Source organism: Edaphobacter sp. (assembly GCF_035763405.1).
Taxonomy (GTDB): Bacteria; Acidobacteriota; Terriglobia; order Terriglobales; family Acidobacteriaceae; genus Edaphobacter.
On sequence record NZ_DASUBE010000147.1, the window covers coordinates 1 to 57,671 of the forward strand.

General features: G+C 60.3%; 41 protein-coding genes and 1 tRNA gene (1 of these 42 running past the window's edge). 28 read left to right on the forward strand and 14 right to left on the reverse strand.

Going from position 1 to position 57,671, the window contains the following annotated elements:
• Window positions 1-1,030, reverse strand: a 1,030-nt coding sequence (locus VFU66_RS13810) for a TonB-dependent receptor (RefSeq protein ID WP_326446848.1), incomplete at its 3' end; no start/stop codon positions are given.
• 393 nt (window positions 1,031-1,423) lie between these two features.
• On the opposite strand from VFU66_RS13810, the gene VFU66_RS13815 reads away from it, so the two are divergent.
• Both VFU66_RS13815 and VFU66_RS13820 read left to right on the forward strand, forming a co-directional pair.
• Window positions 1,424-2,983 (forward strand): DUF5060 domain-containing protein, encoded by a 1,560-nt coding sequence (locus VFU66_RS13815; protein WP_326446849.1) that lies wholly within the window; start codon window positions 1,424-1,426, stop codon window positions 2,981-2,983.
• Between the two features lie 427 nt (window positions 2,984-3,410).
• Window positions 3,411-6,104, forward strand: coding sequence for a hypothetical protein (locus VFU66_RS13820; protein ID WP_326446850.1), 2,694 nt, complete (start codon window positions 3,411-3,413; stop codon window positions 6,102-6,104).
• Window positions 6,105-6,128: 24 nt separating this feature from the next.
• Here the strand turns inward: VFU66_RS13820 and pdxR are convergent, their stop codons facing one another.
• Window positions 6,129-7,583, reverse strand: coding sequence for a MocR-like pyridoxine biosynthesis transcription factor PdxR (gene pdxR / locus VFU66_RS13825; RefSeq protein WP_326446851.1), 1,455 nt, complete (start codon window positions 7,581-7,583; stop codon window positions 6,129-6,131).
• A gap of 241 nt (window positions 7,584-7,824) precedes the next feature.
• Between pdxR and VFU66_RS13830 the strand changes: the two genes are divergently transcribed.
• Window positions 7,825-8,655: a hypothetical protein gene (locus tag VFU66_RS13830; RefSeq protein ID WP_326446852.1), complete on the forward strand. Its 831-nt coding sequence runs from the start codon at window positions 7,825-7,827 to the stop codon at window positions 8,653-8,655.
• A gap of 659 nt (window positions 8,656-9,314) precedes the next feature.
• Here the strand turns inward: VFU66_RS13830 and VFU66_RS13835 are convergent.
• On the reverse strand, window positions 9,315-10,568 hold the full coding sequence (locus VFU66_RS13835; RefSeq protein ID WP_326446853.1) for an MFS transporter: 1,254 nt from the start codon (window positions 10,566-10,568) through the stop codon (window positions 9,315-9,317).
• Window positions 10,565-11,245, reverse strand: a complete 681-nt coding sequence (locus VFU66_RS13840; protein ID WP_326446854.1) for an aspartate/glutamate racemase family protein — start codon at window positions 11,243-11,245, stop codon at window positions 10,565-10,567. Before VFU66_RS13840 ends, VFU66_RS13835 begins: the two co-directional genes overlap by 4 nt.
• Window positions 11,246-11,531: 286 nt before the next feature.
• On the opposite strand from VFU66_RS13840, the gene VFU66_RS13845 reads away from it, so the two are divergent.
• A complete protein-coding gene (locus tag VFU66_RS13845; protein ID WP_326446855.1) occupies window positions 11,532-13,595 on the forward strand; it encodes a beta-galactosidase in 2,064 nt (687 codons plus the stop codon).
• A 127-nt stretch (window positions 13,596-13,722) separates the two neighbouring features.
• Here VFU66_RS13845 and VFU66_RS13850 read toward each other — a convergent pair whose 3' ends face one another.
• On the reverse strand, window positions 13,723-16,455 hold the full coding sequence (locus VFU66_RS13850) for a family 78 glycoside hydrolase catalytic domain (RefSeq protein WP_326446856.1): 2,733 nt from the start codon (window positions 16,453-16,455) through the stop codon (window positions 13,723-13,725).
• A 63-nt stretch (window positions 16,456-16,518) separates the two neighbouring features.
• Here VFU66_RS13850 and VFU66_RS13855 point away from each other — a divergent pair, with 63 nt between their 5' ends.
• Complete coding sequence (locus tag VFU66_RS13855) at window positions 16,519-18,153, forward strand: alpha-L-fucosidase (protein ID WP_326446857.1); 1,635 nt, start codon at window positions 16,519-16,521, stop codon at window positions 18,151-18,153.
• Between the two features lie 46 nt (window positions 18,154-18,199).
• Here the strand turns inward: VFU66_RS13855 and VFU66_RS13860 are convergent, their stop codons facing one another.
• A complete protein-coding gene (locus VFU66_RS13860) occupies window positions 18,200-20,497 on the reverse strand; it encodes an exo-alpha-sialidase (protein WP_326446858.1) in 2,298 nt (765 codons plus the stop codon).
• Between the two features lie 193 nt (window positions 20,498-20,690).
• Here VFU66_RS13860 and VFU66_RS13865 point away from each other — a divergent pair, with 193 nt between their 5' ends.
• From VFU66_RS13865 to VFU66_RS13875, 3 genes are read left to right on the forward strand one after another with little or no spacing between them, the layout of a single operon-like run.
• Window positions 20,691-22,319, forward strand: a complete 1,629-nt coding sequence (locus tag VFU66_RS13865; protein WP_326446859.1) for an MGH1-like glycoside hydrolase domain-containing protein — start codon at window positions 20,691-20,693, stop codon at window positions 22,317-22,319.
• Complete coding sequence (locus tag VFU66_RS13870) at window positions 22,319-24,676, forward strand: SUMF1/EgtB/PvdO family nonheme iron enzyme (RefSeq protein ID WP_326446860.1); 2,358 nt, start codon at window positions 22,319-22,321, stop codon at window positions 24,674-24,676. Before VFU66_RS13865 ends, VFU66_RS13870 begins: the two co-directional genes overlap by 1 nt.
• Complete coding sequence (locus VFU66_RS13875; protein WP_326446861.1) at window positions 24,673-25,599, forward strand: glycoside hydrolase family 43 protein; 927 nt, start codon at window positions 24,673-24,675, stop codon at window positions 25,597-25,599. Before VFU66_RS13870 ends, VFU66_RS13875 begins: the two co-directional genes overlap by 4 nt.
• A gap of 390 nt (window positions 25,600-25,989) precedes the next feature.
• Here the strand turns inward: VFU66_RS13875 and VFU66_RS13880 are convergent, their stop codons facing one another.
• Entirely contained in the window at window positions 25,990-26,199 is a 210-nt protein-coding gene (locus VFU66_RS13880) for a hypothetical protein (protein WP_326446862.1), read from the reverse strand.
• Between the two features lie 169 nt (window positions 26,200-26,368).
• Here VFU66_RS13880 and VFU66_RS13885 point away from each other — a divergent pair, with 169 nt between their 5' ends.
• From VFU66_RS13885 to VFU66_RS13940, 12 genes are all read left to right on the forward strand, one after another.
• Window positions 26,369-26,749, forward strand: coding sequence for an NADH-quinone oxidoreductase subunit A (locus VFU66_RS13885; RefSeq protein ID WP_326446863.1), 381 nt, complete (start codon window positions 26,369-26,371; stop codon window positions 26,747-26,749).
• A gap of 192 nt (window positions 26,750-26,941) precedes the next feature.
• Entirely contained in the window at window positions 26,942-27,595 is a 654-nt protein-coding gene (locus tag VFU66_RS13890) for an NADH-quinone oxidoreductase subunit B (RefSeq protein WP_326446864.1), read from the forward strand.
• On the forward strand, window positions 27,552-28,208 hold the full coding sequence (locus VFU66_RS13895) for an NADH-quinone oxidoreductase subunit C (protein WP_326446865.1): 657 nt from the start codon (window positions 27,552-27,554) through the stop codon (window positions 28,206-28,208). Before VFU66_RS13890 ends, VFU66_RS13895 begins: the two co-directional genes overlap by 44 nt.
• A gap of 194 nt (window positions 28,209-28,402) precedes the next feature.
• Window positions 28,403-29,551 carry an NADH-quinone oxidoreductase subunit D gene (locus VFU66_RS13900; RefSeq protein ID WP_326446866.1) on the forward strand — a complete coding sequence of 383 codons (1,149 nt, stop codon included), beginning with the start codon at window positions 28,403-28,405 and terminating at the stop codon, window positions 29,549-29,551.
• 90 nt (window positions 29,552-29,641) lie between these two features.
• Window positions 29,642-30,202: a 4Fe-4S dicluster domain-containing protein gene (locus tag VFU66_RS13905; protein ID WP_326446867.1), complete on the forward strand. Its 561-nt coding sequence runs from the start codon at window positions 29,642-29,644 to the stop codon at window positions 30,200-30,202.
• Window positions 30,199-31,398, forward strand: coding sequence for an NADH-quinone oxidoreductase subunit NuoH (gene nuoH / locus VFU66_RS13910; RefSeq protein ID WP_326446868.1), 1,200 nt, complete (start codon window positions 30,199-30,201; stop codon window positions 31,396-31,398). Before VFU66_RS13905 ends, nuoH begins: the two co-directional genes overlap by 4 nt.
• A gap of 30 nt (window positions 31,399-31,428) precedes the next feature.
• Window positions 31,429-31,923 (forward strand): NADH-quinone oxidoreductase subunit J family protein, encoded by a 495-nt coding sequence (locus VFU66_RS13915; protein WP_326446869.1) that lies wholly within the window; start codon window positions 31,429-31,431, stop codon window positions 31,921-31,923.
• Window positions 31,920-32,231: an NADH-quinone oxidoreductase subunit NuoK gene (gene nuoK, locus VFU66_RS13920; protein ID WP_326446870.1), complete on the forward strand. Its 312-nt coding sequence runs from the start codon at window positions 31,920-31,922 to the stop codon at window positions 32,229-32,231. Before VFU66_RS13915 ends, nuoK begins: the two co-directional genes overlap by 4 nt.
• A gap of 294 nt (window positions 32,232-32,525) precedes the next feature.
• Window positions 32,526-34,586, forward strand: a complete 2,061-nt coding sequence (gene nuoL / locus VFU66_RS13925) for an NADH-quinone oxidoreductase subunit L (RefSeq protein WP_326446871.1) — start codon at window positions 32,526-32,528, stop codon at window positions 34,584-34,586.
• Window positions 34,583-36,139: a complex I subunit 4 family protein gene (locus tag VFU66_RS13930; protein WP_326446872.1), complete on the forward strand. Its 1,557-nt coding sequence runs from the start codon at window positions 34,583-34,585 to the stop codon at window positions 36,137-36,139. The genes nuoL and VFU66_RS13930 overlap by 4 nt, the downstream gene beginning before the upstream one ends.
• Before the next feature lie 9 nt (window positions 36,140-36,148).
• Window positions 36,149-37,657, forward strand: coding sequence for a complex I subunit 4 family protein (locus tag VFU66_RS13935; protein ID WP_326446873.1), 1,509 nt, complete (start codon window positions 36,149-36,151; stop codon window positions 37,655-37,657).
• Window positions 37,654-39,108, forward strand: coding sequence for an NADH-quinone oxidoreductase subunit N (locus tag VFU66_RS13940; RefSeq protein ID WP_326446874.1), 1,455 nt, complete (start codon window positions 37,654-37,656; stop codon window positions 39,106-39,108). The genes VFU66_RS13935 and VFU66_RS13940 overlap by 4 nt, the downstream gene beginning before the upstream one ends.
• Before the next feature lie 219 nt (window positions 39,109-39,327).
• On the opposite strand, the gene VFU66_RS13945 is transcribed toward VFU66_RS13940, so the two are convergent.
• The 3 genes from VFU66_RS13945 to VFU66_RS13955 all read right to left on the reverse strand — a co-directional run bounded on the left by VFU66_RS13945 (window position 39,328) and on the right by VFU66_RS13955 (window position 43,559).
• On the reverse strand, window positions 39,328-40,224 hold the full coding sequence (locus VFU66_RS13945; RefSeq protein ID WP_326446875.1) for a 2-oxoacid:ferredoxin oxidoreductase subunit beta: 897 nt from the start codon (window positions 40,222-40,224) through the stop codon (window positions 39,328-39,330).
• A gap of 43 nt (window positions 40,225-40,267) precedes the next feature.
• Complete coding sequence (locus tag VFU66_RS13950; RefSeq protein WP_326446876.1) at window positions 40,268-42,046, reverse strand: 2-oxoacid:acceptor oxidoreductase subunit alpha; 1,779 nt, start codon at window positions 42,044-42,046, stop codon at window positions 40,268-40,270.
• A 445-nt stretch (window positions 42,047-42,491) separates the two neighbouring features.
• The gene (locus VFU66_RS13955) at window positions 42,492-43,559 is read right to left on the reverse strand and encodes a LacI family DNA-binding transcriptional regulator (protein ID WP_326446877.1); all 1,068 of its coding nucleotides are present in this window, start codon (window positions 43,557-43,559) and stop codon (window positions 42,492-42,494) included.
• Between the two features lie 435 nt (window positions 43,560-43,994).
• On the opposite strand from VFU66_RS13955, the gene VFU66_RS13960 reads away from it, so the two are divergent.
• Window positions 43,995-47,675, forward strand: a complete 3,681-nt coding sequence (locus VFU66_RS13960; RefSeq protein ID WP_326446878.1) for a carboxypeptidase-like regulatory domain-containing protein — start codon at window positions 43,995-43,997, stop codon at window positions 47,673-47,675.
• A gap of 145 nt (window positions 47,676-47,820) precedes the next feature.
• Here the strand turns inward: VFU66_RS13960 and VFU66_RS13965 are convergent.
• Window positions 47,821-47,895 (reverse strand) — tRNA-Val (locus VFU66_RS13965).
• 270 nt (window positions 47,896-48,165) lie between these two features.
• Between VFU66_RS13965 and VFU66_RS13970 the strand changes: the two genes are divergently transcribed.
• The 3 genes from VFU66_RS13970 to VFU66_RS13980 are packed head-to-tail and all read left to right on the forward strand — an operon-like array spanning window position 48,166 to window position 50,184.
• Window positions 48,166-48,816, forward strand: a complete 651-nt coding sequence (locus VFU66_RS13970) for an RNA polymerase sigma factor (protein ID WP_326446879.1) — start codon at window positions 48,166-48,168, stop codon at window positions 48,814-48,816.
• Window positions 48,817-48,868: 52 nt separating this feature from the next.
• Entirely contained in the window at window positions 48,869-49,381 is a 513-nt protein-coding gene (locus tag VFU66_RS13975) for an anti-sigma factor (RefSeq protein WP_326446880.1), read from the forward strand.
• A 2-nt stretch (window positions 49,382-49,383) separates the two neighbouring features.
• Entirely contained in the window at window positions 49,384-50,184 is an 801-nt protein-coding gene (locus VFU66_RS13980) for a DUF3106 domain-containing protein (RefSeq protein WP_326446881.1), read from the forward strand.
• 305 nt (window positions 50,185-50,489) lie between these two features.
• On the opposite strand, the gene VFU66_RS13985 is transcribed toward VFU66_RS13980, so the two are convergent.
• Both VFU66_RS13985 and VFU66_RS13990 read right to left on the reverse strand, forming a co-directional pair.
• Complete coding sequence (locus VFU66_RS13985) at window positions 50,490-51,419, reverse strand: proline dehydrogenase family protein (RefSeq protein ID WP_326446882.1); 930 nt, start codon at window positions 51,417-51,419, stop codon at window positions 50,490-50,492.
• 91 nt (window positions 51,420-51,510) lie between these two features.
• Window positions 51,511-52,314: a dolichyl-phosphate beta-glucosyltransferase gene (locus VFU66_RS13990; RefSeq protein WP_326446883.1), complete on the reverse strand. Its 804-nt coding sequence runs from the start codon at window positions 52,312-52,314 to the stop codon at window positions 51,511-51,513.
• A 234-nt stretch (window positions 52,315-52,548) separates the two neighbouring features.
• Here VFU66_RS13990 and sppA point away from each other — a divergent pair, with 234 nt between their 5' ends.
• From sppA to VFU66_RS14010, 4 genes are all read left to right on the forward strand, one after another.
• A complete protein-coding gene (sppA, locus tag VFU66_RS13995; RefSeq protein ID WP_326446884.1) occupies window positions 52,549-53,574 on the forward strand; it encodes a signal peptide peptidase SppA in 1,026 nt (341 codons plus the stop codon).
• Between the two features lie 251 nt (window positions 53,575-53,825).
• On the forward strand, window positions 53,826-54,164 hold the full coding sequence (locus tag VFU66_RS14000) for an HU family DNA-binding protein (RefSeq protein ID WP_326446885.1): 339 nt from the start codon (window positions 53,826-53,828) through the stop codon (window positions 54,162-54,164).
• A 179-nt stretch (window positions 54,165-54,343) separates the two neighbouring features.
• On the forward strand, window positions 54,344-54,919 hold the full coding sequence (locus VFU66_RS14005) for a YybH family protein (RefSeq protein ID WP_326446886.1): 576 nt from the start codon (window positions 54,344-54,346) through the stop codon (window positions 54,917-54,919).
• A gap of 65 nt (window positions 54,920-54,984) precedes the next feature.
• Window positions 54,985-57,381, forward strand: coding sequence for a PAS domain S-box protein (locus VFU66_RS14010; RefSeq protein WP_326446887.1), 2,397 nt, complete (start codon window positions 54,985-54,987; stop codon window positions 57,379-57,381).
• Between the two features lie 23 nt (window positions 57,382-57,404).
• Here the strand turns inward: VFU66_RS14010 and VFU66_RS14015 are convergent, their stop codons facing one another.
• On the reverse strand, window positions 57,405-57,671 hold the end of the coding sequence (locus VFU66_RS14015; protein ID WP_326446888.1) for a class II aldolase/adducin family protein. The gene runs 390 nt beyond the window's last position; 267 of the gene's 657 nt are visible here — the last part of the coding sequence; its start codon lies off the right edge, out of view; the stop codon is at window positions 57,405-57,407.

Here is a 57,671-nt window from a genome sequence, read left to right on the forward strand (position 1 = left end):
TCGAACCCAACGCCAGCAGCGCCGAGAAATCTCCATTCCGCTCTGCCTGCGTCGGAACGCTCGCAATCGTTGTGGCCGGCAGTGAACCGATATACCCCTCGAACGCATAAAAGAAGAACAACTTGTCGCGCCCGTTGAAGAGATGCGGAATCCGTACCGGCCCGCCGATCGTCACCCCATATTGGTTGTAGTGCGTTGACGGGACCGTCGAACCCTTGGGCTGAAAGTGAGGCAGCGCCGAAAACGCCGAACCGTAGTAATACTCCGAAAGGCTCCCGTGATACTGGTTCGTTCCGCTCTTGGTCGTGATGTTGACCGTGCCGCCCGAGGTGTCCCCAGTCGAAGCATCCGACGAAAACTCATCCACGCGGATCGCGTCCACCGAATCCAGTTGCGGGCTGTATCCCGCCAGACGGCTGCTGTCCTGCATATTCGGAACGCCATTGATCAGCAGTTCATTGGACGACGAGTTGCCGCCGCCCATGGAAAAATCGTCGGCCGCGCTATTGTCAAAGGGCCGCGTCTGCGACTGCGAATGCTTTCCCTTGGCCACCACCCCATATTCATTGCGGGCAAACCCCAGCGGCGACCGCCCGTTGCTCGGCAAGTCGGCGACCTCATCGGAGGTCAGTACCTGGCCCGTCGAAGCCGTAGCCGTGTCCACCAGCGGGGCCTCCGCCGATACTGTGATCGACTGGCTTGCCTCGCCTATCTCAAGCGTCACATTCTCTGTCACGGTCTGCTGCGTCTGGAGCGTGATGCCTGTATGCACAAAGCTCTTGAACCCCGGAGACGTGACCGAGACCTCATACGGCCCGGGCACAAGGAACGGCACCGTATAGTCACCGACACCGTTGGAAAAGAGAGTGACCTTCGCTCCCGAATCCGTGTTCGTTACTACAATCCGGGCATGGGGAACAATCGCCCCCGTACTGTCCGTCACACGACCTGTCAACGTCGAGCGCGTCTCCTGACCAAACGACATCACGCTCAACATCACCAGCGCAATCAGCAACGAAATGCGTTTCATACGGCACCCCATCAAGTCACCTGCACACATAATTCTTCCTGGGAATAGAAAATTGGTCGGACTTCACCGATTGCCCCAAAACATAGCCAGACAGCCCACCGCTGTCAAGCACGAATTTAGAAATTATTTTCCAAATCGACACATCCATCCCGGATAACTTTCAGAGAATTCATCGCCCCACTCCAAACCCGACCAAAACGCACCGGCCCATGCCGCAGTGCGCGAATCCCTGTGTTTCCCTCAAGTCATTGCTGTTCCGGCATTCAGAACGCCCTTGTCTCGATTGCTCAAACCCGCCTCAACCTTTCGTTTTTGCACAATAATTTCCAAATCTATTTGACACTCGCAGGAGACATTGATAGAACTGCCTCAAAGTCAAGGACAACCACCGATATGCACCGCAGAGACCTGCTCAAACTGGGCGCAGCCACCCTCGCCACCGGCCTCACTCCCGCCCTCGCCGCCACAGCCACCGAACCCTCTTCCGCTTCAGTCGAGCAGTGGGGCCTCTTTGAGATCACTCTCCCAGGCCCCACCACCGGCAACCCCTACAAAGAAGTCGTCCTCACCGCCACCTTCACCCTCGAACACCGCACCGTCCATGTCACCGGCTTCTACGACGGCGACGGCACCTACCGCATCCGCTTCATGCCCGACGCCACAGGCCGATGGACCTACACCACCGCCTCATCCTCCCCACAGCTCGCAGGAAAATCCGGCGCGTTCACCTGCACCACGCCCACCACGCCCGGCAACCACGGCCCCGTCATTGTGCGGCACGAGTACCACTTCCAGTACGCCGACGGCACGCCCTACTTCCCCTTCGGCACCACCACCTACGCCTACCTCTTCACCTCCGACGACAACGCACGTCTCGCCCTCGAAGGCATGAAGCCGCACTTCAACAAGACCCGCGCCTGCGTCCTTCCCAAACCGCTCGGCGGCGACAAAGAACAACAGATCCTTCCCTTCCCCCGAGCCAACGGCGTCAACGACCTCACCCGCTTCAATCCCGCCTACTTCCAGCTCCTCGAAAAGCGCCTGCTCGCGCTCCAGCGCGCCAACATCCAGGCCGACGTCATCCTCTTCCATCCCTACGACGCCTGGGGCTACAAGTCCATGCCCGACGAAGCCGACGACTTCTACCTCCGCTACGCCATCGCCCGCCTTTCCGCATTTCGGAACGTCTGGTGGTCTATCGCCAACGAGTACGACCTCGTCAAATCCAAAACCATGTCCGACTGGGACCGCTTCTTCCGCATCACCGTCGCCGAGGACCCCTACTCGCACCTCCGCTCCATCCACCACTCCGGCCCCATCTACGACAACTCCAAGCCCTGGGTCACGCACGCCAGCCTCCAGCGTTACGACTTCGAGAACACCGCCGAGCGCCGCCTCGCCTGGCGCAAGCCCATCATCTACGACGAGATGCAGTACGAAGGCGACATCGACCGCCGCTGGGGCAACCTCTCCGGCGAAGAGATGCTCCGCCGCGTCTGGATGGCCATCGTCAACGGGGCCTACGGCAGCCACGGCGAAGTCTTCTTCTCCGCAACCGGCGAAGCCTCATCCGCCGATGCCGGCCAGCTCCGCGGCGACTCCCCCGCACGCATCGCCTTCCTGCACTCACTCGTCGAAAAGCTCACCACCACCGGCCTCAACGCGCCCGAGTCCCCGTACTACCTCAACGCCGGCACGCCCGGCCAGCTCTACCTCTACTACTTCGACTACCACCGCCCCTCGCGCTATGACTTCCCGCTACCCACCACAGCCAACTTCCGCGCCACGCTCATCGATCCGTGGAACATGACCACCACACCCGTACCCGGCACGCACTCCGGAAAATCACGCATCCAGCTCCCGAACAAACCCTATCAAGCGATCGTCTTCGAGAAAATCTCCGACAACCACAACAAAAACACCGAAGCCGCCAAACCCGAAGTCCTCGATTAGGCGATCATGCCAACAACAATGATCGAAGATGATGCGGAGAAGAAGATGTTGCTGAAAAGAAGATGTCGCTGAAAAGAAGATGATCCTGAGAAGAAGATGATGCGGAGAAGAAGATGTCGCTGAAAAGAAGATGATCCTGAAAAGAAGATGTTGCGGAGAATCTGTCTTGCTTAAGGGCACGGCTTCAGCCGTGCCGCAAACATCCACTGATGAATTGGGCTTTAGCCCCAGAGGTACGGTTTTAGCACGATTCCTACGCCGAAATGATCGTTCAGCGCCACAACTCCAAAGGCCCGACACATAGCACCCGCCGCAATCTCGATGCTCTTATGAGATTGTCATCCTGAGCGCAGGCGGCGCTTTTGCCGCCGAAGTCGAAGGACCTGCGGTTCTCTTCGATCTCCACCACCAAGACCATGAGCCTCACATGAAATCCATCCTCGCCATCGCCCTCGCATTCCTCACCGCCTCCGCCCAGGCCACCCCGCGCGTCATCACCTCGGCACACGCCACACCACGCGAGCAATACGCCGCCACCCGCCTGCGTGCCGCCGTAGTCAACATCCCCACCCACGAAACCATCCTCCTCGCGCAACGCCACGACCCACTCATCGCCCCATACGACAAGCAAATCCCCGACTTCTGGCCCAACGCCGAAGAGGCCTTCCTCCTCCGCCGCATCGGCAACACCATCATCGTCACCGGCTACGACGCCTCCGGCACACTCTACGGCGCGCTCGAACTAGAGAACCGGATCGAATCCCAGAAAAAAATACCCGAGCAGCTCGACGACGAAGACCACCCCCAACTCAAACTCCGAGGCGTCGCCATCGGCATGCAAAAACCCTCCATCACCTACGAGGGCGCCGAGTACGACTATCCCTACACCCCGAAAGACTTCCCCTTCTTCTACGACAAAGTCTGGTGGACCCACTATCTCGACTACCTCGTCCAGAACCGCTATAACGCACTCTTCCTCTGGAACGGCCACCCCTTCACGTCCTTACTCAAGCTCCCCAAATATCCCGAAGCGCAGGAGCTTCCCACCGCGCAGCTTGAGCAGAACATCGCCATGTTCCGCTGGCTCACCGCCGAAGCCGACAAGCGCGGCATCTGGGTCCTGCAGGGCTTCTATAACATCCATCTCTCGCACGCCTTCGCCCGCGCGCACAAACTGCCCTACCATCTCTCCGCGCCCTCGCCGCTCGCAACCGAATACACCCGCTACTGCATCGCCCAGTTCATCGAACAGTACCCGCACGTCGGCATCTTCATGACGCTCGGCGAAGCCATGGGCCCGCACTACGGCCCCCAGTGGATGACCTCGGCCATCATCCCCGGCGTCAAAGACGGCATAGCCGCACTCGCCAAACGCGAAGGCCACGCCGTACCCGAGCCGCCCATCATCGTCCGCGCCCATGCCACCGACATTCAGGACGTCATGGCCGCCGCCCACCCCCTCTACTCCAACATCGACACCATGTGGAAGTGGAACGGCGAGTCGCTCACCTGGACCAACATCCGCGGCCCCGTCCGCGCGCGCTTCCAGGACCTCGTCGCCGGCTCCAACGTCACCATCGCCAACATCCACCTGCTCTCCAACCTCGAACCCTTCCGCTGGGGCGACCCCGACTTCATCCGCGAGACCGAGCACAACTTCATCCGCATCGGCATCGGCGGCCTCCATCTCTACCCACTCCGCTACTGGGACTGGCCCTTCTCCGCCGACAACACCACGCCGCGCCTCCAGCAAACCGACCGTGACTGGATCTGGTACGAAGCCTGGGCCCGCTACGCATGGAACCCCGAACGAAACCCGCAAACCGAACGCACCTACTGGATCACCCGCTTCGCCCAACGCTTCGGCAATGACAATGCGGGAGAACATCTCCTCAACGCCTACGAGCTCTCCGGCATCTGCGCGCCCAAACTTCTCCCGCGCATCGGCATCACCGAAGGCAATCGCGAAGTCTTCTCCCTTGGCATGACGATGCCGCAGCTCATCGACGCCGCCCGCTTCAGCCCAGCCGAAACCCTCTGGACCGGCGATGCCCCTCCCGGCGAGCGCCTCACCGACTACGTCGCCAACGAGGTCGCGCACAAACCCCACCACGGCGAAACCCCGATAGGCGTAGCCGCCGAAGTAGCCGCAAGCAGCGCCAAAGCCGTCGAAGAAGCCGAAGCCGCCGCACCCGGCATCACCCGCAATCAGGCCGAGTACCAGCGCATCGTCAACGACACGAAATCCATCGCCGCGCTCATGGCCTTCTACAACGCCAAAACGCAGGCTGCGGCGTTAGTCATGCAGTACGGCTACGACCACAACACGGCCGACCTCGAAAAAGCAGAACCACTCCTCGCACAATCCGTAGCCCACTTCAAAGACCTCGTAGCCCTCACCGATACCACCTACCTCGACGCCGCCGCCATGCACACCAGCCAGCGCCGCATCCCCGTCACCGGCGGCCCCTCGACCGAACACTTCCGAGACCTGCTCCCCGTCTACGAAAAAGAACTAGCCATCTTCCAATCCCGCCTCAAATCGCTCAATCAGAACAACAATTCAAAATCAACCACAGACACCCACGCACCCCAGCCTTCGCAGTCTCACCTCGACCGCCGGGATGAACAACCTCACCCACTCCCCGAAGTCCCCTTCACCCTCGCCCCCGGAGCAGGCGAACTCTTCACCGTCTCCCCCGGCCAACCCCTCTACACCGACAACGCAAACGCCACCATCGCCACCGTCTCCTCCGCACTCGACGGCCTCCACGGAATCCGCGTCTCCACGCGCCAGGAGCAGCCACTCCACTTCACTCTCTCCGCGCCCGCACAGATCCTCGTCGGCTTCTTCAAATCCAGCTCACACAAAGCCCTCAACGTCAGCCCCGCCACCGAACAGTGGAACCTCGTCATGCCGAACGCAATCATCCCCTCCGGCGGCAAGAGCCTTCCCGTCTCCGTCTGGGCCAAACCACTGCCCGCCGGCCGCAACGACCTCGACCTCGGCAAAGGAGCCTACATCGTCCTCGGCTTCGTCCCCGAAGACGCACACATCCCCTTCACCCCCGCCACCATTCCCGGCCAGCCTCCCAACCTCGACTGGCTCTTCGAAAACTAGTGCCCCGCGTCTGAAGCCGTCCGGCTAGCTCAATGCCTTCGCAAGTCGAATCAGCCCTTGCCGTATCGCAACCTCGTCGAACCCGCCGAAGCCCAGCAGCAACGCATGCGGATCAGGACCTCTCAGCATGCATCGATCCGCGCCAAGAACCTCAATCCCCTGCGCCTCTGCCAGCAGCTCCGCCTGCCGTGAGGACATCTCATTCCTGAGATACCCGATCGTATAGAGGCCCGCTCTCACCGGAGAGATCTCAAGCAGCCCATCCAGATATCGCCTGGCGCCCTCCATCAATGTCGTGAGGCGCTCCCCATACATATGGCGCATCCTCCGCAGATGCCGCGCCATATGCCCATCCGCAATGAAGTCGCACAGCACCGCCTGGTCAAACGACGAATTCCGGAAATCCGTGCGGGCGCGAAAACTCAGGAAGAAATCAACCAGCGGCGCAGGCAACACCACGTAACCCACGCGCAAGGCTGGAAACAGCGTCTTGCTGAACGTTCCGATGAAGATGACGCTTGAGTGATTGTCGAGGCTTTGCAGCGCCGGCACCGGCGGTCCTTCAAACCTGTACTCGCTGTCATAGTCATCTTCAATCACAAAAGCCCCGGCACGGGAGGCCCAGCCAAGCAGGGCCATCCTTCGCTCCAGCGACATCGTCACCCCCAGCGGAAATTGATGAGCAGGCGTGACATACGCTCCCCTCGCATCGGGATACGTCTTCATCCCGGCGGAAACTGACAGCCCTTCCTCGTCCACGGGCACAGCAATGGTCCTGGCTCCGGCGTGGTCAAACGCGATTCTAGCCCCGAAATATCCAGGGTCCTCCATCCATATCGGGTCGCCCTTTTTCAAGAGCAGCCGCGCCAGCAGGTCGAGCGCCTGTTGTATTCCCGAAACGATCACAACCTGCTCCGCCGTGCATCGCACCCCGCGCGACGCGCTCAGATACTCAGCGATTGCCTCGCGCAAAGGCCCGTACCCGCGCCGGTCAGCCTCCTTCTTCAACCACGACCCGAAACGACGTGCCCGCTTTGCCGCTATACGCCCCCAGACCTCCGCCGGGAATTCATCAATCGCCGGGACCCCGATCCGAAACGGACGAGGCCCCGCCACAAATGCCTGGTCCATCCAGGGCTGCGGCCGTTTATACCCCGCCATGGCGTGCCGAATATATGCCGGCGTGATCGCTGCATGACGTGCAGGCCGCGGTGACTCCACACGATTGACCCACGTGCCGAATCCGATCCGCGAGCTGACATATCCCTCGTCCTGCAAGCGCTCCAGAACCGTCACAACCGTGCCCCGGGAGAGCCCATACTGGCTGGCAAAATCTCTGGATGCCGGCAGTCTCGCACCCGGCGCAAGCCGGCCTTCCAGAATGGCCGTGCGCAGTTCGCCATACAGCCAGTTGGTCAGCGTCTGATGGCGAGGACGGCTCTTGAGCGTGAGTTCGAATGAGCTGACGACTTTAGGCATCTCAAATTGGTCCAGAATATTTGTCGAAAATGGCTCTTTTCGATGTACCACTGCCGCCATACTATCAGTTCAGAAGCCGAGCAACGCACGCATCGTCAATGGATTCCGGCGTTTCGTCGCCGTTCTCTCAGGTGCGGTTCCCCTTGCCTGTCATGCCCCGGGGGATCTGCGTCTTGCCCGGTTGCCACGGCTACATCTTCTTGAGGAGAAGAACCACATGCGGCTTATGGAAAATCGACAGATGAAAGTTGGAGTCTGGTTCTATGGCCTGGGCACTGTTCTTGCCGGCATTCTGGATATCGCCTGGGGTGCATTCGATGCTTCCCATCAGCCCATCCAGTCCCTGGGCAGCCATCTTCCCGGGCAACACATCCTTGCCTACGTCGCGGGCGTCTGGCTGGTCGCGGCCGGTCTTGCAATCCTCCGGCAGCGCACCGCAAGGATCGGCACCGCCGCGTGCGGCATCATCTACCTGATGATTGCGGCACTCTGGCTGCCCCGCTACTACACCGGAATCCATGCGCACGGCTGGCAAATCGGCGTCCTCGTCGGCGCCACCTTCGGTCTCGCTCAACAGCTCATGCTGATCGCTCCGGCGGTCATCCTCTACACCTCCGCCGCCTCCCCGAATTCCCCGTCGCAAAAAAGAGCAGCTCTCGCCGCACGCTGGATGCTCGGCCTGCCTCCTGCCTTCTTTGGCTTCGCTCACCTCATCGGTCTTAGCGTCTTCGCGCGCTTCGTCCCGCACTGGATGCCGTTTGCATATTTCTGGGCCATGTTCACCGGAATCGCCTTCTTCCTGGCAGGTGTCGCCATTTGCTCGGGAATCAAGGACATCCTCGCCGCCCGGCTTCTCGCACTGATGCTGTTGCTCTTCGAGGTCCTCGTAGAAATACCTCCTGTCTTCAGCCATGCGCACAGTCAGGCGGCATGGGCCGCCGCCGTGTACAACCTGGCCGCCATCGGGGCATGTCTGATATTCGCCGCGTTTCTCCTCAGCCGCGCAGATCCGGAACGCATCGCTCCCGCAGAACACATCGCCCTGTCACCCACCGGTCCCGTGGTTGCCTGATCGTGCTTCGCAGCCCCACAAAAAAACTCGCCCTGCGCTCTCTTCGCCAGGAGCGCAGGGCTTTAGAGGGTGCTGAAAAAGTCAGTTTTGCTTAAGGGCACGGCTTCAGCCGTGCCGCTAACGCTGCAAAATCAACGCGGCTTTAGAGGGTGCTGAAAAAGTCAGTTTTGCTTAAGGGCACGGCTTCAGCCGTGCCGCTAACGCTGCAGAATCAACGCGGCTTTAGCCGCTGAGGTACGCTTTCTTCCCGGCGAGATACTTTTTCATTCATCACCCTCTTTAGCCCCGGGCCTTCCTTCCCAACCCATCCACAAAAATCTCCAAACCATGGCGGTCGAGTTTCACCAACCCTCTATACTTAAAATAGAGATCGAAAAAGCCCACGCTTCTGGCATGAACCGTGCGCCGATACCCCAAACCTAACCCCGTTAGAACAGGTATTTTGCATAAAAATAGGGGGGGGTACCAGGCGCATCGACCTTGTGCAGGGTGCAACTCGCTGATTGACCAATGAATTGTCATCCTGAGCGAAGCCTCTCGCGGCTTTATCGCGAGAGGCGCAGTCGAAGGACCTGCGGTTTGTACCCTGGCCAATTTGCGTTCGCGCCAAAAACAGCACATCACGGCTTCATTGACGTCACTCTCTATGTCGATACAGCCTAAGCAGGACGCGAGACCCGCAGGTCGTCCTGCAACCCCTGCGTGCAATCGACCCGCGCGAATAGCACGGCAGCCACCAGCACCATCCCGGCAATCGCCCGGACGGGCAGGTTGTAGTCCCCGGTCATCCCCACCAGATAGCCGAAGGCCACCGTGCAGACCCAGCCGCCCAGGTTCCCGGCCGTGTTCATCATCCCGGTCGCTGTCCCGCCAAACTGTCCGCCCAAACTCATGCACATTGCCCAGGCGGCAGGCAGCATCAGGTCCATCACTCCGAACCCGGCAGTAGCCAGCGCCACAATCGCTCTATGGTCCCGGACCAGCGACATCGCCAGCAGAATCCCCGCCGTCGCCACCAGACAGATCGCAGTGATCCACCGATACGAACTACGCCGCCCGAACCGCTCCACCATCCGCTCGCCCATCGCGCCGCCCGCCAGGTTTCCTGCAATCCCCATCACGAAAGGAAACGAAGCGAACACGCCCATCTGAGCCACCGAAAACCCAGCCCCCCGCACCAGCCAGGTCGTGAACCACCCAAAGTAAAACCAGCTCCCGAATGCATAGCAGAAATATGCAGCGATAATCAGCCACAGATGCGGCAGCCGGACCAGCCTCGCCCACGGCACCGCCGCCCGCTCGCAGTCCACCGACCCAATCTCGACCAGCTCGCCGGACGTAATGCCATCCATCTCTTCAGGAGAATCCCGAAACCACCACCGCCAAATCACCGCCCACACAATCCCCACCGCGCCCAGCAGCCAGAAGATGGCCCGCCATCCGAACCGTGCCGCGAACGGCACCAGCGTGAGCGGAGCCAGCGCGCCGCCCAGCCGACTCGCCGCCCACACAAAACCCTGCGCCTGAGCGTGCTCCCGCTTCGGAAACCACCGCGAGATCACGCCCGCCGCATTTGGATAGGCTCCCGCAGCCCCCACGCCAAACAAAAACCTCGATGCGGCAATCTGCCAGAAGCTCCTGCACCACCCTGTCACCGCCGTGAAGACCGACCACCACGAAACGATGCGCGTCAGCTCCAGCCGCTGCCCGTGCCGATCGCCGAAGGCACCGGATGGAATCTCGAATACAGCATTCGCCAGAACGTACGCACTCAGCACCCAGCCCCACTGCTCCGGCGAGAGTCGCAGGTCCGCGCGGATTCCCGACGCGGCGACAGGAATCGCCAGCCGATCCACGAACGTAATCACCGAGACGCAGCACAGCAGTCCCAGCACGCCATGCCGCTTCTTCAAGCCGTTGCTCCCGCAAGCTCCATCAGAATCTCGCGCGCCCTCTGCACCGAAAGCTCCGGGCTTGAGAGCACCGGCATCTTCAGCGACCCCGCAGGCATCGCATGAACCACCCGCGCCATCGACGCCTGCGCCAGCACCACCGCATCGACCCCGCGCATCTCGTCCATCAGTGCCGATCCTACGATCCGGTCGTGAGTGGCCGTGTCGCCCGTCAGCATCGCCTCGAACGCTCCGTCGCAAAGACACTCCACCAATTCGATCTTACGACCCACGACCGCAGCCTTTTCCCGCAGCAGCGCCGCCGTCGGCTCCAGTGTCGTGCGCAGCGTGGCCATGACGCCCAGCCGCTTCCCGGTCCGCACAGCCGCCTCCGCCATCGCTTCATCTACACGAATCACCGGAAAGTCGAAGATCTGCTGCGCCAGCGTGACCGCCTCACCAATCGACGAGCAAGTCACCATGACAGCGTCCGCCCCGGCCATGCCGGCCGATTCGATCATGCGGAGCATCCGCCGCACCGTCACCCTCCGCACCTCGCCCGCGCGGATCGTGTCGCGGATGAGGCTTTCGTCCACCATGTGGAACACCTCCACGTCCGGCATCTGCGCCGTGCAGAGCTCTCCGAACATCGATGTCAGGACCGGGCTGGTGTGAATCAACGCTAGCGTCTGTGCCACAAGGTCTCCTCTGGGCTGGTTGATTGCAGCATGAAAGGGCCTGCGAGCAACCAGACATGCTCTTCTACTCGCCCATCGCTGCTTAGTAAAGCACAGGCAGCAGTGCGTCCGAAACCTGCTGAGTCGATGTTATTTTGCGTTGTTGGATAATCCGCATAGTGGAACTTTAGCGTGCATGTCAAGAAAGGAGTCATGCTCTGCTTCGCCTGGGAATAACAATGGAGTGAGCGCGGTCTTCGGATGCAGGAAAGGCCGTTTCAGTTTCCGGAAGAACGAGGTCGCTTTTTTGTCGCAACTCACTCTGCGCATCACATGCCTCTTCATCGCGCTGTTTGCCGTATGCGCTCTCGCCAGCGCGCAGCCTACGCCTTATGTCACGCCACATGCTCCCCTGCTTGGCGCGGCATGGTATCCCGAGCAGTGGCCAGAGTCGCGCTGGGACGCCGACCTCCAGCTCATGCAGGACGCGCACATGAATGTCGTGCGCGTCGGCGAGTTCGCCTGGTCAACCGAAGAACCTGCGGAGGGGCATTACGATCTGGACTGGCTGGAACGCGCGATTGCGCTGGCCGCCAAACATCACATCGCTGTCGTCATTGGCACGCCGACCGACGCTCCGCCTGCCTGGCTCACGTCGAAGTATCCCGATACGCTGGGCACCGACGCCAATGGCCGCGTGCGCCAGCATGGCAACCGCAGACAGTTTTCATACTCAAGCCCGCACTATCGCCGCTTCTGCGAACTCATCGTCGCGCAACTTGCAAAACGATTCGGCCACAACCCCAACGTCATCGGCTGGCAGATCGGCAACGAGTACACCGATGAGTCCTTCGACGCCGCGACGCGCAAGCAGTTTCAGGAGTTCCTTAAGGCGAAGTACAAGACGCTCGATCATCTCAATCGCCGCTGGACCACGGCGTACTGGTCTCAGACCTACACGGCATGGGACCAGATTCCGCTGGTGAACGCAGGCGGTAATCCCGGCCTTCTGCTCGACCACAAACACTTCGTCACTGCGACGTGGCGCAGCTTTCAACAGGACCAGATCAAGGTGCTGCGCGACTACATCTCGCCTGCGCAGTTCGTCACCACAAACATTGGCGGTCTCGGCTGGAGCGACAACTGGGACCACTACCGCATGACCGAAGACCTGAACCTCGCCAGTTGGGACGAGTACGTTGGCGAAGGCCACCTGAAGGTTGCGAAGGAAGCGATGATGAACGACTTCGTTCGTGGCTGGAAGCGGCAGAACTTCTGGGTGATGGAGACCGAGCCCGGCTCCGTCAACTGGGCGCCGATCAACAACGCGCTCGACCGCGGAGAGACGCGCGCGCTGGCATGGCAGGCCGTCGGCCACGGCGCGGACGCGATTCTCTACTGGCAATGGCGAAGCGCGCTGAACGGGCAGGAGCAGTATCACGGAGCCATCGTTGGTCCCGACGGCACGCCGCTCCCGATCTATGCGGAGATTCAGCATCTGGGCGCTGACTTCGCAGCGGCGAGCCGCGTCCTCGCAGGCACAACGCCACACTCGCAGGTGGCGCTGATCGACACCTACGACAGCCGCTGGGCCATCGACTTCCAGCCGCACACGAAACTGTACGATCAGCAGCAGGTGCTGCTCGACTTCTATCGCCCGCTTGAGTCGATTGCTCAGTCGGTAGACATCGTGGAAGCAACTGCCGATCTCGGCCAATACAAATTAGTGGTTGCTCCCGATCTCAACGTCATCGATGAGCCACTCGCTGCACATCTGCTCGCGTATGTACGCGCGGGCGGACATCTGATGCTCGGCCCACGCTCCGGCATGAAGGACCAATACAACGCGCTCAATATGGAGCGCCAGCCCGGTCCGCTGGCCAAGGCGCTTGGAGGGCGCGTGGAGCAGTTCTACGCGCTTGAGTCTCCCATCCCCGTCGGTAGTGGCATGGCAAGCATCTGGGCCGAACAGCTTTCGACGGCCAGCTCCGACACGAAGGTTGATCTGCGCTACGGAAAGTCCAACGGCTGGCTCGATGGCAAGCCCGCGATGATCACGCGCGCCGTGGGTAAGGGAAGCATCACTTACCTCGGCACAATTCCAGATTCGGCGCTGATGCGCTCCATCATGCAGTCGGTCGCTACCAGCTTGGGTGTTGCATCAATTTGGGGGGCCGTTCCCGAAGACGTGGAGATTTGCCGGCGTGTCGGTCGCGACCACGTTGCCTATATCCTCATCAATCACGGCAAGACGCAGGAGCAAGTGCACCTTCCGAGGGTTATGCATGACGTGATTACCAACAAAGACCTCGGCTCGGCCACGCTCGAGCCACACGGCGTGGCAGTGTTCACTGTGGAGAACGAGCAATAAAAATGCGCACGCATATTTCTACGCAATACTGCCATGGCGGCTGCATCACTTCTGCTGCGCCGTCAGCGGCAGGTAGTCGAACGAGACACGCGGCATCGCCGTGGTGCGCTCGAAGCCCTGGTAGCAGTCAGCGTGCCTTCACGACGAACCGGTAGGTTCCCGACGCAACTCGATACACGTCCGCTTCGCCTTCCGCGCGCAACTTTGTTACGCCAGCCTCAGTGCTGCCGGAGACGACGGCTTGACCTGCGCGCACCGGCACCCACACTGTAGCGGAGGCGTTTGCGGGGATGGTGATCTCGAGTGTCAGTCCGCTATCTTCGTGCTTCCACGCGCTCCGCACCATGCCGAGCCGCGAATCGTAGCTGGACCGCACCCAGTCCACACCGTCGATGACGCGCGGGTGAATTGTAATCCGTTCATCCTTGGTGCGCGACATGTCGAAGTCGATGCCGCCGAGGCCACGATCGAACCACTCTTCCGCTCCGCCGAGCATGAAGTGGTCCTGTGAGCTATGCGGGTTCGCGTCCCACGCCTCAGTCAATGATGTGGCGCCCGCCGCGAGTTGCGAGCCATAGCTGGGCGGGTCTTTGCGCAGCATCATCGCCATCAGCAGATCATTCTCGCCGTTATCCATCAGGGCGCGAAGCATGTAGGGATACCCCACCTCGCCCGTCGTTACATGGTCATGGTGCGCGTGGATGTCGGCGATGATGTGCGCGAGCACTTCGGTACGATGGGCCTCAGGCACGATTCCTAAATCGAGTGGCATCGCGTTCGCCGTCTGGCTGCCGCGGTCGTACTCGTCTGTTGCTGGATGGAAAAACTTCACGTTGAACGCAGCGGCAGTCCGCGCGGCAAGTTCGTCATATTGACGAGCATCGTCGCCTTTGCCGAGCGCATCTGCAATCTTTGCCATCGTCTTCGCATCCTGGTAGAGCATGAGCGTGCCCGTCACGCCGAGAGAGGTGTTCTTCGCCACGCCCGGACTGCCTGGTCCGATGTCGTACCAGTCGCCGAGTCCGTATGCGACAATTCCATCCTGTGCTTTGCCTGCCAGATACTTCACATAACGTCGCATGACCGGATACTCGCGCTCCAGCGCCGCAGTGTCTCCATAGGCGCGATACGCTGCCCATCCGCCGAGCACGCTGGCTGAACCCCACTCAGGTGAGTCATCGAAGACGCCGTAGCCTTGTTTGGCAAAGACGGTGTACTCCGGAGCGATGGTCGGCACCATGCCGTCGGGCTTCTGTTCGTCGGCGATATTTTCTTCTGTAGCCTTGTACAGCCCACGCAGGTTGTTGTTGAAGAGCAGCCCAGGTGCGACGAGATGTGTCTCCTCCAGCCATCCAAGTTTTTCCCGGTGTGGACAGTCGGTGAAGATGCTGACTTCGTTGTTGTGCATCGCCTCGACAATCAGCTTGTGAATCGCGTTCAGCATATCGCTCGAACTGGCAAACTCGCCTGTCTCGGGCGAGGAAGAATGCACCGCATCTCCACGTAGCGAGAGAACTTCACCAGCCCCGGAGGTCCACTCCACCTGCACGTAGCGAAAGCCGTAGTAGCTGAAGCGAGGATGCCACTGCTCCACATCGCCGCTCCTGCCAATCGTGTAGCTGAACCACTGCGATCCGCGTCTTCCCGCTCCTGAGCTTCGCTGCGATACCGTGCCGTCGGGGTTCAACAGCTCACCCGGTGTGATCTTCAGCACCGCACCAGCCGCGCCCTTCACGCTCACGTCAGGCCATCCGGCGAAGCTTTGCCCCAGGTCGTAGACCGTAATGCCCGGCGTCACTGCTGTCGTCTTGATAGGCGCGTAGGTCTTCATCACGCGGAGTGGCGGCGCAACTTCTGCGCGGAGTTGACCGCCCGGCCCCTGCACGACCTCCGCACGTTTCCATCCCTTTGCTCGAAAACCGGTGGAGTCCCAACTCGTCTGCGCCTTCGTGGCGTCGTAGTCTTCGCCACCGTAGGTCGATGAAAACGTAATCGGTCCCGGAGCGGTCTTCCATTTGTGATCCGTCGCCACGATTTGAGATCTTCCATCTGCATAGGTCAGCCGCATCTGGAGCAGCACCATGGGCCGCCCATAGCTGTTGACCAGTTTGGTGAAGCGGTGCGGCGTGCGCACTACGTTGAACATGCCGTTGCCCACCATCACGCCAATCGCGTTCTTTCCCTCGCGCAGCATGGAGGTCACATCGTATGCGTCATACCGAACGGTCTTACGATAGTCCGTCCACGCGGGTGCTAATTCAGCATCGCCTACTTTAGCGCCGTTCAGATGGACCTCGCCCTGGCCCAGAGCCGAGACATCGAGCACCGCACGCACCAGGTTTTTCCTGACACGGAAGTCACGTCGAAACAGCGGCATTTCAGCCGTCTCATTCGTTGTTCCACGCTGGGCGATCCACTTCGCCTTCCACGAGCGAGGGGCCATTGTCCAGGTTGCCGCATTGCTCCAGCCTGCGGCCGCTCCGTGCTCGTCCCAGACCATCACCTTCCAGAAGTAGATAGCGTCTGGCTGCAATGCCTTCCCGCGATACGAAATGCCGAAGGATGTGCTGGACGCGACACGGCCGCTGTCCCACATATCGCCCGTATCGGTGTCCAGCAGCTTGTGCGAGGAGGCGACGAGCAAGCGATAGGCGCTCTGTTGAACGCTGTGAGCGTCGGTTGCCGATGCTGTCAGACGCCACTCCAGTTGCGGCGTGGCGCTCTCGACAGCCATCGGCTGCGTCATCGCATCGCACTCTAAACTGCCCGCCGGTAGCAGATGACTTTGTGCCCATGCACTGCATTCCATACCAGCCAGCAAAACAAACGCGATTACCACCGCCGTCCGCACTCGATGCATCCAACGCTCCTCTACGAAGATTCCGCATTACAAAACTACCTTGCGCTCTGCTATTGTGTCGCAGTGAATCGAAAAATCTTCGCCGCCATCATCGCGGTCCTGGCTTCAACCGGCGCGCAGGCCCAGTCAGCGTGGCGTCCCGAGCGTCCAGAGAATGTGGCGCGTCGAGTGGCCAGAGTCCACGCGGACAACAGCGATTCCACGCACGGCAATCTCTACAGGCCGACGTGGAACTCCCTTGCGCAATACCGCACACCCGACTGGTTCCGCGATGCGAAGTTCGGCATCTTCATTCACTGGGGCGTCTATTCTGTTCCGGCATTCGGAAATGAGTGGTACTCACGCAACATGTACGTTCCCGGCAATGCCGCCTTCGAGCATCACATTGCCACCTACGGTCCGCAGACGAAGTTCGGCTACAAGGACTTCATCCCCATGTTTCGCGCCGAGCACTTTGACCCGAATGCATGGCTCGATCTCTTCGTTCGCGCCGGCGCGAAGTACCTTGTGCCTGTAGCGGAGCACTGCGACGGCTTCCCCATGTACGACTCAGCGATGACGAAGTGGGATGCGGCACGCATGGGGCCGCACCGTGATGTTGTAGGCGAACTCGAAGAGGCCACACGCGCTCGCGGCCTCTACTTCGGCGTCTCTTCGCATCGCGCCGAGCACTGGTGGTGGTACGGCGTCGGACGAAGTTTTCCTTCCGACGTGCAGGACCCCGCCAACGCCGGACTCTACGGCCCGGCCGAGCCCATGTCGCTGCCAGACGCCGACGGCAAGGTCAGCACAAAGCAGCCGGATCCGAACCATCTCGAACGCTGGCTCGCGCCCAATCAGGCGTTCCTCGACGACTGGCTGGCGCGCAGCACGGAGCTTGTCGATCGGTATCACCCGGACTTCTTCTATTTCGACTGGTGGATTGGCCAGCCCGCCTTCAAGCCCGCTCTCCAGCAGTTCGCCGCGTACTACTACAACCAGTCAGCGCGTCGAATGCAGCATCCTGTGCTGACTTACAAAGAGGAGGCAATGCCCGCGAATACGGCGACGCTTGACATCGAGCGAGGTAAACTCGACACGCTCCGTCTTCTCCCCTGGCAGACGGATACGTCCATCAGCATTCACTCCTGGGGCTACGTTGAGCACGATCAGTACCGCACGGCGAAATCCCTGATCGACCAGCTCATCGATACGGTCAGCAAGAACGGCAACCTGCTGCTCAACATCGGCCCCAGATCCGATGGCACGATTCCTGAAGAGGAGCGCGATGTCCTGCTTCAGATCGGCGCGTGGCTTCGCGTCAATGGCGAGGCCATCTACAACACCCGCCCCTTTGCGGTCTTCGGCGAAGGCCCGACCAAGGCCGCAGCCAACCCCACCGAAAAGAACCACGACATTCAGAGCTACACCGCCGAGGACATTCGCTACACCGTTCCCAAAGACCCCGGCAGCCACATCCTTTACGCTACCGTCCTCGGCTGGCCGGAAGATCATCAGGTCCTTCTACACGCGCTCTATGCAGGAAATCCCTATCTGCTGTCTTCGGTTTGCTCTGTAGAGCTTCTCGGCGCTTCCTCTCGGCTTGCCTTTGAACAGCGTGCCTATGGATTGCTGGTCAAACTTCCGGCTGTGCCTCCCAACGCGATTGCCTACGTTCTGCGAATGAAGACGGGAGCGTGTGGCGCGCGCCGGAAGTAGCCTGCCGTTCTGCGGGTCGGTGTATCAGGGCAAGCGAACCGATGGCCTATTCCTCAGGCACGTCCTTCAGCGGCATTCGGACGAACTTGATCGTCTTGCGGTTCCAGGTGTAGGTCATCAGCAGGTCGCCATTCCTGGCCTGAATCAACGCCGGGTAGGAGAACTCGCCCGGTGTATTCTCCAGCGTGGCGAAGATGCGGAAGTGCTCGCCGTCGCGGCTGACCGCAAGGTTCAGCGGAGAGCGTCCGCGCGTCGTGTCGTTGAAGATCAGCACAATGCGCCCATCGCCGAGGCGAACGGCGTCGATACCTGAATTGTTGTTCGGCAGGTTGAGGAATCGCGCCTGTGTCCAGGTCACGCCGTTGTCCATCGAATCCGCAACGGCGATCTTCGAGGCCAGTGTCTGCGACCGCGCATACATCCGCAAATGGCTGCCGCCCAGCGACACGATCGATGGCTGGATGATGCCAACCGTATGGCGCGGGCCTTTACTTTTTGCATCGAATCCCGGGTCGCCGGGCTTTGGATCAGGCGCAGGCGTCTCAGCTTCGTCTACTGCGGGCGAGATCGTAATGGGCCCGATCTTGGCCCAGGTCTTGCCGCCGTCAGTGCTGCGCTCCACCCACGCCGCCCATGTTTTGTAAGCCTCGAAAGATGTACCGCTGACGATGGTCCCATCTGGCAGCACCAGCGGCTTGGCGCGAATCGGTCCAAGCAGTCCTGCGGGTAACTGTTCCGGCTTCGACCACGTCAGGCCCTCGTCGTTGCTGAACGCGCGTCTCGCCGACCACTCCCCGGGCGAAGGCCCGACCTTGTAGTAGAGCCACAGTGTGCCGTCCTTCGTGTGGAATAGCACAGGGTTCCACGAAGGCATGTCCTTTTCACGCTCTAGCTCGAAGGGTGCGCTCCACACACCGTTTACGCAACGCGAACCCCAGATCGCCACATCGGGTGCGCGTTCATGCGTTCCTCCGAACCATGCAGCCATCAGGTCGCCGTTTTTCAACTCCACAATGGTCGAAGCGTGGCTCGACGGAAACGAAGTACTGCCCGGTTGAAAGATGAACTCTCCTACCGAGAGCGTTGGAGCGGTTGCAGCCGTCGAGCACACCTCCGTCGCAACGCACGGCGACTTCCCGTTGATCAGCACGCCCGGGCCATACTGCATGGGTGCGCCCGAAGCCGGAGCAATCGTTACGTTCGACTCTGTAATCTGCGCCTCTTGAATGAACATTCCTTTGGCTGCTGCGATATGTATATTTTTGAGCGTCAGGTTCTTGATCGGGCTCTCGGGCAAACCCATGATGAGCGCGGCCTGCTTTGCACCGGTCGCGGTCAGGTTCTCGATGTCGATGTCGTGAAAGCGCGGAGTATGTTCCGTCACAGGCTGCGCAGCGTCGTTGCTGGAGCGGCCAGTGTAGTAGGCAGTGATCTGGATCGGTGTTTCCACATCCTGCATCGTGATGTCTTTGTAGATGAAGTTGCCGATGTCGTTGCCGCGCCCGCGCGCCGACTTGATGCGGATGCCCTGGCGCGTACCGCGAAAGGCGACTCGCTCGACGGTCACATTGCGAACTCCGCCGGCAGTCTCCGAGCCGATGGAGAGCCCGTGCCCGTTCAGAAACGTGCAGTCGCGGATGGTGATGTCCGTCGAAGGAACATCCGGGTCGCCGCGTTCGACCAGGCCGGACTTGATGGCCACATTGTCGTCGCCCGTGTCGATGGTGCTGTGCTCAATCAAAACGTGGCTCGTGGAAAACGGATCAATGCCGTCTGTATTGGGCGCGCCGCGGCCTGGGTTGCGGATGGTTGCATTGCGCACGGTAAGGCCATCCGAGAGAAATGCCGCAATGTTGTATTGCGGCGAGTTCTGGATGGTGACGCCTTCAATCAGGATGTTCTTCGAGCGCGTAATGTCGATGAGCAGCGGACGCGGGTTCTCAGGCGTGCCTTTTTGCCGTCTCAGTTGCGCATCCCACCAGATCTTGCCGTTGCCATCAACCGTGCCCTGCCCGGTGATGCTGACGCCGGTGGCGTGGTCGGCATGAAGCAACGAGATGCGACGCCACGGTGCATCCGTGCGTATGGGGTAATCCGCCACGTCAGGCGAACCGAGCAGCGTCGCTCCTTCATCGAGCACAAGATGCGTGCCTGACTTGAGAGTAAGCGGGGCTGAGAGATATGTCCCTCTCGTAAAGTGGACCGCTGCGTTGGGCCGCGCGGCGCAGGCGTCGATGGCGGCCTGAATGGCGGCAGTGTCCTTCGTGACACCGTCGGCCTTCGCTCCGAAGGCGCGCGGATTGCAGTCCTGCGCCGGGCAGGCAGCCGCAAGTCCAAGAAGCATAACAAGTCCAAAGGCAAGACGAGCGAACAGACAGAGTCGCGGCAGTTTCAGGTCCATAAGAAGATGCGATCCTTCCGGTAAAAGCACGATTCAGTTCGGTAGTAATTTTTTCAGAAATGAGTATTATTTTTCAATATCAGATTGATGAAGGTCTGACCACACTTGTATAGTGCTTCCATTCGTTGAGGATAAGATGAAGCGAAGATTCTGTAACTGGCTCTGCTTGATGGCAGTGCTGACGCTGGCGGTTCCAGTGTTTGCGCAATCGGAACAGGCAGGCAGAGATGCGAAGGCTACCGGAGCTACGTTGCTGCATCCGGCCTCGTACCGCCATTATGTAGACATGTTCCGCCAGCAGGAAAAAGAGGCCACGGGCACCGAGGGCGCGGACTCGTGGCAATGGATCGAGCAGGAGATCCCTTGGTTCGACTCCTCGAACAAGGCGTTCGAGGAGATGTACTACTTCCGCTGGTATGCGTGGCAAAAGCATCTCGTTAGAACCGATCATGGCTATCTCATTACCGAGTGGCTGCCGAAGCCTGAGATGAAGGACTTTGGCGCACTCCCCGACGCCGCCGCGTTCCATATAGCGGAATCTCGCTGGCTCCGAAGTCCGAAGATTGCCGAGGACGACGCGCGTTACTGGATGTCGCCTGGAGCGCGGCCGAGACTCTACAGCAGCTGGTTTGCGTGGACCACGCTGGGGCTGGTCGAGGCGACGGGCGACACGGCGGTGGGAACGGAATTGCTACCTGCTCTCAAGGAAAACTACAGCGCATGGGAGTCGAGCCAGCGCGACGCCAACGGCTTCTTCTGGTCCATCGACACACGCGACGCCATGGAGAAGTCGATCAGCGGTGACGGCTACCGGCCAACGCTCAACAGTTACATGTACGCCGACGCGCGGGCGATTGCTCAAATTGCAGGCACGGCAGGCGACACAACCGCGCAGGCTGATTACAACAGCAAAGCGAACGTGCTGCGCGCGTTGATCGAGACGCGGCTGTGGAACCCGAAGGATGAGTTTTACGAAGTGATGTCGCCCGCGAAGGATTCAAGCATTCGCAAGGAGAAGAAGTTCATCGACCCAGGCACGGTGATGCAGCTCTCCGGTGTGCGCGAGCTGATCGGATACATTCCCTGGATGTTCGGAATTCCCGCTGCATCGCACGACGTGGCGTGGAAGCAGTTATTCGACCCGCAGGGCTTCGACGGAAAATACGGGCCGACGACGGCGGAACGACGCAGTCCGCGCTTCCGCTTCGCCAGTTCGGACCAGTGCACCTGGAACGGACCGAGCTGGCCCTACGCGACCACGCAGACGTTACTCGCGCTGGCCGCGTTCGAGCATGGGACGCAGCAGAGCGTGATGACGAAGGCCGACTACTACAAGCTCTTCTCGCGCTACGTGCTCTCGCAGCATCTGAAGCTTGCAAATGGTCACGTCATCGACTGGATCGACGAAGACCTCGATGCCGACACCGACGAGTGGATCGCAAAGGACATGCTGATTGCGAAGCACAAGCAGGTGGGGCGCGGGAACTACTACAACCACTCAGGCTTCGCGGACCCGCTGATTACCGGATTGATTGGGTTGGAGCCGCGCTCGGATGCGCGTGTTGTGGTGCGTCCTTTGCTGCCTGCGGGCGAATGGAAGTACTTCGCTCTCGATGGCCTGCCGTACCACGGGCACCTGCTGACGGTGTTGTGGGACGCGGACGGCAAGCGGTATGGGCGTGGCGCCGGAATGCAGTTGATGGTGGATGGAAAGACAGTAGCCCGGCGCAAGACGCTGGGTGAGTTGGATGGAGTGCTTCGGTAATGACGGTGAAATGGTTGAGCGGTTGTGCGGGTATTGTGCTGATGGCAGCGGTTGCGGTGGCGCAGGATGTTCCGCCCGTGGTGCAGGTGAAGGCAGGCAGCTTTGTGATGGGAGCGGACGCGGCGGCTCTTCCTGATGCGGTGACGGATGGGTTCGGCGTCATGTCGCGTCGGCCCGCGCACGGCGACTTCGACGAAGTGCCTAGACATGACGTGACCATCTCGCGCGATTTCAAGATTGGCGTGACCGAGGTGACGGAGGCGGAGTTTCGTCAGTTTGATCCTTCGTTCCGTGCGGGCGTGAACGCGGAGTCGCGCAAGTCTGGCGCGGAGCCGAAGGGCAAGTCCGGCGGAGACCGCGCGGTGGCGGTGTTCAACGGCTACGCGGCGGGAGTGAGTTGGAACCAGGCAATGGCTTATTGCGCGTGGCTCTCGAAGAAGACAGGCAAGCCTTACCGCCTTCCAACGGAGGCAGAGTGGGAGTACGTCGCTCGCGCGGGACACGCGGGCTTTGAGCCTGCTCCTGCTCTCGATCAGCCAAATGCGTTCGGCGTAAAGAACATGGGCGTGGGCAGACCGGAGTGGGTGCTCGACTGGTACGGGCCTTATAACGCCTCGTCTCAGGTTGATCCGGTGGGCCCGGCCAGCGGGTACACGAAGGTCGTGCGCGGCGGCGGGCTGGACTTCCGTCACTCGAAACCGGGACAGATCGTGCCTGCCCAGTCGCCTTACTTCGAGCGCGCTGCGAACCGTGCGAGCATGGCGCCTTCGTATGCGCCGGTGGATGGGAACATCGGCTTTCGCGTGGTGCAGGCTTCGATGCCTGCGACCAGACCCGTGCAGGCGGAGCGACCCTTCTTCGAGACGGCAGTGAAGAAGACTGTGGATCGCATCGCTGATGGGCCGAATCCTGCGAAGCCGTGGTATCACGTCCATGAACTTTTTCCTGATCTCGCGGGCAAGTCGATGCCTGAGATTGGCTGGAAGCTCGGGTTGGCGCGTGGGCTCGGCATCAACTACCACAACAGTGCGATTCAGCAGTTGCCGAACGGCGACATGCTGGCTGCGTACTACAACTCGCCGAATGAAGAGGATGATCCTGATCAGACGGTGCTGGTGATGCGTCGCCGCGCGGGCTCCGAGGACTGGGACATGCCGGAGCCGTGGCCTTACTTTGCCGATGCGGCGAATGCGGCGCCGGTTATCTGGAACGATCCGGGTTTCAAATTGGGTTCCAAACCGCAGTCTGCGCGCGTGTGGTTCTTCTGGGGATACCCGCGGCTGATTGGCGCTCCTCCTTTCTCGTATATGACCTCGACGGACAATGGAGCGGACTGGTCGCAGGTTTCGTTTCCTCACTTCCCGGCGAAGATCGGGCGGTATGTTTCGCAGCCGATCAACAGCATCGTGCGGACGAAGGATGGGACGGTGCTGATTCCAACCGACTCGACGGGCCGTGACGATGATGGCAATGGCAGCATCAGCGCGGTATGGGGGACGCATGATGACGGGAAGACCTGGTACGACACCGGCGGTCGAACAGCGGGTCGTCACACGACGCTGGTAGTGGCGAAGGACGGCGAGACGCTGCTGGGTTTCGGCGGCAAGAATTCGGAGATCGACGGCAAGATGCCGCTGGCGACCAGCCACGACGGTGGCAAGACGTGGGTGAAGAGCAAGACTCCGTTTGATGAGTTGATGAGCGGTGAGCGTCCGAGCGTGATTCGGTTGAAGAGCGGGCGGCTGTTCTTCGTTGCTGACTACAATCCGACGCATCAGAAACATCTGCACAAGGATGGAGCGTATGTTGCGTTGAGCGATGATGACGGCGCGACGTGGGTAATGAAGCGTCTGCCAGCGAATATTCTGACTGTCGGTTATGTGACGGCGACCGAGAGTGCGGACGACGTGATTCATGTGGTGACTTCCAAGAACAAACCGAACTATGAGATCGAGTTGAATGAGGCGTGGGTTCTGGACAAGGATGCAGGGGCAGGCAGCGATGCTGCTCCGCTCTCGATTTCGGAGGTGAAGCAGTTCTCGGAGAAGTATGCAGACGGCAAACTGAAGGCGAAGTGGAGCGCGGGACGCGCCTCCGACGGGCGCGTGCTGCTGGAGGGGCCCGAGACGTTCTACTATCCGGGCGGGCGCGTGATGTGGTCGATGACGTTTCATCTTGGGCATAAGGTTGGTGAAGAGGATTACTTCCGCGCAGACGGGACGCGGGTCTGGACGAAGACCTACGGCGCGGATGGCGAGTGGACTTGGGTGAACTTCGATGCTTCGGGCAAGCGAGTTGCGACTTCGCGCTGGCGCGGGAAGACGCTGGTTTCGAGCGATGCGGCGGAGGGGCGATGAAGCGGCTTCTCGTGCTGGCGTGTTTGCTTGCGTGCTCTTCGGTTTGTTTTGCAGCAGATGCGTATGTGTTTGCTTACTTCAAGGAACCGGGGACGAGCGGCATCTATCTGGCCCTGAGTCGTGATGGTTATACGTTCGTTCCTTTGAATGATGGGCAGCCCTGGGTGAAGCCGGAGCAGCCGGGTGAGATTATGCGCGACGTGTTCATCACGCGGAACCCTTCGGGCGACGGCTTTCGGATGGTGTGGATGTGGGGCTGGAAGGGCGATTCGCTTGGGTATGCGGAGTCGAAGGACCTGATGACATGGTCGGCGCAGCGGGAGGTGCCGATCATGCGGGAGTTTCCGGCGGTGCGGAATGTGTGGGCTCCGGAGACGTACTGGGATGCGAAGGCTAAGGAGTGGTTGATCATCTGGTCTTCTTCCTTCAACGATTCGGACCGGGGGAACCGGATCTGGGCTTCGAGGACGCGGGACTTTGTTTCGTTTTCCAAGCCGGAGATGTTCTTCGATCCGGGGTTTGTGGTGATCGATGCGACGATGTTTCATGGCCTGGTGGCTGGGCGTGAGCAGTGGGCGCTGGTGGTGAAAGACCAGACCGAGGAGCCGCTGCGGTATCAGGTGCGGTGGGCGGCGGGGCCTTCGGTCGAGGGGCCGTGGGGGCCGCTCTCGGGACCGGTTACAGAGAGTTGGTCAGAGGGGCCTTCGGTGGTTCAGGTCGGGGATGAGTTTGTTGTGTACTACGATCACTATCGCGCTCCTCGGGCGCGGTATGAGGGAGTGGAGACGAAGGACTGGATCCACTGGGAGTCGGTGAACGACCGGATGAGTTTTCCACAGGGGGCGAAGCATGGGAGCTTCTTTCGTGTGAGCGAGGCAGAGGCGGAGCGGCTGCTCAGGCGGCACGATGGCGCTGGGCGGTAGGTACCCCCCCCTATTTTTATGCAAAATACATGTTCTAGAGGGGTTAGGTTTGGGCATGGTGGCGGAAGTCCTTATTTTTGCGGGGTTAATTCGGTAAAATATTCATTATGCATGGGTTGTAGACGTATACCTGGCAAAAACGCGGCCCGGCTCGATGATCGGGGCATGTTTTTATTTTAAGAGATGGAGGGGAACTAAACCGCCATTTCAGGGATGAGGGTAAGGTGCTTTGGGTGTATGGGTTGTGGGGTTTTCCACAGGCCGTGGGGCTTGACGGGGTTTAGGTGCTGGCCGGGAAGGAATACGGGGGTCTCTCCACTGCGGCGGCAAAAGCGCCGCCTTCGGTCGAGATGATGTGTGTTTTGTGGGAGAGGTTGGGGAAAGCCGATTTTAGCGGCCGGAGTGTTCGGCTTCGGCGTCTAGGCCGGGGAAGTCGGTGTCGTTGTCTTTGAGCATCTCGTCCTGGTCGCGGTGGCCGAGCTGGCCGACGAAGTAGCAGTTCAGGGAGCGGGGGGTGGTGAGCAGCGCGGAGAAGGCATCGTTTTCAACAGCGCCTTTGCTCATTCCTTCATCCGGGCGGTGAGGTTGGGTGCCAGGCATGGGACACCTCCTGTGCGGGAGTAACTGGCTTGGTTCGAGTACCTGTTGGGTGGATTGTCCGCCGTTTCTTTTGCAGTGTCAATGAATTTTGCGGTGGATTTTGAAGTGCCAAGGCGGCGGATGTGGCGTAGTCTGTTGCCAGCAAACAAGGCGCGGAAATTCGATTCGTATGGATGCACACTTCCTGGAGCTTTACGGGCCCGTTGCAATTCTGATGATTGCGGCTGTCGGCTTTGCGGTTGCGCCGCTTGCGCTGGCGTGGCTGTGGGCCAAGACGATTTCGCCGCGCAAGCCTGGGCCGCTTAAGAATGCTACTTACGAGTGTGGACTGGAGTCGAAGTCCGATGTCCTGCTGTGGTTCCGGCCGGAGTATTACATCTACGCTATCGTCTTTCTGATCTTCGACGTGGAGGCCATCTTTCTGCTTCCGTTTGCGGTGGCGTTTTCCGGTTTGACGGTGGGGGCCGTGGTGGCGATGTTGGTGTTTCTTTTGCTGCTGGCCGAGGGGTTGGTCTGGGCATGGCGCAAGGGGGTGCTGACTTGGGTTTAGCGGATTTGGCTGGTTATGGGGCGGGCTTTCAAAGGACATGTGGGTGCGGTGAAGCTTATCCGGGTTTCGAAAAGAAATACGGGGGTCTCTCCGCTACGGGGGCAAAAAGCGCCGCCTTCGGTCGAGATGACGTGGTGTGGGGCCACAACGGTGTGTGTGGAGTCTAACTTCTGAGGAGCAGTGGCGGGATCGATGGACCAGCAACTGAAGACCGAACTGAGCCGGCAGGGGATTTTTACCACGACGCTGGAAGAGCTCTACAACTGGGGTCGCAAGAGTAGTGTGTGGCCACTGACGTTTGGGCTGGCGTGTTGCGCGATTGAGATGATTGCCACGACGATGGCCCGCTATGACCTGGCGCGGTTTGGCGCGGAGGTGTTTCGGCCTTCGCCGCGGCAGGCCGACCTGATGATTGTGGCCGGAACCGTGACGAAGAAGATGGCGCCGCAGGTGGTGAGGCTGTACAACCAGATGCCGGAGCCGAAGTACGTGATTGCGATGGGCGCATGTGCGATCTCGGGTGGACCGTTCAAGCAGGGATACAACGTGCTGAAAGGGATCGACCGCTATATTCCGGTGGACGTGCATATTCCCGGCTGCCCGCCGAGGCCGGAGGCGCTGATGGATGCGTTCATCGCGCTGCAGAAGAAGATTGAGGCTCAGTCGCTGACGGGGCCGGAGAGGCCGAGACATCTGGACCCGGATGCTCCGAGCGAGTTTCTGGTGCCGCAGTATGGCGCGCATGATCTGGTGCCGGCGAAGAATGTGAAGCTCTGGAACATTACGCTGAAGAACGCTCCTGGTGAGCCTTGCGCGGTGGGGGACGATGGACCTGGAAAAGATTAAGTCGGCGATTGAGGCGGCGGTGCCGGGCGCTTCGGTTCAGATGGTGCTGAACGCGAGTCCTTCGGCGCAGCATTCGCTTTTGATCGGGCGGGAACACGCGGTCGAGATTGCGCGGTTTCTGCGTGACGACGCGGAGCTGCGGTTGGATTACTGCTCGAACGCTACGGGTGTGGACTGGCTGGACACGGAGACCTCGGAAAAGGTGAAGGTGAAGACGTTGGTGGATGGCGCGGAGCAGGAGGTGGAGGAAGTGCGCAAGACGCGCGTGCCCGGTTATCTGGAAGCGGTGTATCACCTGTACTCGATGGAGAAGAAACATGGGCCGGTGGTGGTGCGGATGCGCACGGACGACCGCGAGCGCGTGGTGCTGCCTTCGCTGACGCCGGTGTGGCGGAGCGCGGAGTTTCAGGAACGCGAGATCTTTGACCTGTTCGGGATTGTGTTTGAGGGGCATCCGGACTTGCGGCGGATTTTGATGTGGGATGAGTTCGAGGATTTTCCGATGCGCAAGGATTATGTGGAGCCGAATGATTATGAGTATGAGCCGACCGCGCATGACAGCGTATTGGAAAAGGCACGGGCGGCGCGCGAAGGAGTGCGTGAGGGAGTGTGAAGAACGGCCCGGGGCTAAAGTGTCTGCGCGAGAACGATATGCATTTGACGGCGCGCAAACGATACGGGGGTCTCTCCACTCCGGCGGCAAAAGCGCCGCCTTCGGTCGAGATGACGTGTATTGAGTCGGCACGGGAGAGGGTCGATGAGGGAGAGATCAGGACGGCAATGTTTTAGCGAACGTAGAGGGCAACGATGACAGCAGCCGCAGCGCAGGAAGTGACGGAGAAGATGACAGCCGGCGACGAGGGTTTGCTGGAGCTTTCGCTGGGGCCGCATCATCCTTCGACGCATGGCGTGTTTCGCATGGACGTGGTGCTAGACGGCGAGCGCGTGGTGAAGCTGAAGCCGGTGTTCGGGTATCTGCATCGGAACCACGAGAAGATTGCTGAGACGGCGTCGTATCTGGGGTCGATGCCGTATACGGACCGGCTGGATTACATCGGCTCGCTAACGAACAACTGGGCATACGCGCTGTCGGTGGAGAAGCTGGCGGGGATTCAGGTGCCGGAGCGCGCCGAGTATATTCGCGTGATTACGGCGGAGCTGACGCGGCTACAGAATCATGCTTCGACGATTGGGTTTTTGTTGCAGGAGATGGGCGCGAGTGGATCTCCGCTGATGTATGGGTTTCGTGAGCGCGAGAAGATTCTGGACCTGTTCGAGGCTCTGACGGGCTCGCGGATGATGTGCAACTACATGCGGTTTGGCGGGTGTCGGTGTGAACTGCCTGCGGGATGGATGGAGCATGCGAAGAAAGTTGTCGCGGAGTTTCCGCGGTTTCTGGATGAGTTTGAAAATCTGTTGACGAGTAATGAGATTCTGCTGGCGCGGACGCAGGGCGTTGGTGTGCTCTCGAAGGAGTTGGCGATTCAGGGCGGAATCACAGGGCCGGTGCTGCGTGCGTGCGGCGTGAACTATGACATTCGCAAGGTGGACAAGTACGGCATCTACGAGCGGTTCAATTTTCGCGTGCCGCTGGGCGAGCACGGCGATGTGTACGACCGGTACATGGTTCGGATGCTGGAGATGCGCGAGTCGGTGAAGATTCTGGAGCAGGCTCTGCGCGATATTCCTGCCGGACCGATTGTGGATGTGAAGACGAAGCTGCGTGGATTCAAGCCGAAGGCAGGGGAGGCGTATGGACGGATTGAGTCAGCCAAGGGTGAGCTGGGATTTTATTTGATCAGTGATGGCGGACCGAATCCGTATCGGTATCGGGTGCGTCCGCCGAGTTTGATCAATCTGACGGTGCTGGAGGACATGTGCATCGGGTACAACATTGCGGACCTGATTGTCATCTTCGGCACCATCGATATTGTGCTGGGCGAGGTTGACCGGTAGACTTCCGGTGCCGGAGATGTGCGCGGTTTCGTGATGTCGAAAAAGTGAGGTAAGGGCTGGATCATGCTGGGTGAAGGCATCGCGAAGGGCTTGGTTGAAACCGCCAGAAACTTCTTCGGCAGCTATGTGAGCCGGGAACGACTGACGACGGTCGAGTATCCCGAAGAGCGCCTGCCGCAGCAGGAGGCGGCGCGGAATTTTCCGTTTCTGGTGTACGACGGCGAGGACTGGAAGGCAGGGTTGCGCTGCGTGGCGTGCCAGATCTGTGAGAAAGAGTGTCCGCCGAAGTGCATTTTTATTGAGAAGAGCAAGGACAAGAAGCCGGATGCGGTGGGCAAGGCGCAGTTTTATCCGACGGTGTTCAACATTGATGTTTCGGTGTGCATGAGCTGCCAGATCTGCGTGGAGGTGTGTCCGTTTGAGGCGATCAAGATGGATACGGACTTTGAGCTGAGCACAGATGATCGCTTCTGCGGGCTGCTGTGGGACAGAGAGCGGCTGGCGCGGTCGAACGAGTACTATCGCACGATTCATCCGACGGAGGCTGCGGAGGTGGATGCGCGGCTGGCGGAGGAGAAGGCGAAGGCAGAGGCGAAAGCGAAGGCGAGCGGCGCGCCAGCGGCTAGTACAGGAGTCGCGCCGACGGCATGACACTGTTCGCATCCAACTCGGCTGTTGAAACGGCGGACCAGTTTTTTGTGTTGGCCGAACGCTGGATTGTTGCGCATGTGCCGGGGACCGCGCGGGCTTTGGTTGCAGATGTGATTTCGGCTGTTGCGTTGCTTGCCGTGTTTGCGTCACTGTTTGCCATGACGACTGTGCTTGAGCGGAAGGGGTTGGGGCGGATACAGAATCGGTATGGTCCGAACCGCGTGGGACCTTTTGGGATTCTCCAGCCGCTCGCTGATGGAATCAAGTCGCTGACGAAGGAGGACATCGTTCCGCTGGCTGCGGACCGATGGGTCCACTACTTCGCTCCGCTGGTGCTGGTAGTTGCTGCGTTTTCGATGTATGCGGTACTGCCGATTGGGCGGAACATGGTGCTGGCAAATATGGACGCGGGCGTGCTTTTCTTCTTCGCCGTCAGCTCGGTGATGGAGGTTTCGATCTTCATGGCGGGGTGGTCGAGCAAGAACAAGTACTCGCTACTGGGGGCAATGCGCGCGATTGCGCAGATGATCAGCTATGAGGTGACGCTGATTCTTGCGGCGGTGACGGTGGTGATGGCTGCGGGCTCGCTCTCGACGGTGACGATTGTCGAAAAGCAGGCTGGATATACGGGGATTCTGCCGCACTGGTTTGTGCTGACGCCGTGGGGGTTCGCGGGGTTCGTGCTGTTTATGATTGCGGCGACGGCTGAAGCGAACCGCTCGCCGTTCGATCTGCCGGAAGGCGAGTCGGAGATTATTGCGGGCTACTTTACTGAGTACTCAGGCTTCAAGTTCGCACTGTTTTTTCTGGGCGAGTATATCGGCATGTTCGCCATGAGTGGGTTGGGGATCACGCTGTTTCTGGGCGGATGGACTGCGCCGCTTTCGTTCCTGACGTGGGTGCCCTCGTATCTGTGGTTCTTTGCGAAGCTGCTGTTTCTGATTGCGATGTTCATCTGGATTCGCGGCACGCTGCCTCGGCTGCGCATGGATCAACTGATGAACTTTGCATGGAAGTTCCTGCTGCCGCTGGCGCTGATTGATCTTGTGGCCGCCGGGCTGTGGCGCTTTTTGCCGAACGAAGCGGTGCGGTGGATTGTGTGTTCTGTATTGGTGGTTGGGTCGTATGTTTTGCTGGGTCGTGGACTGGCCCGGGGATGGAAGCTGGAAAAGAGAGTGTATCGTTTTGCCGAGTAGGCTGTAGATGATGACGTGAAAGGACTGCCTTTGCTGTTTACGATCTTCGCCATAGTGACGGTAGCAGGAGCGACGGCGGTCATCTGCCTTCGCAACCTGGTCCATTCCGTCCTGGCGCTGATTGTGACCTTTGCCGGATTGGCGGTGGTGTATCTGCTGCTCGGCGCGCAGTTCGTCGGGTTCGCGCAGGTGCTTGTCTACATCGGCGCGGTGGCGATTCTTATCGTCTTCGCCATTCTGCTGACGCGGAACACTGGCGCTGATGTACGCGTTTCCATCGACGACTCGTGGGTGTGGAGCGGCGTGGTTGTAGCAGGCGTCTTCGCTGTGCTGGCATGGGCGATTTACCACAGCAGCGTCTCCCACAGTGCAACCCTGGCGCAGCCTGCAACTACGACGCAGCAGATTGGCAATGCGTTGATGCAACAGTACGCGCTGCCGCTTGAAGTGATTGGACTGCTGCTGACTGCCGCATTGATTGGCGCGGTCACGATTGCACTGCGCGAGCAGAAGGAGGCGCGATGACTCCGCTGACGGCTTGCCTGCTGCTTTCAGCGATTCTCTTCGCTATTGGACTGACAGGTGCGCTTGTGCGCCGAAACTCCATCCTTGTGCTGATCGGGATTGAGTTGATGCTGAATGCGGCCAACCTGAACTTCATTGCGTTCTGGCGTTATGGGCCGCATCCGGAGGCGCTGACTGGGATGATGTTTGCAGTCTTTTCGATTGCGGTTGCAGCGGCGGAGGCTGCGGTTGGGCTTGCCCTGATTATTTCGCTTTATCGACATCTTAAAAGTGCCAATATTGACGAGGTGACGTCGATGAGCGGATAGATGGTCTGCAAATCCCTCAGGGGCTAAAGTTGCTTCTGAAAAAGTGCGTTCGGTAGTGCGTGGAGAAAGGCCCGGGGCTAAAGCCCTTTGTATTTGCTGGCTCTTTCGTGGGGCTGAAGCCCCACGCTCATCTCCAAAAGCAACTACAACTACTTTTCAGCATCCTCTAGAGCTTCCCTGCTCTTCTGCAATGTATGGCTGGCTGAAGTCACGCCCCTTCAACGCGGGACTGGCTGCAAGTCTGCCCTGACTGAACTTCAACGATGTTTGGCGTTCCTCTTTTCTGAAGACGACATGGCGTGGATTGTTCGACATCTCTGGCTGATTCCTGTGCTGCCTGCGCTTGCGGCGGGCCTGACTGCGCTTGCCAAACAGCGTAGCCGCAGGTTCGCGGCGACGCTGGCGATTGGCACGATGTCGTTGTCGCTTTTGCTCTCCGTGTGCGCGTTTGTCCATGTGCTTCGCGGCGGCAGCACGTCGCCGGAGATCGTTAACTTCCGGTGGCTCCAGTATGGCGATACGTGGCTGAGGCTTGGGTGGATGCTCAACCCGCTGACCGCCGTGATGCTGATGATGGTTTCGCTTGTCTCACTGATGGTGTTCGTCTACAGCGTGGGATACATGGCGCATGACAACAATTTCACGCGCTTCTTCTGTTTCCTTTCGCTGTTTGCGGCGGCGATGCTGGGCCTGGTGATCGCCAACAGCCTGCTGCTGTTGTTTATGTGCTGGGAATTGGTTGGGTTGACCTCGTACCTGCTGATCGGCTTCTGGTATCACAAGCCTGCCGCTGCGGCGGCGGCGAAAAAAGCGTTCATCACGACGCGCATCGGCGACCTTGCGTTTCTTATCGGCATGGTTTGGCTGTATTCGCAGGCGGGGACGCTGCTGTTTTACAACCATGGCGCAGGATGCATGGAGGGCTCCGCGCTGCTGCATCTGGCGGCGCAGACAACTTCTGTGGGCATGGCGGTCTCAACGGGCATTGCGCTGCTGATCTTCGCGGGCGCAATGGGTAAGTCTGGCCAGGTGCCGCTGCACGTCTGGCTGCCCGATGCGATGGAAGGTCCGACGCCGGTGAGTGCGCTGATTCACGCCGCGACGATGGTGGCGGCGGGCGTGTTTCTGGTGGCGCGCGTCTTTCCGCTGATGTCGGTTCATGCTGGTCTTGCGATTTCGGCGACTACTGCTTTGCAGGCGGTGACGTGGATTGGCGCAATCACCGCTGTCTTCGCCGCGCTGATTGCCGTGGCGCAGGATGACATCAAGCGCATCCTTGCCTACTCGACGATCTCGCAGCTTGGCTACATGATGCTTGGGCTGGGCGTGGGTGGGGTGGCGGTGGGAATGTTTCACCTCATCACGCATGCATTTTTCAAGTCGCTGCTCTTCCTAGGCGCGGGTTCGGTGATTCATGGATGCCACGAGGAGCAGGATATTCGTCGCATGGGCGGGCTGCGGAAGCTGATGCCGATTACGTTCGCTACGTATGGCATCGGCATGCTGGCGCTGTGCGGGTTTCCACTCTTCTCCGGATTCTGGAGCAAGGACGCGATTCTGCATGCGGCAAGCGGCTGGGGCATTTCGCGCACACCGTTTTATCTTGGAGCGTTTGGCGCGCTGCTGACGGCGTTCTATATGACGCGGCAGGTGTGCTACGTGTTCTTCGGCGAATCGAGATTGGCTGCGAGCGAACACCAAGGGCATGGCGCTCCGCAGACTCCGCACGAAAGTCCTTCGGTGATGACGGCGCCGCTGACGCTGTTGGCGGTGTTTGCACTTCTTCTTGGCCTGCTCGGCACACCGGCATGGCCGTGGTTTGATGCGTTCCTGAGTGGAGTGCCGGCGAGCTTCAGCTTCGCGGGATTTCTGGAACACGGAGTACTGCCTGTGATGCTGTCTTCGACGGTCATTGTCTTCGCGGGGCTTGGCGTGGGGTGGTGGCTCTACGGACACAGGCCCGCGCCAAACGCGGACGCGCCGGATGTGCTCGAGACGATGCAGCCTCAGGCTTTCCATCTATTACGGCGCAAGTTTTTTGTGGACGAGTTGTACCAGGCTACGTTTATTCGCTGGAATACATGGTTCGCGCGCGTGAGCAACTGGCTTGATCGATGGATCTGGGGCGGCGCGGTCTGGATAACATCGCATGTGGTGCTTGGGCTTTCCTGGCTGGCTCGCTCCACAGACACACACGTGGTGAACACAGGCTTTGATGAGGGCTGCCAGACGGTAAGCTCCGGCGGCAGGCTGCTGTCGCGGGTACAGAATGGCAGTGCGCAGAGTTATCTGCGCCTGCTTGGGGCGGCGTTTGCGCTGCTGGTTCTTTTTCTGCTCTGGAGCGGCGTGCGATGAATCTGCTTCCGCCTATTTCTCTACTGACAGTGGTGCCTCTGGTGGGCGCTCTTGCGGTGTTGACGCTCGGCAGAAGGGACTCCAGGATGGCGCGCACGCTGGCATTTGCGTTTGCGTTCCTTGCGCTTGCGGTGGTTGTGGTTTTGTGGCACTGGTTCAACCCCACAGCGGGAGGGCTTCAGTTCGAGGAGGTTCATGCGTGGATTCCGGCCCTCGGGGTGGAGTATCACGTGGGCATCGATGGGCTGGGGCTGCTGATGTTGCTGCTTTCGGCCATCGTCGTGCCGATGGCGATGGCTGCATCGTCGCGGATTGTGGAGCGGGTGCCGCTCTACTTCTCGCTGATGTTGATGCTGGAGGCCGGATTGTTCGGCACCTTCACCGCGCTCAACTTTTTTCATTGGTTTCTCTTTTGGGAGTTGAGTCTGATCCCGGCGTTTTTTCTGATACGGCTCTGGGGCGGGGTGCAACGTGCTGCGGCTGCGACTCAGTTTTTTATTTATACGATGGTAGGGAGCGTCGCGCTGCTATTGGCGTTTCTCGCACTCTTTCTGTGCACGGGCAAGTTCGACTTTATGGATCTGGCTACGCTGGCGCAGAGCGGGCAACTGCTTTCGTCGCTCGCGTCCGGCTTTGCCTTGCATAGTCTGACTGCTGGAAAGGTTGGGTTGCTGCTGTGCTTTGGCGCGTTTCTGGGATTTGCGGTGAAGGTTCCTCTGATTCCTTTTCACACGTGGCTGCCGAATGCGTATGCAGAGGCTCCAGCGGGCGTGACGATGCTGCTGACGGGCACGATGTCGAAGATGGGGGTATATGGGTTTCTCCGCATCTTGCTTCCGATTTTTTATGCGCAACTGCGTGAGGTGAGGACGGGGCTGCTGTGGCTTGCGGTCGCGACGATTGTGCTTTCTGCGTATGCGGCGTTGGCGCAGAAAGATCTGAAACGCATCTTTGCCTACTCGTCGATCAATCACCTGGGCTACTGTATGCTCGGCATCTTTTCGGTGTTGAAGTGGACGGGCGACAATCCTGCGCTCGGGGTGGAGAAAGCTGCCGCGTTGAATGGCGTGTTTTTGCAGATGTTTAACCACGGGCTGACCGCAGCAACGCTGTTCTGGTTTGTGGCGCTGCTGGAGAAGCGCAGCGGCGGGCTACGCGGGCTCGACGATTTCGGCGGACTGCGCAAGGTTGCGCCTGTGTTTTGCGGCATGATGGGGATTGCGCTCTTCTCGTCGCTTGGGCTGCCGGGACTGAATGAATTTGTCGGCGAGTTTCTCATCTTTAAGGGTACGTTCCCGCTGGCAAGCTGGCCGACATCAGTTTCGACTCTTGGGCTGCTGCTGACAGCGATCTTTATTCTGACGATTCTGCAGCGTGTTTTTTCGGGGCCTCTCAATAGTAAGTGGGCCGGGATGCACGACCTTACTTTGTCGGAGCGGATCGCGCTGGCTCCGCCGCTTGTGCTGATGTTTGTGCTGGGCGTCTATCCCCAGCTTGTGCTTGGATTCACCAACAGTACCGTGATGCAGCTTGTGCGACATCTGAGGTTTTGAACGGCAACGATGCTGGCCTGGACTATTTACATCTCGTTTGGCGGCGCGCTGCTGCTGATGCTTCTACCGAAGGGCAGCGTGCGTGCGCCACGCATCATCGCTCTGCTGGCGGCCTTGGCGGGACTGGCCATCGCCGTTGCGGAGTTTGTGAAGCGGCCTTCCGGTGAGCTCGTAACAGTCGTTCAGGTTTCGTGGATGCGTTCGCTTGGACTGGAATATCACCTGGCTGCGGATGGCATCAGCCTGACGCTCGTTCTGCTGACAGGCATTGTGGCGGTAGCGGGTGTGCTCTTTTCGTGGAACATCGAACGGCGAGCGAATGAGTTCTTTGCTTTCTATCTGGCGCTGATTGGCGGCGTGTATGGCGTGTTTTTGAGCTTCGATCTGCTGCTGCTGTTTGTGTTCTATGAGATCGCCATCGTACCGAAATATTTTTTAATTGCTATCTGGGGCTCGACGCGGCGTGAGTATGCGGCGATGAAGCTGGCTCTTTACTCGTTTGTGGGCAGCGCGATGGTGCTGATTGGGCTGATCGCGGCTTACGTTGTGGCTGGCGCGAGAACCATGGACCTGGTGCAGCTCTCGCAGTTCCCTTTCCCGGTTCACTTTCAGATGTGGGCGTTTCCGCTGGTGTTTGTGGGCTTTGGTATTCTCGCGGGCCTGTGGCCGTTTCATACGTGGGCGCCTACGGGACACGTTGCAGCGCCGACTGCCGCTTCGATGCTGCTGGCGGGTGTGGTGATGAAGCTGGGGGCCTACGGCTGTCTGCGAGTGGCGATGATGCTGTTTCCGCGTGGGCTCGATCCGTGGGGATTTCATGTGCTTGGGTTTGGCTCATGGCGTGAGGTGTTCGCCCTGCTCGCACTGATCGGCATCGTGTACGGCGCGATGGTGGCGCTGGTGCAGAAGGACTTCAAGTTTGTGGTTGGATATTCGAGCGTGAGCCACATGGGGTTTGTGCTGCTCGGGTTAATGACGTTGCAGCAGATTGGTCTGGACGGGGCGGTGTTGCAGATGTTCTCGCACGGTGTGCTGGCCGGGCTGCTGTTTGCCGTCGTTGGGCGGATGGTGTACGACCGCACACATACGCGAGATCTTGCTGCGCTCTCGAAGATGCATCTGGGCAAGGTGCTGCCGTTTGCCGCGGCTACCTTCGTTCTTGCAGGCATGGCTTCGATTGGGCTTCCGGGCTTCAGCGGATTTGTGGCCGAGCTACAGGTTCTTATCGGAACGTGGCGCGCGTTTCCGTGGTTTGTCGTCATTGCTGGCGTGGGCATTGTCATTGGCATTGCCTATACCTGGCGGGCGATGCAGATGGCGTTCTTTGGCGCTCCTTCTAACAGTTCTGTCGGCGCGGCTACCTATCCCGCTATCTCCATTCCTGAGCGCATCGGTGCAGTGCTTCTGCTTGGCGCGAGTATCGCAGTCGGGCTTTATCCGCAACTGCTTTTGCGTGTCATCATTCCGGCGCTGCACTCGCCGATGTTTGACGGGCTGTGGAAAGGCGGCGTGCGATGACCGCAAGCTACATGGAGATGTGGCGGCTTGTTGCGCCGGAGGTGATCGTCGTCATCACCGCACTGTGCGTGCTTTCTGTTGACCTCGCATGGCTGCGTGATGCGGAGCCTCGTTTGCGCAGTACGGTTGCCACGCTGCTTTCGGTTGCCGGTTGTGCTGTGGCGATTGGCTGGATACTCCGCGCGCCGCTGACTGCGAGCTTCGGCGACGGAGTGCTTGTGCTTAGTTCGGTAGCGCAGCATGTGCAGATTGTGCTGCTGGTGTTGACGATGCTGACTGTGCTGCTCGCTTCGGGCGCCAGCTTCACGCGACATATCAGTGAATATCTTGCTCTGATGCTGATGGCGACTGTGGGCATGATGCTGCTGGTGAGCACGCAGAATCTGCTGCTCATCTTTCTTTCGCTTGAGTTGCTGAGCCTTTCGCTCTACGTGCTTGCTGCATTTGACAAACGCAGTGCGCGGTCAGCGGAGGCGGCGCTGAAGTACTTTTTATTTGGCGCAATTTCGGCGGCGTTTCTGCTGTTTGGGTTCAGCCTGCTTTATGGCTTGTCCAACTCGACCAACCTCAGCACGATTGCGAGCACGCTGCAGAGCGCGCCGCTCGATCCGCTGCTGCTGGTGGCGATTGTAATGATGCTGGTTGGGCTTGGCTTCAAAGTGGCCGCAGCGCCCTTTCACTTCTGGGCTCCGGATGTGTATGAGGGCGCACCTGCGTCGAGTGCGGCGTTGATTGCATCAGGATCGAAGGTTGCGGGGTTCTTCATTCTGTATCAGGTGTTGGTGCTTGGTCTGGCCGGTGCGGAAGGAAGCAGCGCGTGGCATGGATATGCCGCCGGGTGGATGCCGGTGGTTGCGATGGTTGCGGCACTCTCGATGGTGCTGGGCAACCTTGTCGCGATTACGCAGACGAGTGTTCGGCGGCTGCTGGCCTACTCGGCGATTGGACATGCAGGGTATATGCTGCTGGCCATTCTTGCGCATACGAATCAAAGCTTTTCGGCGCTGCTCTACTACGCGATCACGTATGCGCTGACGGTGCTTGGGGCCTTTGGCGTGGTGGCAGTGGTCGAGCACGAGGCTGGCGGCGATACCCTGGCGCATTTTGCGGGACTGAGTCGGCGCGCACCGCTGGTTTCGCTTTGCATGTTGGTGTTCATGTTGTCGCTGGCGGGGATTCCGCCGTTGGCTGGGTTCTTCGGCAAGTTCTATGTGTTCGCTTCGGCGCTGAACGCTGATCACGGGCTGCTATGGCTGGTGGTGCTGGCGATTGCGATGAGCGCGGTGTCGCTCTACTACTACCTGAAGGTTTTGAAGAGTATTTATGTCGGCGAGCCTGCGGATGAGGCTTTGGTGAGCGTGCCGGTGGTTCAGCAGGTGGTACTGGGCCTGATTGCGTTGGGTGTGGTGGTGCTTGGGTGTGTGCCGAGCTTGTTGTTGCATTGGTTGTAGCGCAGCCTTCTATACGTCGGGCCTTCAGCCCTCGGTCTTTTCCGGGTCATGGTACCCGGGGCTACGCCCCAGGCTGGCATTGGTCGCGCCTTTGGCTCTGAAGAACTAACCTGACGCGAAGAGCCGTGCGGCTCCGAGCGAAATGCGGGCATTCTTCGCTACGCTCAGAATGACAAGCGTTCCGGAAGCCTCAATCGATCAGGAGTTGCCGTAACGGCCCTACATCAGTTCGTCGACGAATGATTTGGCTACCTCGGCGGGCAGGCGGGTTTCCTGGTGGACGAGTGGGCCGGCTTTGAGGACTGGCTCGGCGTCGTTGAGCGAGGGCAGATCGGTGCGCTCGAAGAATTTTCCGATGGGGATTTCGTCGCCCCACATGAGCGACTTCTCCATGGCCGCGGTCCAGTCGGTGGGATCGTACTCGGGGTTGTCTTCGAGACGTTTGACGCGCGGACGGAACCACTGGAAGGTGTTGTCGTGGTTGTAGGTGACGCAGGGGCTGAAGACATCGATGAAGGAGAAGCCCTTGTGCTCGATGCCGCGCTTGATGAGTTCGGTGAGGTGCTTCTGGTCGCCGCTGAAGCCGCGCGCGACGTAGGTGGCGCCGGCGGAGAGTGCGAGTGAGACGGGGTTGAGCGGCGATTCGATGTTGCCGTAAGGCATACTCTTGGTCTTCATGCCGAGGCGGCTGGTGGGCGAGGTCTGGCCGGTGGTGAGGCCGTAGATCTGGTTGTCCATGACGATGTAGAGCAGGTCGATGTTGCGGCGCATGGCGTGGACGAAGTGACCGCAGCCGATGCCGAAGCCGTCGCCGTCGCCGCCGGTGACGAGCACGGTCATGGCGTGGTTTGCCATCTTCATGCCGGTGGCGACCGGGATGGAGCGGCCGTGCAACGTATGCATTCCGTAGGTGTCGATAAAGCCCGGGAAGTTGGACGAGCAGCCGATGCCGCTGATGGTGGCGACCTGGTGTTTGGGAATTTGCAACTCGACCAGCGCCTTCTGCACGGCGGCGAGCACACCGTAGTCGCCGCAGCCGGGGCACCAGTCGGGATCGACCTTGCCCTTGAGGTCCGCCATCACCATTGCTTTGGGAGTCACGACTTCTGTTGCCATGTTCAGCTTCTCCTTGGTTCGGATTCGGGTTCGCCTCTGGTGGTTAGACGTTGATCTCGTGTGATGGTACGGAGAGCGTGGTGCGGCCCGCCAACTGCTCCTTCACGGCTTCGACGATGTGGTGCGGCAGGAAAGGCTCGCCGTCGTACTTGCGGATGTGCCCGTCGGCGACAAAGCTGGTCTCGCTGCGCAGGTAGCGGGCGAACTGGCCGCTGAAGTTGTTTTCGACGATGATGGTGTGCCTGGCGCCTTTGAGCAGGCTGAGGATGGCGTCGCCATGCAGCGGGACGAGCCAGCGGATCGGTAGATGGTTGACGGAGATACCGGCCTCGCGCAGCAGCTCGCAGGCTTCGTCGATGACGCCGTAGGTGGAGCCCCAGCCGATGAGTGTGACGTCGGCGTTGGCCGGGCCGAGCAAGGTGGGCGGCGGGACGGCGCGGGCGATGCCGTCCATCTTGCGCATCCGCTTTTCCATCATGGCGCGGCGCTTGACGGTGTTGGTGTACTCGTCGCTGATGAGGACGCCGTCTTCGTCGTGCTCGTCGCTCGATACGACGTGGGTGTGACCGGGGACGCCGGGGATGACGCGCGGGGAGACGCCGCTCTCAGTGATCTTGTAACGTTTGTACGGCTCGTGGTCGGCGGTGCCGTTGGAGGTGATGAGTTCGCCGCGATCGACGTGCGGGTAGAAGTCAAGTTCCCTGGGATCGACGCTGAGGCGACCTTCGGAGAGAAGCAGGTCGCAGAGCACGATGCCCGGGCACTGGAATTTGTCGGTGACGTTAAAGATCTCGGGCATCAGCTTGAAACAGTCGGCGATGTCGAGCGGGGCGGCGATGACGCGAGGATAGTCGCCGAAGGCCGCGCCGAGCATCTGCCAGAGGTCGCCCTGCTCGGTTTTGGTGGGGACGCCGGTGGATGGGCCTGCGCGCTGGCAGTCGATGACGACGACAGGAATCTCTGCCTGTGCGGAGAGGCCGAGGCCTTCGCTCATCAGCGCAAAACCTCCGCCTGAGGTCGCGCACATGGCGCGGACTCCTGCGTGGGCCGCGCCGATGGCCATATTAATGACGCCGATTTCGTCTTCGACCTGGCGCACCATGATGTTGGCCTTGCGTGCATGTTCGGCCATCCAGTGCAGGACGCCGGTGGAGGGGCTCATGGGATAGGCGCAGTAGAATTTGACGCCTGCTGCGGCTCCTCCCATCGCCATGGCCGCGTTGCCGCTGAGGACCGCGTAGCGGGTGTTGGTCATGGGCAGCGGCCACGCGAAGGGTTTAAAGTGCTGGCTGGCGTAGTCGTAGCCCGCGTGGGCGATGCTGACGTTTTCGTCGATGACTTCCTGGCCCTTTTTGCGGAACTGCTCGGCAAGCACTTCTTCGAGCGAGGCGAAGCCAATGCCCATCATGCTGAGGCCCGCGCCGATGGCCAGGGTGTTTTGCGCTACCTTATTGCGGCTGATGTCGGCGAGAGTCGAGACGGGGATGGGGCAGAGCTGAACACCCTCGGCTGGAGTGCCGGGCTTGATGGACTCCGCGTTGTACAGGCACGCGCCGCCCGCGGAGAGAAGATGCAGATGGCGGTCCATCGTGTCCTGATTGAGCGGGATAAGCAGATCAAGCTTGCCGTCGGTGGTCGGGATTTTATCGGGTCCGGTACGGACGGTGAGGAAGGTGTGGCCGCCGCGGATGATGGACTGATAGGCGTTGTAGGCGTTGAGATGCAACCCGCGACGGCTGAATATCTTCGCAAAAATATCGCCTGGCGTGGCCACCCCCTGGCCTGCCGCGCCTCCGATACCGACACTAAAGGATTGCCTCATGGACGTCTCCCCAAACTGGCCCTTGGGTTTCAACGCCTCGGCACCAGCAAAATATCGAGCCACCGGATTTTACGGCGCGTGCGCGCGAGAGGCAAGCGAATGTTATGCGTGGAGACGGCGGCGCGGAGAAATCAGCAGTTAGCGCATTTATTCTGTGGTCCGGGTGAAGTTCGGGCACATGAGAGATGTCCGGAGATGTGGTCGAGCGAGAGAAAGATACAGGGACCTCTCCACTACGACGGCAAAAAGCGCCGCCTCCGGCGGAGATGATGTTTGTTATCGGGCAGCAATCCTGGTGTCCTGAGTCCGAAGTTGTTTCCTTCAGCAGAGACTTCGAACCGCAGGTCCTTCGACTGCGTTTGCCGAAGAAACCGGCAAACTCCGCTCAGGATGACAAGGTTATTAATGTTGTGAACTTCAGACTCGGGGCACTGGCAGTGGACAGTTACTGCCGTGCGGTGATCTTCGGAGGGGCCTGACAGCCGCAGGAGCGCCGGATCACGAGTTCGGTGGGCAGGACGATACGCGAGCCTGCTCCGTTTAGGCCGTTTCCATTGGTGCCTGCGGAGCGGGCATGGATGAGATTCAGCAGCAGGCGGGTGCCGCTGCGGCCAATCTCAGCAGCAGGCTGACGGACTGCGGTCAGCGGAACTGCGAGCAGTGCGGCGAGATCGAAATCGTCGAAGCCGACGAGGGCGATCTGCTCGGGTACACGGATGTTTTCGCGTTGTAAAAGATGGAGCAGGTGCGCGGTGGTCACGTTATTGAGGCTGAATAACGCCGAGGGAGCTTCGGCCGAGCGCAGGCGCTTGAGCACCATGCGCGGAACTTCCGCCTCGTCGTGGGCGAGCAGGATCTGCGGCTTCAGCCCCGCGTCCGCAATGGCTTTGCGATAGCCTTCGATGCGCTGCGCGATGGAGTTGAATTGGCTATCGTAGCCGATGCACACGATGTTTCGATGGCCGTGCAGGATGAGGTGATCGACGGCCTTCTGCGCGCCCTCGGCGTTCTCGACCATGACTTCACCGGCGTGGAGCCCGGGAATGGTGCGGTCGAGCGTGACGACGGGCACGCCTTTGGCCTGCATTTCTTCAAGCTGCTGGGCGGAGTCGAGCCGCGAGGGGAAGATGAGCACGCCGGTTGCGGCATTTCTTGACCGGAGCAGCGCCAGTGCCCTGTCTTCGGCGTCCACGTCGGCCTCGCAGGTCAGCAGCAGGGTCGCGTAGCCGTGCTTGAGGGCCATCTGCTGCGCAGCGTGGGCGCAGGCGGAGTAGAACGGATCGGCCAGGTTGGGGACGATGAGCCCAATCGTCCGCGGCGCCTGCCCACGCAGGATGCGCGCGGCCTCGTTGGGATGGTAGCCGAGCTTCTGGATGGCACTGAGCACGCGCTTTTCTGCGTCGGCGCTGACGTACTTTCCGCCGTTCAGGACGCGGGAGACCGTCATGCTGCCAACGCCGGATTCCCGGGCTACATCGGCGATGGTGGGGTCCTTCTTCTTCTTTTGCGGCATGGGTCGCCTACTGGGCATTGGAATCAGGCAAGGAGCAATCGGTGGTGGCGCAGGTATGGATGGTTCATGATAGCGATACCAAGGCAGTTTCTGCAACCGGGCCACAATGCCGACGGGCTGCCATGCGGTAATGCACTGTACTAAACCGATTGACGCCAAAGGGATTTATTGTTTTTTAAAAAATAATCGTTGACACTCGGGGTTCCACAGGCTATAAGAGTCGAGTCCCGCATTTCTCCTATTAAAACGATTTTCATAGGCATTTCCCAACCACAGAGAAGAACAGAGTGCTTGTAACCGCGTTCATTTTTTCGGTAACTGACGCCATATATGTTTACGTTACCAGTTACAAGCCGGCAAATGCCTGAAAACGATGGAAAACCAACGAGGAAGACGGGCGCAAGCAGGTTGCATTGTCATTTCAAGGAGGCTTATATGAAACGATCTCTACCATCTCTGTGGACCTCGGGAAGGATGGCGTGGGCGCTTGTTGCGACCCTCGTGCTGTCTGTCCTGTGTCTAGCCCCGGGGACGCTATTTGGACAGTCCAGCAGTGGAACCGTCTCGGGTATCGTCGCCGACTCGACCGGAGCCGTGGTTCCAAACGCGAGTGTCGTGCTTCAGAACACCGACACGCGCGACACCCGGGTCACTGCCTCGAACGGCAGCGGCTCCTTTACGTTCGCCGCCGTTCCTCCGGGCGATTACCGGGTTACAGTGAAGGCCCCGGGCTTCGAGACTTTTGTCGCGACCGACATCATCATGCACCTGGGCGAAAATCACAATCTGCCGCACATCTCGCTGAAGGTCGCGGCCTCGACGGCTGACGTTGAGGTGGTCTCCTCGCAGGCGGGATTGATTCCTCTGGACTCCGGCGCGAGCACGACGACCATCGGCAGCAAGCTGGTCGAGAACCTCTCCATTCAGGGGCGCGACGCCGCAGAGCTGGTGAAGTTCATGCCGGGCATGGGCATGAATAACGGTCTGAGTCAGCAGCAGTTCCAGAGCCAGACGACCGCCACCAACAGCGGTCCGATCGGTCAGTACTCCGCCAACGGCACCCAGCCCTACGGCAGTATGCAGATGACGCTCGACGGCGCAAGCCTCGTTGACGTGGGCAACCAAGGCACGCAGATCGCCAACGTGAACCAGGACACCACCGCTGAGTTCACCTACCTGAACGCAGCCTTCGGCGCAGATACTCCGCGCGGCCCCACCATCATCCAGATCACCAGCAAGGCGGGCGGCCAGCAGTTCCACGGCGACGCCTACACTTACTGGCGCAACTGGAGGCTCAACTCCAACGAGTCGTACTTCAAGGCGACCTCCAACGGGGTGAACACGCGTCCCAAAGACAATCAGGTCTATCCCGGCGGCACCATCGGCGGCCCGGTCATCATCCCGGGAACCAACTTCAATCGCAACCGCGACAAGCTCTTCTTCTTTGCCGGCTACGAGAAGATGATGCAGAAACCGTTCCCGACGCTGCACCAGTTGGTGACGCCCACACAGGACATGATCAACGGCAACTTCAGCGCGGCTTCGCTGTCCGGAATGCCTTCCTGGTGGCCGACTGCGCAGGTTCCCTGCGCGAACGCGCCCAACTGGACTAGCTTCTGCCCCAGCGGCGGCCCTAATCCCTACCCCGGCGGACAGATCTCGCCCTCGCAGATGGATCCCAACGGGCTGGCGCTGCTGAAATATTTGAACAAGGTGAACGCACCGAACGTCGATCCGGCTACGCATAATGGGTATAACTTCCAGTTCCTCGACGGCACCCCGGTCAACCGCTGGGAGTTGCGCCTGCGCGGCGACTACAACCCCACTCAGAAGGACAAGGTCTCGGTTGTCTACACCAAGCAGAATGAAGCGGACATCAACAACTTCGGCATCTGGTGGGACCCGGGCTTTGCTTCGCCGCTTCCCTCACAGATGAACGCCTCGACCAAGGCCAATCTCTGGACGGCAAACTACGTTCACATCTTTGGCCCGTCGGCGACGAACGAGTTCAGCTTCGCCCGCACCTACTTCACGTTCCCACCTTCGTTCACCAATCCTTCGGCAATGACGGCAGCGACGGCGGGCTATACCACCTATGCTCCGTTTGATGTGTCCGGAGTCAACTCGTTCGACCAGCTTCCCAACCTGATTAGCTGGGGTTGCAACACAGGCAATTCGACCGGCTGCTTCCCCGGGCTGTATGCGCCGCCGAGCATTAAGGCCTTCGGCAACGCCTACGGCAACATCAAGAAGATCTGGGCGTTCCAGGACAACTTCACCAAGCTGCTCGGCCGCCACAGCCTGAAGGCGGGCTTCTTCTGGGATGAGAACTTCCAGACCCAGACCACCGGCTACGGCAACTGGACGCAGGGCGCGCTCGACTTCGACAACTGGACCCAATACACCACAAACAACCCACTGGCCGACATGCTGGTCGGACACACGGGCGGCATCACGCAGTACTCTTCAGCACCTGTGCACGATATGGCCTTCCACGAGTATGCGTTCTACGCGCAGGACCAGTGGCACGCCACGCGCAGACTCACCCTCAACTACGGCGTGCGGTTCGACCACGAGGGCGACTGGTATCCGACGCACGGACCCGGTCTCGCCGTGTTCGATCCTTCCGCCTACGACAACACCGCCAACGCTCCGACGTGGACGGGCATGAAGTGGCACCAGAACGACAGCAAAATCCCGCAGTCGGGCTTTACGTCGAAGATGTTCTATCCCGATGTTCGTTTCGGCGGCGCCTACGATATGTACGGCGACGGCAGTCTGGTCCTTCGCGGCGGTTTTGGCATCTATCGCTGGCAGTTCTCCGAAGGCGACGTGGACTCGGCGCTGAACCCGGCGCTGAATGTGCAGAGCATCGGAACGCCTGCGACGACGTCGTATGCGGAACTGGCGACCTTTGCACCATCGGCTGGTTCCTGGTGCGCGACCCAATCCACTTGCCCCAGCGGCGTGGATGTCCTCAAGATGGGCGATGACAAGTCGCCGATCACAATGAACTGGAACTTCATGATCGACAAGGCGCTGCCCGGCCGACTCATGTTCGAGACCCAGTACATCGGCAACCATACCGACAATGCGCTGTTGACCGGCAACGGCACCACGCCGAGCTTCTACGCCAACATCAACAAGATCCCGATTGGCGGTCTGTACGGCACCAACTCGATCACGGGAATCAATTACTGGCAACAATCCTGCGCCAAGGGCACCTGCGCGACCCCGTCCAGCGCGGACTACGCGGGCTACCGGCCTTACGTCAACTACGGCGTGCTGAATCTGGTCCAGCACGGCAGCTACTCGAACTACCACGGCCTGGTCGTCGCGCTCCAGAAGCAGACCGGCAAGGCCACCTTCCTGGTCAACTACACCTTCAGCAAGGTGATGGGTATCCGCGACGGACAGACGAACAACGGCGGCGGCGACGGCGCTTCGGTCGATGCCTTTGTATTGCGGAACAACTATGGTCCGCTGGCTTACGACCATACCCACATCTTCAACGCAACCTACTACGTCCAGCTTCCCGGACTGCACGGGACAAACCGCCTCGTGCGGGGCCTGGTCAACGGATGGCAGTCGTCCGGCGACATGCAGCTACAGAGTGGCGCACCGTTGCAGGCCAATACGGGCGGCGCCCTGAACGCGCAGTGGACCGGCGTCAGCAACACGTACTTGCTGGGAACCGACTCGATTCAACTGATGCCGTATCTCAGCTGCGATCCGCGCACGGGTACCGGTGGAGGCAAGTACTTCAACACCTCCTGCTTCCAGACGCCCAGCGTGCTCGGCAAGAATGGTCCGTCGGTCTGGCCGTACATCCACAGCCCGGCGTACTTCAACACGGACATCGGCGTCTTCAAGACCTTCAAGGTCAGGGAGAGCCAGAATGTTCAGTTCCGCGCCTCGGCCTTCAACTTCCTCAACCATCCTCTGCCGGAGTTTGGCAACCACACCGACGTCAACCTCCAGATGAGTTGCAACCAGGGCACAAGCACCGCCGGTTGTAGCGAAGGCGGAGTTAATACCAACGCCAATACCAATGGCAAGGCGTACTACTCGAGGGGGCGTCGCGTCGTTGAGCTTGCCTTCAAATACAACTTCTAACGAGTAACTTAACCTGTAGTAGCCGAACGCCCCATCCACACGGATGGGGCGTTCGGCTTTAACGAAGCTCCAGCCGACTGCTCCAAAGCAGAGAACGTCCGGCAAGGATCGGGCCTGGAGAAAGCGGCTAAATTATTGATTTTGTTGGTGGGCACAGCAGGATTCGAACCTACGACTTCCACCGTGTGAAGGTGGCACTCTACCGCTGAGTTATGCGCCCGGGCCGTTTCGGCGTGGGGAGGTGACAGCTCAAGAATACCATCGACCGGGGGTTCGGAGCCAGGTGCCAGCGGCGCAACCGGATGGCGGTGGTTTTGGGCTGGAAACCGACTACTCGGCGGTACAATAAGCGAGCGCAATGCCCGTTCCTCCCTCACAATCCGGCAGTTCCCGGTCGTTTCAGGAGTCGTCACGGGACGGCATGGACCATCCTTCACCGGAATTTACCTCGGACGCGCAACCCGCAGACGAAGACGGGGTTATGGATGGTATGGCTACTCTGGCTCTCAGTCCGGGACTACTCGACGGCCACCAGACGGCGCAACGTCAACATTTGGCAGGAGATTTCGGTCAGATGGACGATGCCGCCATCATGCTGGAGCTTCGCGCCGGGAATATGGCCGGCTTTGATTTTCTGATCCAGAAGTACCGCAAGTCGATGGTGCGGTTCATGTACCGGATGGTGCATAACCAGGCCGTGGCCGAAGAGTTGGCGCAGGAGGTCTTTCTGCGCGTATACCGCTCGCGGGAGACGTACCGGGCCGAGGCGCGGTTCAGTACGTGGCTGTACCGCATCGCCACCAACCTGGGTGTGAATTATGCACGCGATACACGGCACGAGCGCACCGCCTCGACCGTCTACCTGGACGAGAGTGATCCGGAGACGGGAACCACGCCCGATGTTGCTGACGCGGAGCCGGGAGCAGAGGCGAAGCTGCTGCGCAGGGAGCGGATGGAGGCCATCAAGCAACACGTAATGGCACTGCCGGAGCGTCAGCGCATGGCCGTGCTGATGCACAAGTATGAAGGGATGGACTACAAGCAGATCGGCGATGTGCTGAAGCTGAGCGAGTCCGCGACGAAGTCTTTGTTGTTCCGCGCGTACCAGACGCTGCGTGAAAAGTTGAAGGATTTTATTTAGCGACAGGCGCGCGGACATAAAGACGCGCCGAGAATAGTGGAAAGGAATCGATATGATCTGCCAAGACTGCAAATCCGCACTTCCAGACCTGCTGCTGGATCCGGCGGCCGCCGCCAACCGTGCCGCACGCGAGCACATGGAATCGTGCGCTCAGTGCCGCGAGGAGTTCCGCGAGCTGGAGGCAACCTTTGCTCTGCTCGATGCATGGCAGGCCCCGGAGCCTTCGCCCTACTTTGACCAGAAGCTGGCCGTGCAGCTGCGTGAGGCCGCGGCCGAACCTCCGGCAGGGTGGTTTGAGCGCGTGAAGACACGGCTGATGTTCAATACCGGCCGCCAGTTCCGTCCGGCGATGGCAGGCGCTCTGGCGCTGGTGCTGCTGGTGGGCGGCGGCACGTTTGCCGATCTTTCTCTGGGACACCATCAGGCAACGCCGCAGGTCTCGGCTACTGTGAACGACCTACGCATTATTGACACGAATGACCAGGCGCTGCAGACGATGGACATGCTGCTGCAAGACGACGGCAGCACCAACAACACGACCACGGCCATGCCGCCACGAAGTTAAACGTGCGGATTTTTCGCGGAAAGGGGGCAGAACACGGTAATCTCACTGGTGCGGCGCAACGCTGCTCCCGGGCGAGTATCTATCTGGCCCTTCCTACTAACACCATGATGCTTTCGGCCACAATTCGCAGACTGTTGCTGCCCGCGCTTGCCGTGATCGTGGCGTGTTGCGGTACGTCCCCGGTCTGGGGACAGCGGTCGTTCCGCGTTGCCGGGCAGGCGCGGGGAGGCGAACATCAGGCCGCGCCGCGCCAACAAGCCCCACGGCAGCCGGAGATGCGATCCGCGCCGGCCATGCGGCCGCAGCAGGCTATGCGGCCCGGTCAGGGACAGCGGCGCAATCAGGAGCATCTGGAGCAATGGATGCAGCAGCACAGCAACATGTCGCTGGCCGACCAGCAGAAGGCACTGGACAAGGAGCCGGGCTTTCGTAACCTGCCGCCCGACGTGCAGCAACGGTTCCACAACCGGCTTGCCCAACTGAACAGCATGCCTCCGGCGCAGCGACAGCGATGGCTGGAGCATACCGAGGCGATGGAGCGGCTTACCCCGCCGGAACGCAAGCAGGTGCGCGGAGCATTACAACAGCTCGGCTCTCTGCCCGATGATCGCCGAAGGCTTGTAGCGCGGGCCTTCCGCGATCTGCGTGAGATGCCGCCCGAGCAGCGGCAGACGATACTGAACTCGGACCGGTTCCGCGGACAGTTCTCTGACCAGGAGCGTTCGACCCTTTCGAACCTGCTTCGGGTAGAACCGTATATTCCCGCCGATCGCCCAAACGAAAACCAGCAGCAAGGCAAGTAATCCTGCGAACTTTTTCCCAAACGAGAGATAGCCGCCCGAAGGCGGCTATTTTTTATTGCGGAGGGGAGATGGGGCTACGGAAACAGGACACCGTTTGCTGATGGGCGCCGGGAAACGTCTCTGAACGTCTTGCGATCAAGCCAATCGGAATAGGCGAGGTGGGTCGCAACGATCAATCCATTCCAGTGCATTTCCTGAACGGTCTCCTCCTTCCGTAGTGCTAGCCATTCTGCACGGAACCGCGCAGAGAGCAAATACAACTTTCGGAGAGCGTACCTTCTCATTAACATCGCAGCGGAACGGCTTCAGTTGCGAAAGAAGTTTTTGAGCAGGAAAAAGACGTTCGCCGGGCGCTCGGCTAACCTGCGCATGAAGTAGGGATACCACTCCGGGCCGAAGGGAACGTAGACGCGGACGCCGAATCCTTCGTCGGCGAGCCGTCGTTGCAGGTCGCGCCGGATGCCGTAGAGCATCTGGAACTCGAACGCACTTTTCGGCACGTTGTTGTCGCGGACGAACGTGCGCATGGCTTCAACGATGGTCTCGTCGTGCGTGGCGATGCCGCAGAATACGCCCTTGCCGTTCGCGGTGAACGTCACCATGCGCTTCATCAGCTTGATGTAGTTGGCATCGACGTCGGCCTTTGCGGCGAAGGCGACCTCGGGGCCCTCCTTATACGCTCCCTTGCAGAGCCGGATGCGGATTCCCTGCCCCAGCAGGCGCTCGGCGTCGGCTTCAGTGCGGTAGAGATATGCCTGGAGCACGGTGCCGACCGCTCCGGGAAAACGCGCGGCCAGCCGCTCGGTGATGGCGATGGTGGCCTCGGTATAGGGCGAGCCCTCCATGTCGATGCGCACGAAGGAGCCGGTTCGCGCGGCGTGTTCGACCATCTCGCCTACGATGCGCTCGGCCAGGGCCGGGTCGAAGTCCATGCCGACCTGCGAGAGCTTGACGCTGACGTTGGCGTTGAGCCCGCGCTGCTGTATCAGGTCGAGCAGTTGATGGTAGACGGCGGCGGACGCCTGGGCTTCGGCGGCGGTGGTCACGCTCTCGCCCAGCGAGTCGAGCGTGACGGCAATGCCTTCGTGGTTGACGCGCTCGGAGGCATGGGCGGCATCCTCAATCGTCATGCCTGCGACGAAGCGGCTGGAAAGCTGGCGGCCTGCGGAGGAACGCTCGGAGAACGCGCGGAGTCTTTTATTTTGAGAGAGAGCGATGAATGCGGACCGAAGCAAGTACCGTTACCCCTGTGTTCACGGTATTGTGCCACGGGGGATACACGACCGGCGAGAGGGTCGCGAAAAGTTGAGGGGGGCGGAGGATTGATTAGCGTACGCGGGCGCGAACGTGGCCCACCGGCGGCGTGACCATCGAGCTGGTGTCCTTGAGCGCGGCGATAGCTTCGTCGTAGCGGCCGCGCACGGAGTTTGAGCGAATGCGGGCCATGTCTTCGAGCATCTTCATGCCGTCCTTCAGGTAACTGATGCGGCTGCGCTCGTCATGTCCCCAGGTGACGGGGACCTCGCGGATGACGTACTTTAGCTTGCGCGCGATGAAGAGAATCTCCGGATCGAAGCCCCATCGCTCAATGGTCTGGAGCCGGAAGATGATCTGCGCGGCAGGCCGCTTGAATGCCTTGAAGCCGCACTGCGTGTCTTTGAACGGCAGGCCCATCACCGTGCGAGTGATCCAGTTGAAGCAGCGTCCGAAAAATTGGCGGTAGAGCGGCTGGTGGATGGTCTGGCGTGCGCGGTCGAGCCAGCGTGAACCGATGGCCACGTCGGCTCCTTCGGCAAGCGCGGCGAGCAGGCGGTTGGCCTCCTCCATCGGGGCGGAGAGGTCCGCATCGGTGAACATCACAACGTCGCCCGCAGCCTGCAGCAGGCCGTTGCGAACCGAGTAACCTTTACCCTTGTTGCCGGGATTCTGGATGAGATGCAGGCGCGGATGGTCGTGCATCCACCGTTGCACAATGGCTGCCGTGTCATCCTTCGATCCGTCATCGACGACGAGCACCTCGGCGTCCCAGTTTTGCTCATCCACGCAGGAGAGTACGCGCTCCAGTGCGTCTTCAATGCGGGCGCTCTCGTTATAAGCCGGGATCACGATGCTGAGTTGAGGATGCGCCATACTGGGTTCCTGACCTTCTCCGAGACACGCCCGGGATGCCTGATACAAAGCGAGAACTTTGGGGAGAGGTCCTTTGCGAAATTGATTGTACTGTAACTATTAGACGGCACGACAGCTTTTTCAGTTTCAATTTAACCGCTTTACAACGAGGTCTTCGGGGCCAGACGTTGCCGGGTTGCCCGCTGGTGCACTGGCTCTGTCCGGCCGGCCCCGCTCCCTGCTACACTCCACAACATGCCGGAAGACTACGCACCGCCTCCGCCTACGCCTACACCGCCTCCACCGCCTCCCTACACCCGGAACTATGGTGCGCCGGCGCCGCCTTATGGCGTGGGCGCGCCGTATGGAGCTCCGCCGAGACGGCGCTCGGCATGGTTCTACATCGGCATCATCGGCGGCTGCATGGTTGCGGTCTTTCTGCTGTTCACGAGCATGGTCTGGTACACGGCGCGCTCGTTCAACGGGAGCTCGGGGGGACTTGATTTTGGCAAGCGCATCGCGGTGATCGACATCTCCGGCGTCATCCTCTCGCCCGATGCCGTGGACACGCAGCTTCGCCGGTTCGGCGATGACGACTCGGTGAAGGCCATTATCCTGCACATCAACTCGCCCGGCGGCGGAGCGGCTGCCTCGCAGGAGATCTACCACGAGGTGTTGCGCGTGCGGATGACCAAGCACAAGAAGGTTGTCGCGTCGGTCGAGTCCGTGGGAGCTTCGGGCGCCTACTATATTGCCTCGGCCTGCGACAAAATTTACGCCAATGACGCTTCAGTCGTCGGCTCCATCGGCGTCATTATGGAGTGGACCAACTATGGCGACCTGCTGAAATGGGCGAAGCTGAAGAACATCACCATCTCGCGCGGCGACCTGAAGGACGCCGGCGACCCCAGCCGCGACCTCACACCGCAGGAGCAGGCCTACTTCCAGTCGCTGGTCGATAACATGTACGGACAGTTTATCCACGATGTGGCCGTGGGCCGCCACACCACCGAAGACAAGATCAGGCCGCTCGCCACCGGGCAGGTCTGGACCGGCGAGCAGGCATTGCCGCTGGGCCTGATCGACCAGGTTGGGGGCTACCGTACGGCGCTGCTGGATACGGCGCGCGAGGTGGGCATCTCGGGGGAACCAACGATTGTTCGCCCGCCCAGCAACAAGCGCGGGCTGCTCTCGCTGCTGACAGATGATGGGGAAGACCTTTTTCCGAATCCCAGCAAGCTTCTGGACCGCTCCCCCGGTTTCTACTTTATGTGGAAGTAAGCGACGGCCTTTGAGGCTTTACGGCCTCTATCCGTCGTCTTTTCAATCGTTGGCGGGAGATTTTCTCAACTTTTTTGCTTCACCGGCGTGACGCAGGAGCTTTGGCGCGCATCTCAAGGGCATTGCAACTAACTAGTTATCCCTGTGGAAGTTTCGTTGCCCAAAATGCCTACATCCCGTTTACAATCAATAACAACGCATGGTAATGCAGGCTTTTTGAACGCCCTCCCCATCTCGAAAGGAACCCGCTCATGACCAAAGCCGACCTCGTAGATAAAGTCACCGCCCTGGGAGACCTGACCAGGCGCGACGGTGAGATTATTGTCGATACTCTCTTTGAAGCCGTCATCGGCGCGCTCAAATCCGGCGACAAGATCGAGATTCGCGGCTTCGGGAGCTTCCGCACCCGGCAGCGCAACGCACGTACCGGACGCAATCCAAAGACGGGAGCCAAGGTTGAGGTCCCGGCCAAGCGCGTTCCCTTCTTCAAGCCCTCCAAGGAGCTGCGCGATTCGGTGAACCCTTCGGGCATCAAGAGAGCTGCGGCAACAGCGAAGACCGTCGATCCGCACCATCCTCCCGCGATGTAGCTCGTTTCAGTGCTCACCGGAGACGCGGCCAACGCCTGTGCCGGCAGGTCGTCTAAGAGTACAAATGCCGCGGCAGCGTCGTGCGCCTCAATATCAACCCGCTCATCTCGCAGCGCACGTGATTTCAATCCACACACGATGCACAGCCGCGCAGTTTGCTGACTGTTAGCATACGAACTATGCGACGCTCTTTCTTCGCTGCGCTTCTTCTTGGCACGATTACCGTGCTGCCGCTGGCCGCGCAAAGCGGCACGACGCCGGGCGCAGAATCACCTGCACTCGATCCTCTGACTCAACCAGCCAATCCTATCGCGAGCCCTCTGACGGAGCCGACGCTCAGCCCAGGCATCATTCAACTGATGGAACTCGAAGGGCGCTTTCAAAAGTCGGTTGAAGCTGGCGGCGGCAAGGCTTTCGCAAGCTGGTTCGCCGACGATGCCGTCGTTCTGAGCAACGGTAAACCTGCCGTGCTGGGTCATGCCGCCATCGCCGCACAGGCAAAGTGGAACCCCAAAGCCTACCAACTCACCTGGACGCCCGAAGGAGCGCGGATGGGGCCGGCCAACGAGATGGGCTTCACCTGGGGACGCTATGAAGGCCGTTCCAAAGACAAAAATGGACAGCCCGTGGTCGTCTCGGGCCGCTACTTCACGGTCTGGAAAAAGCTGCCTGACGGAGACTGGAAAGTGGCCCTCGATGCGAGTGCCGACGCTCCTCCCCCGTTGGGGGAATGCTGCACATTACCGAAGCCTTAAATCATAGCTACACCGAAAGTAGGAGTGCGCAAAGTTTTGCATACACCTACGATGATTACCGTCACATGAATGCGCTCCTGGTCAAAGACGAAGCCCTTCGGATTGAGGCCCTGAATCAGTACGAGGTCCTTAACGCTGCACCGGACCCTGTGCTGGATGACATCACGCGGCTGGCGGCCCAGGTGTGCAATACGCCGGTCGCGGCCATTTCGCTGATCGGCTCCGACCGCATCTGGGTGAAGTCGCGCTACGGCATCGAGTCGACCGAGGTTTCGCTGGGCAGCCTGCCCTGCGAGACGACCATCATGGGCGACACGGTGTACGAGATCAGCGATGCACGCAACGATCCGGACTACGCGCCCGACGGCATCCAGATGGATGGCCGCGCCTATCGCTTCTATGCCGGAGCGCCGCTGACGACACCGGGCGGTGTCAGCATCGGTGCTCTGCTTGTGCTTGACCATCCCAGCCGAATGCTCTCGCCCGAGGAGGCTTCGGCGCTCGATATTCTTGCTCGCCAGGTCATCACCCGGCTGGAGTTGAACGCACGCATCCGCCTGATGGACCGCGCGGCGCGCTCGCGGCAGAGGGTCGAGTCAGCCCTGACCGTGGAGCGCAACTTCGTCTCCGCAGTGCTGGATACGGTGGGCGCGCTGGTGGCCGTCTTTGACCCCGCGGGCCGCGTCGTCCGCTTCAACCGCGCCTGCGAGATCGCCTCCGGGTACGACTTTCATTCGTTGGTGGGCCGTTATGTGTGGGACAAGGTCATTCCACGCCAGGACGTGCCCGATGCCATCGAGACCTTCGAGCGCATCCGTTCGGGCAACTTTCCGACTTCGTTTGAAAACCAGTGGCTCAACCGTGACGGCTCGCTACGTCGCATTGCCTGGTCGGCCACGGCACTGCTCGATACGCAGGGGCAGGTTGCCTTCATCATCGCCACGGGCATCGATGTCACGACGCAGCGAAGCGCGGAAGCCACCTTGCGCGAGAGCGAGGCGCGTTATCGCCAGATCGTTGAAGGATCGCTGGGCATGGTCTGTACGCACGACCTGCGCGGCAACCTGCTCTCCATCAACACGCACGGCGCCAGCACGCTGGGCCGCGCTGTCGAGGAGATTGTGGGCCATAGCCTAGGCGAGTTTATTGAATCGGACCAGCGTCCCGGCATCGAGAACTACCTCAACACCATCAGCGAGACGGGAGAGGCACAGGGGATGCTGCGCCTTCTGCATGCCGACGGCGAAGTTCGCGTGGTCGCCTATCGCAACAAGCTTATTGCGGTTGCCGGACGCAGTCCCTACGTCCTCGGCTTCGGCGTGGACATCAGCGAGCAGGTGCGCGCCGAGGGACGCCTGCGCGATCTCACACGGCAGTCAGACTCCATCCTTGAATCGGTCGGCGATGGCATCTACGGCATCGACCTTGACGGCAACGTCACCGTCGTGAATGCGGCGGCTGCGCAGATGCTCGGCTACAAACCAGACGAGATTCTTGGCAGGAACATGCACCAGCTCGTCCACCATACGCGCGCCGACGGCACTCCCTATCCCGAAGAGGCCTGTCCCATCCGCAAGAGCCTCACGAACTTTGATACGGTGCGCATCTCCGACGAGGTCTTCTGGCGCAAGGACGGCACCAGCTTCCCTGTCGAGTACGTTGCGCGTCCGCAGATTGACATGCACTCATCCGATACCGGCGGCGCAAAGGCTGTGGGCGTGGTGGTCGCCTTTACCGATACGACCGAACGCCGCGCACTCGACCGCATGAAGGACGAGTTCATCTCGACCGTCTCGCACGAGCTGCGGACGCCGCTGACTTCGCTGCGCGGCGCGCTGGGCCTGCTTTCGGGTGGTGCGCTGGCCGCGCGCCCGGAGAAGATGCAGCAGATGCTCGACATCGCCATCTCGAATACCGACCGGCTGGTGCGCCTGGTCAACGACATTCTCGACCTCGAACGGATCTCAAGCGGCAAGACCGAGTTTCACTCGACCATGTGCAGCGCCGAAGACCTGCTGCGCCGGGCCGCAGGCGTGCAGCAGGCGCGCGCGCCCAAACCGAATATCCGCATCTTCTTTGCCGCGCACGGCGTCAACGTGTGGGCCGACCCGGACCGTGTGATGCAGACGCTCAACAACCTTATCTCGAACGCGATCAAGTTCTCGCCACCCGGCAGCGAGATCCACCTGACTGCGCGCAATCTGGACGAGAACGAAGCGCTGATCGAGGTCCGCGATCAGGGCCGCGGTATCCCCGCCGACAAGCTCGAACACATCTTCGAGCGGTTCCAGCAGGGCGACTCCTCAGACTCGCGTGCGCTGGGCGGCACCGGACTGGGTCTCGCCATCTGCCGCAGCATCGTCCAGCAGCATGGCGGACGCATCTGGGCCACCAGCGAAGTGGATAAAGGCACCACCTTCCACTTCACTCTGCCTACAAGACCGAGCAATAATCTGCGCTAAATCATCATTCTGGCCAGAATCTTCTACCGCGCATTGAGGAGGTAGCGTTCCTTGGCACGGAAGAGCTGCTCCACCTGTTCCTGCTTGAGGGCCTGGTCGGCACCTAACTGCCGGGCAAGCAGATGCACATGGGCGAGATGCTCGAGCGTCTCCATCTTGAGAAAGGCGTCGAGCAGGGTTGGGCCGTAGGTCACGGCGCCGTGGTTGGCCATCAAAATCGCCTGATGGCCGGGAAGCAGCGGCTCCAAGCTCGCGGCTACCTCAGGGGTGCCTGTGGTGGCGTAGCCCGC

Excerpts from the sequence above, each read along its gene's own strand:
- VFU66_RS13815 (WP_326446849.1), top strand. The coding sequence starts at position 1,424 with ATGCACCGCAGAGACCTGCTCAAACTGGGCGCAGCCACCCTCGCCACC.
- VFU66_RS13820 (WP_326446850.1), top strand. The coding sequence starts at position 3,411 with ATGAAATCCATCCTCGCCATCGCCCTCGCATTCCTCACCGCCTCCGCC.
- pdxR (WP_326446851.1), bottom strand. The coding sequence starts at position 7,583 with ATGCCTAAAGTCGTCAGCTCATTCGAACTCACGCTCAAGAGCCGTCCT.
- VFU66_RS13830 (WP_326446852.1), top strand. The coding sequence starts at position 7,825 with ATGAAAGTTGGAGTCTGGTTCTATGGCCTGGGCACTGTTCTTGCCGGC.
- VFU66_RS13850 (WP_326446856.1), bottom strand. The coding sequence starts at position 16,455 with ATGCATCGAGTGCGGACGGCGGTGGTAATCGCGTTTGTTTTGCTGGCT.
- VFU66_RS13860 (WP_326446858.1), bottom strand. The coding sequence starts at position 20,497 with ATGCTTCTTGGACTTGCGGCTGCCTGCCCGGCGCAGGACTGCAATCCG.
- VFU66_RS13865 (WP_326446859.1), top strand. The coding sequence starts at position 20,691 with ATGAAGCGAAGATTCTGTAACTGGCTCTGCTTGATGGCAGTGCTGACG.
- VFU66_RS13870 (WP_326446860.1), top strand. The coding sequence starts at position 22,319 with ATGACGGTGAAATGGTTGAGCGGTTGTGCGGGTATTGTGCTGATGGCA.
- VFU66_RS13875 (WP_326446861.1), top strand. The coding sequence starts at position 24,673 with ATGAAGCGGCTTCTCGTGCTGGCGTGTTTGCTTGCGTGCTCTTCGGTT.
- VFU66_RS13880 (WP_326446862.1), bottom strand. The coding sequence starts at position 26,199 with ATGCCTGGCACCCAACCTCACCGCCCGGATGAAGGAATGAGCAAAGGC.
- VFU66_RS13885 (WP_326446863.1), top strand. The coding sequence starts at position 26,369 with ATGGATGCACACTTCCTGGAGCTTTACGGGCCCGTTGCAATTCTGATG.
- VFU66_RS13890 (WP_326446864.1), top strand. The coding sequence starts at position 26,942 with ATGGACCAGCAACTGAAGACCGAACTGAGCCGGCAGGGGATTTTTACC.
- VFU66_RS13900 (WP_326446866.1), top strand. The coding sequence starts at position 28,403 with ATGACAGCAGCCGCAGCGCAGGAAGTGACGGAGAAGATGACAGCCGGC.
- nuoH (WP_326446868.1), top strand. The coding sequence starts at position 30,199 with ATGACACTGTTCGCATCCAACTCGGCTGTTGAAACGGCGGACCAGTTT.
- nuoK (WP_326446870.1), top strand. The coding sequence starts at position 31,920 with ATGACTCCGCTGACGGCTTGCCTGCTGCTTTCAGCGATTCTCTTCGCT.
- nuoL (WP_326446871.1), top strand. The coding sequence starts at position 32,526 with ATGGCGTGGATTGTTCGACATCTCTGGCTGATTCCTGTGCTGCCTGCG.
- VFU66_RS13930 (WP_326446872.1), top strand. The coding sequence starts at position 34,583 with ATGAATCTGCTTCCGCCTATTTCTCTACTGACAGTGGTGCCTCTGGTG.
- VFU66_RS13935 (WP_326446873.1), top strand. The coding sequence starts at position 36,149 with ATGCTGGCCTGGACTATTTACATCTCGTTTGGCGGCGCGCTGCTGCTG.
- VFU66_RS13940 (WP_326446874.1), top strand. The coding sequence starts at position 37,654 with ATGACCGCAAGCTACATGGAGATGTGGCGGCTTGTTGCGCCGGAGGTG.
- VFU66_RS13945 (WP_326446875.1), bottom strand. The coding sequence starts at position 40,224 with ATGGCAACAGAAGTCGTGACTCCCAAAGCAATGGTGATGGCGGACCTC.
- VFU66_RS13950 (WP_326446876.1), bottom strand. The coding sequence starts at position 42,046 with ATGAGGCAATCCTTTAGTGTCGGTATCGGAGGCGCGGCAGGCCAGGGG.
- VFU66_RS13955 (WP_326446877.1), bottom strand. The coding sequence starts at position 43,559 with ATGCCGCAAAAGAAGAAGAAGGACCCCACCATCGCCGATGTAGCCCGG.
- VFU66_RS13960 (WP_326446878.1), top strand. The coding sequence starts at position 43,995 with ATGAAACGATCTCTACCATCTCTGTGGACCTCGGGAAGGATGGCGTGG.
- VFU66_RS13970 (WP_326446879.1), top strand. The coding sequence starts at position 48,166 with ATGGCTACTCTGGCTCTCAGTCCGGGACTACTCGACGGCCACCAGACG.
- VFU66_RS13975 (WP_326446880.1), top strand. The coding sequence starts at position 48,869 with ATGATCTGCCAAGACTGCAAATCCGCACTTCCAGACCTGCTGCTGGAT.
- VFU66_RS13990 (WP_326446883.1), bottom strand. The coding sequence starts at position 52,314 with ATGGCGCATCCTCAACTCAGCATCGTGATCCCGGCTTATAACGAGAGC.
- sppA (WP_326446884.1), top strand. The coding sequence starts at position 52,549 with ATGCCGGAAGACTACGCACCGCCTCCGCCTACGCCTACACCGCCTCCA.
- VFU66_RS14000 (WP_326446885.1), top strand. The coding sequence starts at position 53,826 with ATGACCAAAGCCGACCTCGTAGATAAAGTCACCGCCCTGGGAGACCTG.
- VFU66_RS14005 (WP_326446886.1), top strand. The coding sequence starts at position 54,344 with ATGCGACGCTCTTTCTTCGCTGCGCTTCTTCTTGGCACGATTACCGTG.
- VFU66_RS14010 (WP_326446887.1), top strand. The coding sequence starts at position 54,985 with ATGAATGCGCTCCTGGTCAAAGACGAAGCCCTTCGGATTGAGGCCCTG.